Source organism: Terribacillus sp. JSM ZJ617, assembly GCF_044383785.1.
Lineage (GTDB): Bacteria > Bacillota > Bacilli > Bacillales > Amphibacillaceae > Terribacillus.
In genome coordinates, this window is the sequence record NZ_JBISEQ010000003.1 from 1 (window position 1) to 57,671 (window position 57,671).

Annotated in this window: 52 protein-coding genes, 5 tRNA genes, 3 pseudogenes and 3 riboswitches (1 of these 63 running past the window's edge); of the genes and pseudogenes, 47 read left to right on the plus strand and 13 right to left on the minus strand. The window is 43.1% G+C overall.

All coding sequences use genetic code 11. From position 1 onward, the window contains the following. The first annotated feature begins 78 nt into the window (after nt 1-78). From ACH6C1_RS11510 to ACH6C1_RS11535, 6 genes are all read left to right on the plus strand, one after another. Nucleotides 79-152: transfer RNA gene (locus tag ACH6C1_RS11510), tRNA-Trp, on the plus strand. A gap of 15 nt (nt 153-167) precedes the next feature. Continuing rightward, nucleotides 168-242 (plus strand) — tRNA-His (locus ACH6C1_RS11515). 73 nt (nt 243-315) lie between these two features. Continuing rightward, nucleotides 316-390: transfer RNA gene (locus tag ACH6C1_RS11520), tRNA-Gly, on the plus strand. Nucleotides 391-397: 7 nt separating this feature from the next. Then, nucleotides 398-471 (plus strand) — tRNA-Cys (locus ACH6C1_RS11525). A 16-nt stretch (nt 472-487) separates the two neighbouring features. After that, nucleotides 488-569 (plus strand) — tRNA-Leu (locus ACH6C1_RS11530). Between the two features lie 109 nt (nt 570-678). After that, nucleotides 679-1,305: a hypothetical protein gene (locus tag ACH6C1_RS11535; RefSeq protein ID WP_374077215.1), complete on the plus strand. Its 627-nt coding sequence runs from the start codon at nt 679-681 to the stop codon at nt 1,303-1,305. A 174-nt stretch (nt 1,306-1,479) separates the two neighbouring features. Here ACH6C1_RS11535 and ACH6C1_RS11540 read toward each other — a convergent pair whose 3' ends face one another. Further along, nucleotides 1,480-2,550, minus strand: coding sequence for an aldo/keto reductase (locus tag ACH6C1_RS11540; RefSeq protein ID WP_374077217.1), 1,071 nt, complete (start codon nt 2,548-2,550; stop codon nt 1,480-1,482). Nucleotides 2,551-2,893: 343 nt separating this feature from the next. Here ACH6C1_RS11540 and ACH6C1_RS11545 point away from each other — a divergent pair, with 343 nt between their 5' ends. The 5 genes from ACH6C1_RS11545 to ACH6C1_RS11565 all read left to right on the plus strand — a co-directional run bounded on the left by ACH6C1_RS11545 (nt 2,894) and on the right by ACH6C1_RS11565 (nt 9,835). Further along, nucleotides 2,894-4,087 carry a hypothetical protein gene (locus ACH6C1_RS11545; protein ID WP_374077219.1) on the plus strand — a complete coding sequence of 398 codons (1,194 nt, stop codon included), beginning with the start codon at nt 2,894-2,896 and terminating at the stop codon, nt 4,085-4,087. Nucleotides 4,088-4,102: 15 nt separating this feature from the next. Then, entirely contained in the window at nt 4,103-5,332 is a 1,230-nt protein-coding gene (locus ACH6C1_RS11550; RefSeq protein ID WP_374077221.1) for a Zn-dependent hydrolase, read from the plus strand. 206 nt (nt 5,333-5,538) lie between these two features. Further along, nucleotides 5,539-7,620, plus strand: coding sequence for a bifunctional metallophosphatase/5'-nucleotidase (locus ACH6C1_RS11555; RefSeq protein WP_374077223.1), 2,082 nt, complete (start codon nt 5,539-5,541; stop codon nt 7,618-7,620). Between the two features lie 389 nt (nt 7,621-8,009). Then, entirely contained in the window at nt 8,010-9,038 is a 1,029-nt protein-coding gene (locus tag ACH6C1_RS11560) for a helix-turn-helix domain-containing protein (protein ID WP_374077225.1), read from the plus strand. A 2-nt stretch (nt 9,039-9,040) separates the two neighbouring features. Continuing rightward, nucleotides 9,041-9,835, plus strand: coding sequence for an SDR family NAD(P)-dependent oxidoreductase (locus ACH6C1_RS11565; RefSeq protein WP_095223631.1), 795 nt, complete (start codon nt 9,041-9,043; stop codon nt 9,833-9,835). Between the two features lie 64 nt (nt 9,836-9,899). On the opposite strand, the gene ACH6C1_RS11570 is transcribed toward ACH6C1_RS11565, so the two are convergent. Together ACH6C1_RS11570 and sfnG are read right to left on the minus strand one after the other, a co-directional pair. Then, nucleotides 9,900-11,084 (minus strand): DUF4317 domain-containing protein, encoded by a 1,185-nt coding sequence (locus ACH6C1_RS11570; protein WP_374077228.1) that lies wholly within the window; start codon nt 11,082-11,084, stop codon nt 9,900-9,902. 285 nt (nt 11,085-11,369) lie between these two features. Continuing rightward, nucleotides 11,370-12,452 (minus strand): dimethylsulfone monooxygenase SfnG, encoded by a 1,083-nt coding sequence (gene sfnG / locus ACH6C1_RS11575; protein WP_374077230.1) that lies wholly within the window; start codon nt 12,450-12,452, stop codon nt 11,370-11,372. 99 nt (nt 12,453-12,551) lie between these two features. After that, nucleotides 12,552-12,656, minus strand: a riboswitch (SAM riboswitch). A 127-nt stretch (nt 12,657-12,783) separates the two neighbouring features. Between sfnG and dhaK the strand changes: the two genes are divergently transcribed. The 6 genes and pseudogenes from dhaK to ACH6C1_RS11605 all read left to right on the plus strand — a co-directional run bounded on the left by dhaK (nt 12,784) and on the right by ACH6C1_RS11605 (nt 18,498). Continuing rightward, on the plus strand, nt 12,784-14,526 hold the full coding sequence (gene dhaK, locus ACH6C1_RS11580; RefSeq protein WP_374077232.1) for a dihydroxyacetone kinase subunit DhaK: 1,743 nt from the start codon (nt 12,784-12,786) through the stop codon (nt 14,524-14,526). Nucleotides 14,527-14,740: 214 nt separating this feature from the next. Continuing rightward, complete coding sequence (locus ACH6C1_RS11585) at nt 14,741-15,544, plus strand: zinc-dependent metalloprotease (RefSeq protein WP_374077234.1); 804 nt, start codon at nt 14,741-14,743, stop codon at nt 15,542-15,544. Between the two features lie 106 nt (nt 15,545-15,650). Beyond that, a pseudogene (locus tag ACH6C1_RS11590) lies at nt 15,651-16,107 on the plus strand (VOC family protein). Between the two features lie 48 nt (nt 16,108-16,155). Then, complete coding sequence (locus ACH6C1_RS11595) at nt 16,156-17,211, plus strand: NAD(P)H-dependent flavin oxidoreductase (RefSeq protein ID WP_374077236.1); 1,056 nt, start codon at nt 16,156-16,158, stop codon at nt 17,209-17,211. 30 nt (nt 17,212-17,241) lie between these two features. After that, nucleotides 17,242-17,856 carry an NUDIX hydrolase gene (locus ACH6C1_RS11600; RefSeq protein WP_374077238.1) on the plus strand — a complete coding sequence of 205 codons (615 nt, stop codon included), beginning with the start codon at nt 17,242-17,244 and terminating at the stop codon, nt 17,854-17,856. A 51-nt stretch (nt 17,857-17,907) separates the two neighbouring features. Continuing rightward, nucleotides 17,908-18,498 (plus strand): annotated as a pseudogene (locus ACH6C1_RS11605) (histidine phosphatase family protein). 33 nt (nt 18,499-18,531) lie between these two features. Here ACH6C1_RS11605 and ACH6C1_RS11610 read toward each other — a convergent pair. The 6 genes from ACH6C1_RS11610 to ACH6C1_RS11635 form a co-directional block, all read right to left on the minus strand. Next, entirely contained in the window at nt 18,532-19,533 is a 1,002-nt protein-coding gene (locus tag ACH6C1_RS11610; protein ID WP_374077240.1) for an ABC transporter ATP-binding protein, read from the minus strand. After that, nucleotides 19,530-20,546 carry an ABC transporter ATP-binding protein gene (locus tag ACH6C1_RS11615; protein ID WP_374077242.1) on the minus strand — a complete coding sequence of 339 codons (1,017 nt, stop codon included), beginning with the start codon at nt 20,544-20,546 and terminating at the stop codon, nt 19,530-19,532. Before ACH6C1_RS11615 ends, ACH6C1_RS11610 begins: the two co-directional genes overlap by 4 nt. Before the next feature lie 13 nt (nt 20,547-20,559). Then, the gene (locus tag ACH6C1_RS11620) at nt 20,560-21,414 is read right to left on the minus strand and encodes an ABC transporter permease (protein WP_374077244.1); all 855 of its coding nucleotides are present in this window, start codon (nt 21,412-21,414) and stop codon (nt 20,560-20,562) included. 21 nt (nt 21,415-21,435) lie between these two features. After that, nucleotides 21,436-22,380 (minus strand): ABC transporter permease, encoded by a 945-nt coding sequence (locus ACH6C1_RS11625; protein WP_374077246.1) that lies wholly within the window; start codon nt 22,378-22,380, stop codon nt 21,436-21,438. A gap of 68 nt (nt 22,381-22,448) precedes the next feature. Then, a complete protein-coding gene (locus tag ACH6C1_RS11630) occupies nt 22,449-24,035 on the minus strand; it encodes an ABC transporter substrate-binding protein (protein WP_374077248.1) in 1,587 nt (528 codons plus the stop codon). Between the two features lie 12 nt (nt 24,036-24,047). Beyond that, entirely contained in the window at nt 24,048-25,244 is a 1,197-nt protein-coding gene (locus ACH6C1_RS11635; RefSeq protein ID WP_374077250.1) for a M20 metallopeptidase family protein, read from the minus strand. Between the two features lie 111 nt (nt 25,245-25,355). Next, nucleotides 25,356-25,459, minus strand: a riboswitch (SAM riboswitch). A 198-nt stretch (nt 25,460-25,657) separates the two neighbouring features. Then, nucleotides 25,658-25,761, plus strand: a riboswitch (SAM riboswitch). A gap of 80 nt (nt 25,762-25,841) precedes the next feature. On the opposite strand from ACH6C1_RS11635, the gene ACH6C1_RS11640 reads away from it, so the two are divergent. From ACH6C1_RS11640 to ACH6C1_RS11725, 18 genes and pseudogenes are all read left to right on the plus strand, one after another. Beyond that, nucleotides 25,842-26,942: a methionine biosynthesis PLP-dependent protein gene (locus ACH6C1_RS11640; RefSeq protein WP_374077252.1), complete on the plus strand. Its 1,101-nt coding sequence runs from the start codon at nt 25,842-25,844 to the stop codon at nt 26,940-26,942. A 14-nt stretch (nt 26,943-26,956) separates the two neighbouring features. Then, nucleotides 26,957-28,129: an aminotransferase class I/II-fold pyridoxal phosphate-dependent enzyme gene (locus ACH6C1_RS11645; RefSeq protein WP_374077254.1), complete on the plus strand. Its 1,173-nt coding sequence runs from the start codon at nt 26,957-26,959 to the stop codon at nt 28,127-28,129. Nucleotides 28,130-28,145: 16 nt separating this feature from the next. Next, entirely contained in the window at nt 28,146-29,252 is a 1,107-nt protein-coding gene (locus ACH6C1_RS11650) for a 5-methyltetrahydropteroyltriglutamate--homocysteine S-methyltransferase (protein ID WP_374077256.1), read from the plus strand. 258 nt (nt 29,253-29,510) lie between these two features. Continuing rightward, nucleotides 29,511-30,269: a lipoate--protein ligase family protein gene (locus ACH6C1_RS11655; protein ID WP_374077796.1), complete on the plus strand. Its 759-nt coding sequence runs from the start codon at nt 29,511-29,513 to the stop codon at nt 30,267-30,269. Nucleotides 30,270-30,281: 12 nt separating this feature from the next. Then, complete coding sequence (lipA, locus tag ACH6C1_RS11660; protein ID WP_374077258.1) at nt 30,282-31,202, plus strand: lipoyl synthase; 921 nt, start codon at nt 30,282-30,284, stop codon at nt 31,200-31,202. Between the two features lie 194 nt (nt 31,203-31,396). Beyond that, complete coding sequence (locus tag ACH6C1_RS11665) at nt 31,397-32,344, plus strand: sugar-binding transcriptional regulator (protein WP_374077260.1); 948 nt, start codon at nt 31,397-31,399, stop codon at nt 32,342-32,344. After that, on the plus strand, nt 32,341-32,784 hold the full coding sequence (locus ACH6C1_RS11670; RefSeq protein WP_374077262.1) for a transcriptional regulator GutM: 444 nt from the start codon (nt 32,341-32,343) through the stop codon (nt 32,782-32,784). Before ACH6C1_RS11665 ends, ACH6C1_RS11670 begins: the two co-directional genes overlap by 4 nt. A 1-nt stretch (nt 32,785) precedes the next feature. Further along, nucleotides 32,786-33,346, plus strand: coding sequence for a PTS glucitol/sorbitol transporter subunit IIC (srlA, locus tag ACH6C1_RS11675; protein WP_374077264.1), 561 nt, complete (start codon nt 32,786-32,788; stop codon nt 33,344-33,346). 4 nt (nt 33,347-33,350) lie between these two features. Then, nucleotides 33,351-34,358, plus strand: a complete 1,008-nt coding sequence (srlE, locus tag ACH6C1_RS11680) for a PTS glucitol/sorbitol transporter subunit IIB (RefSeq protein WP_374077266.1) — start codon at nt 33,351-33,353, stop codon at nt 34,356-34,358. A 13-nt stretch (nt 34,359-34,371) separates the two neighbouring features. After that, nucleotides 34,372-34,731: a PTS glucitol/sorbitol transporter subunit IIA gene (locus tag ACH6C1_RS11685; protein WP_374077268.1), complete on the plus strand. Its 360-nt coding sequence runs from the start codon at nt 34,372-34,374 to the stop codon at nt 34,729-34,731. Between the two features lie 18 nt (nt 34,732-34,749). Beyond that, on the plus strand, nt 34,750-35,535 hold the full coding sequence (gene srlD, locus ACH6C1_RS11690; protein ID WP_374077270.1) for a sorbitol-6-phosphate dehydrogenase: 786 nt from the start codon (nt 34,750-34,752) through the stop codon (nt 35,533-35,535). Between the two features lie 19 nt (nt 35,536-35,554). Further along, nucleotides 35,555-36,229: a transaldolase family protein gene (locus ACH6C1_RS11695; protein WP_374077272.1), complete on the plus strand. Its 675-nt coding sequence runs from the start codon at nt 35,555-35,557 to the stop codon at nt 36,227-36,229. Nucleotides 36,230-36,420: 191 nt separating this feature from the next. After that, nucleotides 36,421-37,323: a DMT family transporter gene (locus ACH6C1_RS11700; RefSeq protein ID WP_374077274.1), complete on the plus strand. Its 903-nt coding sequence runs from the start codon at nt 36,421-36,423 to the stop codon at nt 37,321-37,323. A gap of 581 nt (nt 37,324-37,904) precedes the next feature. After that, a pseudogene (gene aldA, locus ACH6C1_RS11705) lies at nt 37,905-39,363 on the plus strand (aldehyde dehydrogenase). A gap of 130 nt (nt 39,364-39,493) precedes the next feature. Beyond that, entirely contained in the window at nt 39,494-40,666 is a 1,173-nt protein-coding gene (gene fucO / locus ACH6C1_RS11710) for a lactaldehyde reductase (RefSeq protein ID WP_374077276.1), read from the plus strand. Between the two features lie 321 nt (nt 40,667-40,987). Then, a complete protein-coding gene (gene pdxS, locus ACH6C1_RS11715) occupies nt 40,988-41,872 on the plus strand; it encodes a pyridoxal 5'-phosphate synthase lyase subunit PdxS (RefSeq protein ID WP_095223652.1) in 885 nt (294 codons plus the stop codon). Nucleotides 41,873-41,891: 19 nt separating this feature from the next. Further along, a complete protein-coding gene (gene pdxT, locus ACH6C1_RS11720; protein ID WP_374077278.1) occupies nt 41,892-42,473 on the plus strand; it encodes a pyridoxal 5'-phosphate synthase glutaminase subunit PdxT in 582 nt (193 codons plus the stop codon). Nucleotides 42,474-42,663: 190 nt separating this feature from the next. Further along, on the plus strand, nt 42,664-43,959 hold the full coding sequence (locus tag ACH6C1_RS11725) for an aldehyde dehydrogenase (RefSeq protein WP_374077280.1): 1,296 nt from the start codon (nt 42,664-42,666) through the stop codon (nt 43,957-43,959). A gap of 87 nt (nt 43,960-44,046) precedes the next feature. Here the strand turns inward: ACH6C1_RS11725 and ACH6C1_RS11730 are convergent, their stop codons facing one another. After that, nucleotides 44,047-44,415, minus strand: a complete 369-nt coding sequence (locus ACH6C1_RS11730) for a hypothetical protein (RefSeq protein WP_374077282.1) — start codon at nt 44,413-44,415, stop codon at nt 44,047-44,049. A gap of 137 nt (nt 44,416-44,552) precedes the next feature. Between ACH6C1_RS11730 and ACH6C1_RS11735 the strand changes: the two genes are divergently transcribed. After that, nucleotides 44,553-44,756: a zinc ribbon domain-containing protein gene (locus ACH6C1_RS11735; protein WP_095223656.1), complete on the plus strand. Its 204-nt coding sequence runs from the start codon at nt 44,553-44,555 to the stop codon at nt 44,754-44,756. A gap of 69 nt (nt 44,757-44,825) precedes the next feature. Here the strand turns inward: ACH6C1_RS11735 and pdxR are convergent, their stop codons facing one another. Then, nucleotides 44,826-46,286, minus strand: coding sequence for a MocR-like pyridoxine biosynthesis transcription factor PdxR (gene pdxR / locus ACH6C1_RS11740; RefSeq protein ID WP_374077284.1), 1,461 nt, complete (start codon nt 46,284-46,286; stop codon nt 44,826-44,828). A 101-nt stretch (nt 46,287-46,387) separates the two neighbouring features. Between pdxR and ACH6C1_RS11745 the strand changes: the two genes are divergently transcribed. Both ACH6C1_RS11745 and ACH6C1_RS11750 read left to right on the plus strand, forming a co-directional pair. Next, nucleotides 46,388-46,552 carry a hypothetical protein gene (locus ACH6C1_RS11745; protein WP_374077286.1) on the plus strand — a complete coding sequence of 55 codons (165 nt, stop codon included), beginning with the start codon at nt 46,388-46,390 and terminating at the stop codon, nt 46,550-46,552. Beyond that, nucleotides 46,518-46,910, plus strand: coding sequence for a hypothetical protein (locus tag ACH6C1_RS11750; RefSeq protein WP_374077288.1), 393 nt, complete (start codon nt 46,518-46,520; stop codon nt 46,908-46,910). Before ACH6C1_RS11745 ends, ACH6C1_RS11750 begins: the two co-directional genes overlap by 35 nt. A 168-nt stretch (nt 46,911-47,078) precedes the next feature. On the opposite strand, the gene ACH6C1_RS11755 is transcribed toward ACH6C1_RS11750, so the two are convergent. After that, entirely contained in the window at nt 47,079-47,621 is a 543-nt protein-coding gene (locus ACH6C1_RS11755) for a TetR/AcrR family transcriptional regulator (RefSeq protein WP_374077290.1), read from the minus strand. Nucleotides 47,622-47,843: 222 nt separating this feature from the next. On the opposite strand from ACH6C1_RS11755, the gene ACH6C1_RS11760 reads away from it, so the two are divergent. Then, nucleotides 47,844-50,024, plus strand: a complete 2,181-nt coding sequence (locus ACH6C1_RS11760) for an MMPL family transporter (RefSeq protein WP_374077798.1) — start codon at nt 47,844-47,846, stop codon at nt 50,022-50,024. Between the two features lie 161 nt (nt 50,025-50,185). After that, nucleotides 50,186-50,950, plus strand: a complete 765-nt coding sequence (locus tag ACH6C1_RS11765; RefSeq protein WP_374077292.1) for a GTP pyrophosphokinase — start codon at nt 50,186-50,188, stop codon at nt 50,948-50,950. Nucleotides 50,951-51,021: 71 nt separating this feature from the next. Here the strand turns inward: ACH6C1_RS11765 and ACH6C1_RS11770 are convergent, their stop codons facing one another. Then, complete coding sequence (locus ACH6C1_RS11770) at nt 51,022-51,849, minus strand: dihydrodipicolinate synthase family protein (protein WP_374077294.1); 828 nt, start codon at nt 51,847-51,849, stop codon at nt 51,022-51,024. Nucleotides 51,850-52,003: 154 nt separating this feature from the next. Between ACH6C1_RS11770 and celB the strand changes: the two genes are divergently transcribed. The 7 genes from celB to hisD all read left to right on the plus strand — a co-directional run. Then, a complete protein-coding gene (gene celB / locus ACH6C1_RS11775; protein WP_095223663.1) occupies nt 52,004-53,317 on the plus strand; it encodes a PTS cellobiose transporter subunit IIC in 1,314 nt (437 codons plus the stop codon). 168 nt (nt 53,318-53,485) lie between these two features. Then, nucleotides 53,486-54,070 (plus strand): hypothetical protein, encoded by a 585-nt coding sequence (locus tag ACH6C1_RS11780; RefSeq protein WP_095223664.1) that lies wholly within the window; start codon nt 53,486-53,488, stop codon nt 54,068-54,070. Between the two features lie 84 nt (nt 54,071-54,154). Next, nucleotides 54,155-54,442 (plus strand): hypothetical protein, encoded by a 288-nt coding sequence (locus ACH6C1_RS11785; RefSeq protein WP_374077297.1) that lies wholly within the window; start codon nt 54,155-54,157, stop codon nt 54,440-54,442. Nucleotides 54,443-54,667: 225 nt separating this feature from the next. Further along, the gene (locus ACH6C1_RS11790) at nt 54,668-54,829 is read left to right on the plus strand and encodes a hypothetical protein (RefSeq protein WP_374077299.1); all 162 of its coding nucleotides are present in this window, start codon (nt 54,668-54,670) and stop codon (nt 54,827-54,829) included. Beyond that, nucleotides 54,826-55,299 (plus strand): GNAT family N-acetyltransferase, encoded by a 474-nt coding sequence (locus ACH6C1_RS11795; RefSeq protein WP_374077300.1) that lies wholly within the window; start codon nt 54,826-54,828, stop codon nt 55,297-55,299. The genes ACH6C1_RS11790 and ACH6C1_RS11795 overlap by 4 nt, the downstream gene beginning before the upstream one ends. 75 nt (nt 55,300-55,374) lie before the next feature. After that, nucleotides 55,375-56,361: a LacI family DNA-binding transcriptional regulator gene (locus tag ACH6C1_RS11800; RefSeq protein ID WP_374077302.1), complete on the plus strand. Its 987-nt coding sequence runs from the start codon at nt 55,375-55,377 to the stop codon at nt 56,359-56,361. Nucleotides 56,362-56,482: 121 nt separating this feature from the next. Further along, nucleotides 56,483-57,671 carry the 5' portion of a histidinol dehydrogenase gene (hisD, locus tag ACH6C1_RS11805; RefSeq protein WP_374077304.1) on the plus strand. 86 nt of this gene lie beyond the right edge of the window, so only the first 1,189 of its 1,275 coding nucleotides appear in the window; the start codon lies at nt 56,483-56,485; its stop codon lies beyond the right edge, outside the window.

Here is a 57,671-nt window from a genome sequence, read left to right on the forward strand (position 1 = left end):
GCGAAGTTGGCCAAACGCGGCGGACTGTAAATCCGCTCCCATCGGGTTCGTAGGTTCGAGTCCTACTCCCTCCACCACAGGGGTATAGTTTAATGGTAGAACAACGGTCTCCAAAACCGTCGGTGTGGGTTCAACTCCTACTACCCCTGCCATAACATATGTATCATGGCGGTCGTGGCGAAGGGGTTAACGCACCGGATTGTGGCTCCGGCATTCGTGGGTTCAATTCCCATCGATCGCCCTCCATATAGCTTTAGGCTATAGCCAAGTAAACAGGCTGGGATTCCTATGGAATCCTTTTAGCCTGACTTGTATGCGAAAGTAGTTCAGTGGTAGAACACCACCTTGCCAAGGTGGGGGTCGCGGGTTCGAATCCCGTCTTTCGCTCCATTTAATTGGCGGCATAGCCAAGTGGTAAGGCAAAGGTCTGCAACACCTTGATCACCGGTTCAAATCCGGTTGCCGCCTCCATAGATACTTTTAACATGCCGGTGTGGCGGAATTGGCAGACGCGCACGACTCAAAATCGTGTTCCGTAAGGAGTGCCGGTTCGACCCCGGCCACCGGTATCACACAGATCATCGTATTGCCAAGCGATGATAAGGACTTCAGAATTTCTGAAGTCTTTTTTTGTGGAAAAAAAGATTTTAGTAAAGTTAAACGAAGGGAGAAACACAAATGAAAAAAACGGCTTATATTCTTTTCTTATTATTACTTACCTTTCTTGCAGCGTGCTCATCAAATGATGATACTTCGAACAGCTCAGAGAAGGAAACAGCAAAAGCTTCAGCAAGTGAGGCAAGTGACGAAGAAGGTGGGGTTAAAGTGGATAAAAACCTGCTTAGCGTTGAAGTATCCTTGCCGGCTTCGTTTTTTGAAGGGCAAAGCGCAGAAGATGTTATAGCAGATGCAAAAGAAGAGGGAATAGAAGTAACAGCAAACGACGATGGGTCTTATACATATAAGATGTCTAAATCAGAACATAAAAAATTGATGGACGAAATGAGTGCTGAACTTGATAAATCCACTGCTGAGATGGTATCAAGCGGTGACTATCCATCAATTAAAGATATCAGCTATAACAAAGATTTCTCCGCATTTACTATGGTAGTGGATAAAGAAGCTTATGAGAATAGCATGGATGGATTTGCTAGTTTAGGGTTAGGTATGTCCGGAATGATGTACCAGCTATTTAACGGAGCTGATCCTGATGAATATTCTATAACTATTTCTATAGAAGATGAAGCAAGCGGCGAAGTTATTGGTGAAACTGTGTATCCAGATGCAATGGAAGATGTGGAATAAATAATAGACTATCTACAGCACTATGACTTTTTGTCATAGTGCTGTTTCTTTATATTAATAGATGATAGGAAATAGTCAGTGCCAATTAGTATTACGATAAAGTAATTTGCGTTGAAAAGAGTCAGTACAAATAAAGAGATCCCAGCTTTAGAGCTGAGATCTCTATGTTTAGGATTAGCCATCCAATCCCATCGACTGCTTATACCCCTGCAAATAAGTCATTTCCGCTGGGCTTCCTTTTTCAAAGCTGCTCATAGCGCGGTGCCAGAGCGGGTAAATTGGTACTGGACGGGCTGCTGATTCAATAAGGTCATGCTCTTCTTGTGTTAGTTTTATTTCGAATGAAGCAATGTTTTCCTTCAATTGTTCTTCATTGCGAGCTGCAATAACAATCGGCCCTACGTTTGGACGGTCTCTGACCCATGCGTAAGCGATTTGCGGCACAGAAGCATTATGATTTGCTGCTACTTCTTCCAGTGCATCAATCACCTTATAGAGTCGTTCCTGATCCTGCACATAAGGCTCTGACCAACCGCCGCCTTGGCGGGTGTTTTCGGGCGCAGTTTTATTCCGTCCGATCTTACCGTTTAGCAGTCCTTCACCGAGCGGACTCCAAATCATATTGCCAATGCCGAGTTCTGTTCCTGCTGGAAGCAGCTCATATTCTGATTCACGAGCTTCTGGTGTGTAATAGATTTGCTGCGTGACTGGCGGGATATATCCAGGCTGCTGTGCAACAGTGAAAGTTCTCGCAAGTGCCCAGCCGCTGTAGTTAGAAACACCCCAGTAACGGATTTTTCCTTTTCTAATGAGGTTCGTCATCGTTTCAATTGTTTCCTCGACTGGTGTCTGTCCGTCCCATAGATGGACAAAGTATAAATCAAGGTAATCCGTACCAAGTCTTTGCAGCGATTGATCGATGCTTGCTTCAATATTAATGCGCGAAGCCCCTCCATTGTTTGGGCCATCTCCTAGTTGGAAGCCTGTCTTCGAATTAATTAGAACTTTGTCCCGGCGTCCCTTGATAGCAGCACCTAGTACGCGTTCTGAATCTCCTTCGGAATAAAGGTTCGCGGTATCAAACATATTGATCCCAGCCTCTAAGGACATATCCACCATTCTGCGTGCTTCATCTTCTTTTACATTACCGGCAGCTTCAAAGCCATTCGTACCGCTGAATGGGATCGTTCCGAGTATATACTTTGGAACTCGAAGACCGGAGTTTCCTAAATTAATATAATCCATGGTTGCCTCCTAATTAAAAGTTGTTTACTATCATGCATCTTAGCTACAATACCCGACCTCCAATTTAGTAAAACTATCCTATGACTAGTGTATATAACACTCCATAATGCTGAGAATTTGTGCATGCTGTCCTTTCATAATAGGGAAAGAGAATCCAGAAAAAAGTGTTGTTAGGAACAATAATACGGAAAGACTCAAATTGTAAAAGGGTATCCAAAAATAATGAAAAGAAAAATTTAAATTGACTGAAAACTTGAAATATATTATCATTCATACATGTCTTTATTTGAATATTAACTATTCAATTGTTTTAAAAATACAGCAAGAAGATAGGAGACCCCTCATGTCACAAATGCTAGCGTTAGTCATACTTACCCTTATTTTATTTATTGGTGATTTAGTTGCGGTTCGGACGAAGGCTTGGGTGCCATCTATATTCATTTGTGCAATTTTATTTCTTGTAGGTTATTGGACTTTCTTCCCTGCAGATATCGTGGCAGTGGCTGGTGTTCCTCCAGTTGTGGCGACGATGATGATGTACCTTTTGATTACCAATATGGGGACATTGCTGTCAGTTAAAGAATTGAAAGCGCAGTGGAAAACGATTGTGATTGCACTGTCTGGTATTTTGGGAATCGTTGTTTTGCTGCTATCGGTTGGAACACTTATTTATGGCTTTGAAACAATGGTCGTAGCGATTCCGCCTTTAGTCGGCGGAGTAGTTTCTGCCCTGATCATGTCTGATGCAGCTAGTGCGGCAGGTCTTTCGTCGTTAGCGGTGTTTGCTATCGTCATTTACGTGATGCAAGGGTTTGCCGGCTATCCGATTACATCTTTTGTATTGAAGAAAGAAGGGAAAAGACTGTTGAAGCTTTACCGGAATGGAGAGCTTCAGGTGGACGTGACTGATAAAGCAAAAGAAGAAATAGCTGCTACTGTGGAAGCAGCACCATCCAAATGGAGATTGCCTGAAAAATACAACACGGATTTCCTTAAGTTCTTCAAGCTGGCACTAGTTTCTTATGCAGCCTATCTTGTATCAACTCTGGTGGCACCATTATTCGCAGTCAGTCCATTCGTCCTTTGTTTGTTGTTCGGAGTTATTGCCTCTAGTGTCGGTTTCCTTGAAAAGCAAGCTTTGCAAAAGGCTAATGGATTTGGAATTGCAATCTTAGTGCTGATGCTCTTCATATTTGACGGATTGAACCAGGCTACACCAAGCATGATGCTTCAGATCTTATATCCGCTGGTTGGAACTATCGTTATCGGAGTTATTGGCATGTACATCTTCTCCTTTATTGCAGGTAAAATTTTAGGAGTAAGCAAGAATATGGCATTTGCGGTTTCCTTGACCGCTCTTTACGGTTTCCCGGCTGATTACATTATCACAAACGAAGTTATCAAGTCCTTGACCGAAGATGAAAAAGAAAGAGAAGTATTAACAAGCCGGATGCTGCCGCCAATGCTTGTCGGGGGCTTTATCACAGTAACCATCGTGTCAGTCATACTAGCAGGAATCTTTGTTGGTTTCTTGTAATAGGGAGAGAATAGCTTGAGTAAAACAAAAGAACGTATCGAACAGCATATAGAAGCATTAGAAAAGTTTACAGCAACACCTGGAAATGGTACGACTCGGCTCACATACAGCCAAGAGGATGTAAAGGCCCGCAGCTATATTAAAAAACAAATGAAAGCATCAGGATTGAATGTAACGGAAGATGGGTTCGGCAATATTTTCGGAAAGCTGGAGGGCACTCTGGAGGATGCACCTAGTGTAATGATCGGTTCCCATTTCGACTCCGTACCAAACGGAGGAGCGTATGACGGACCAGCTGGAGTGGTGGCAGCACTCGAGGTTGCGAATCTTTTCCAAGAATATGATTTGAAACCTAAGTATCCGCTCGAAATTGTAGCATTAGTGGAAGAAGAAGGCTCCCGTTTTGGCGGAGGGCTGATGGGTTCACGAGGAATTACTGGAGTGCTAAGTGAAGACGATTTTATTAGCCTTAAAGATAGGGATGGAGTTTCTACAGTAGAAGCGATGCAAAAAATAGGGCTGGACCCTTCGCTACCAAAGGGAAGAGACTCCAAAACGATGAAAGCTTTCCTCGAGCTCCATATTGAGCAAGGGCCGATCTTAGAGGAAAAGAATATTCCTATCGGTGTTGTTGATGCAATCGTTGGGTTGACTCAATATGAAGTGACGGTCAAAGGGCAGGCAGGCCATGCAGGGACCACTCCAATGGACCGTCGTGCGGATGCTTTGATAGCAGCAGCCAAAATCATCAGTCAATTGCCAGAGCTTGCTGTGGAAGAAGGGAACGGCACGGTTCTCACTATAGGGCGGCTGAATGTGTTTCCAAATGGAGCTAATGTGATTCCTGACAAGGTTGTATTCACAGTCGATTTAAGGTCAGGGAAAGAAGAACATGTACGGAATGTGATTAACAAGATGAAGGAATGCTTAAACACGCATCAAATGGATGGGATTGAGATATTGGCTGAAGAGCAGTTGTACATCCAGCCTAAAGCATTAAATGAAAACATCCGTACACTTCTAGAAAATAAGAGCAGAGAAAGTAATGTATCATATTGCTCCATCAATAGCGGCGCGGGACATGATGCAATGATCTTTTCTGACTTTACAGATGTTGGCATGCTATTCATACCGAGTCGGGCGGGACTAAGTCACTGTCCTGAGGAATGGTCTGATTCAGAACACATTGCAAAGGCAACCGAAATCTTCTACGAAGCTGCGAAGGAGTTAACGGAGGCTGAATAAACTTCTATTTATGAGCTAGACGCCACGAAGCGTCTAGCTTTTTATTTTATAAACATAAAACTTAGAAATTATATATATTATTCACAATATTTTAATGATAAATTAATAGTATACTTCTACAATTATGTAGAACAGTCGACAATCTTGCATGGTGGATAAGTGTGTATATTGTCGGGGATTCACTAAAAATTTGGGGGTATCTATTTATGAAAGGTAAGAAGCGTTACCGTTTTCCACTGCGTACTGCCGCAATTATTGCTATTCTATCATCGATAGTTCTACCGACTAGTACATACGCAGCTGATGAAAATGGAGAAGATTTTTCTTTGACGATCATGCATATGAATGATACGCACGCGCGTGTAGAGCCGCTGGCGAATATGGTGACAGCGGTAAAAGAAGTTCGGGAAAATAAGCCAGGGGCTTTGTTATTTAATGCCGGAGATGTTTTTTCTGGGACACTTTATTTCAACCAATTCCAAGGGCAGGCGGATTTGGCACTTTTAAACATGATGGATATCGATGCAATGACATTCGGTAATCATGAGTTCGATCTTGGTTCCAGTGAGAACGGTCATGCTTCTTTGAATAAATTTATTGAAGGTGCGAACTTCCCATTTGTGTCTGCGAACGTAGACTTATCTGCTGATCCTTTTGCCGGTGGCCGAGTGAGCAGCACGTTTACAGAAGATGCGCAGGATAGCACTGTATACGATGGAATGGTGAAAGAAATAAACGGCGAGAAGGTTGGTATCTTCGGGCTCACTACGGAAGAGACTTTGATGACATCCAGCCCAGGTGCTGCAAAAATCACGAATTATGCAACCGAAGCAGAGCGGGCAGTTGCAGCGTTTGAAGATATGGGAGTTAATAAAATCGTTGCCATCTCCCACCTTGGCTATGACAGCAACCCTTCAGTCGGTAATGATTTGATGCTGGCAGAGCAGGTTGACGGGATTGATGTCATTGTTGGCGGTCATTCTCATACACAGTTAAACGAGCCGACTGTCGTTACGACGGATGAAAATGGTGCTGCAAAAGATCCGACAGTTATTGTACAAGCATATCAGTATGCGCAATATCTAGGAGAGCTTGATGTAAACTTTAACGAGCAAGGGGTTGTAACCGGATCCTCTGGCCATTTAATCGATGTAACACAGAAACAAACTGATCCAGAAGCACTTAACACACTTAGTGCTTATAAATCGGAAGTTGATCAGTTATCTAATCAAGAGACAGGTGCAGTAGCAAAAAAACCTCTTACCAACCCAAGACTTACTGACAGTGATGTCAGCGTGCGTGCAAACGAAACGGAACTAGGTAACTTAATTACAGATGCAATGCTCACTAAAGCACAGGAAAAAATGCCGGAAGTATCCATTGCTATGCAAAATGGCGGCGGAATCCGGGCAGCAATCGATCAAGGGCCGATTACAGTCGGTGAAGTTATTACAGTTTTACCGTTTGGAAATGACCCAGCAGTTGTGCAATTGACTGGAGATGAAATCAAGCAGATTCTGGAGTACAGTGTTCGCCTGGCACCGGAAGAAAGCGGCGGTTTCCTGCAGGTTTCCGGTATGAAATTTGCTTATGACAGCACGAAGGAAGCAGGTTCCCGTGTTGTAAGCATGCAAGTGAAAAGTGGTGAGGAATATGTGGATATCAATTCTGACCAAACCTATTTGGTAACAACCAATAACTTCACTGCCAAAGGCGGGGACGGTTATGAGGTATTCGCCCAAGCGTATGCAGAGGGACGTGTACAGGATCTTGGTGAAATAGATTGGGAACAACTCCGTGACTACATGGTGGAAGATTTGAATGGTGTGGTTGATCCTGTCATCGAAGGTCGTATTACTGATTTATTAGGAGCTGATCCAGCACCGGCAGAACCTCCGGCCGAAGATCCGAATGATGAAACACCAGAGGATCCAGGAACTCCAGTAACCCCTGATCCAAATGATGATGGTAATGATCAAGATGAGAATCCAGGGGACAAACCACAGGAAGATCCTAAAGATGATAATAAACCTTCAGACGAAGATAAAGATAATCCAGACGATAAAGACAGCACACCACCGCCGAGCAGTCAAAATAATGGCGGTGACGGCAGCAACTCAGGTGGCAGTATTGTAAACGTTTCTGATGACAAAACTAGCCCGATCAGCAGTGGAAGTAAGCTTCCAAAAACCGCTACGAATATGTATACGTACATGCTGGCGGGAGCAGTGTTGCTTGCAGCAGGTGCAGTTCTCTTTATCTTTAAGAGAAAGAAAGCGAAAGCTTAATTAATACAAACAAGGATGCTGCAACGCGCAGCATCCTTGTTTGTATTAATAAGGACACTATTCATGATTGCTGTGACTGTTGCTGAGCGTCAGCTTAGGTTTACAACCATTGAGGGTATCTTGTTTGGAACTAAAGGATCAAAGTCTATTCTCATTAAACAACACGCATCTAAAATAACACAGAAATTCATCCTTTTAATAAAGTACACTTATTTAGAAAGGTAACCATTTATGTGTAGCGTAATATTGACGTCTATTACAAGTGTATTGTCGCTGAATGCTAATTACTTAATTAGAAAAAATATTTAAAATAAAAATTACTATCGCCTTAACTGATCATGCTGATTCATTATCTGCAATAATGGGTTGATAGATAGAGAGGTACATATATGACTTTACATAGTTATATTAGGATTCCGGATGGACTCTGGGCAGGATTTACACAGCTTGGGATTTCGGCTCAAGAGGTAGTTAGAAAAGCAAAAATGCCACTCACTGTGATCACAGATTCAGAGGTGACTACGGAACAATATATCGCTATATGGAGAGCTTTTTCCGACATTATGGGGGACAAAGAAGATGGAATGCTTATGCTTCCCCAAGTCATTGAAACTACTCAATATCCACCACCTGTCCTGGCAGCTTATCATGCTCGTGACTACAGAGATGCTCTTAACAGGATGGCCCGTTACAAAAAAATGTGCCCTCCGGAAAATATTCGAATTGTAGAAGAAGGAAGGAAATGCACGATTGAAATTGGTTGGCAGAACACCGATCAACCTATTCCGCTAGTACTGATTGGAACATTACTTGTATTTCTGCTGGAACTAGGACGTCGCGGCACTGGGTTACCTATAAAAGCAACTTCAGTAGAATTTACACACTCAATGATTCACGTACAAGTGCTTGAGAATTACTTTGGTTGTCCTATTCAAGTGGGGGCAGAACGCAACCGATTAATACTGGATAGAAGAGAACTTGATCATCCATTTGTTTCTTACAATGATGAATTACTGAAGATTTTAACCCCAGTATTGGACGAAACATTAAAAAAGCATAGACGCAGTAACTCTTTGAAGGAAATAGTTAAGTGGATTTTAGAACGCAGCTTAACGAAGGAAAAACTAGACTTACAAGATGTAGCAGGTGAGTTGGGTATGAGCGAACGAACCTTACAACGGCGGCTGACTGGTGAACAAACCAGCTTTAAGGAACTAGTAAGAGATGTGCGCCACAAGCAGGCAAGGGAATATTTAGCAGATCCATCTTTAGATCTTAAAGAGGTAGCTTTTCTTTTAGGTTATAAAGATCAAAGCTCATTCTATCGGGCATTCCGATTCTGGGAAGGAAATACACCCTTGAAATGGCGAGCTGAACATAAAATGAAACAGCTTAAAATGATATCAAAGGAGAAATAAAAATGGAAATGGGATTAAACAATAAAACTGCATTAGTTACTGGTTCTACAAAAGGCATAGGGAAGGCAATTGCATTAGAACTGGCTAAGGAAGGAGTAAACGTGCTTGTAAATGGTCGGAATAACGAAGAAGCAGAACAAATAGTCAAGGAAATCAAATCAGCTTATCCCACAACTTCTCCGCAAAATGCTGCAGCCGACATTGTTGATATGCAACAAAGAGAAGCATTATTAGAAAAGTTTCCTTATGTAGATATTTTAATTAACAGCATGGGTATCTATGAAATTATGCAATACGAAGATATAACCGATGAAATATGGGAGAAATACTTCCGTACCAACGTACTAGCTGCAAATAGCTTGTCCAAATATTATTTGCCAAAAATGTTGGAAAAGAATGATGGCCGCATTATCTTCATAGCAAGTGAGGAAGCCATAATGCCTTCGGGGCTGATGCCTCAATATGGTATGACAAAATCTATGCTTTTATCCTTAGCTAAAAGCATATCAATGCTGACAAAAGGATCCGAAGTTACAATTAATACAATTATGCCTGGGCCTACTCTTTCTGAAAATGTGCAGCAAATTATCGAGGGAATATACGCTAATGAAGAGATGACATTTGCAGAAAAAGAAAAACATTTTATGATCCATAATCAACCCCAATCTGCCATACAGCGATTTATCAGACCAACCGAGGTAGGAAGACTAGCTGCTTTCTTGTGCAGTCCATATGCTTCTGCTTTTAAGGGATCACCAATCCGTATGGATGGAGGAATGATTCCGACTATTTATTGATAGGAAAGAGCAACTATATGAACGCTCATAGCAAAACAAAAAGCAGAGTTCCGATGAACTCTGCTTATTCTTCATTTACTTTGTTGACCAAAGCTTCCTCCGCCATCTTAAACCCTTCAATAACAGTGTCTTCCTCAACCTCAATCATAATACAGCGTTTGTTATTGAAAACAACTTGCCGTACATAACGCAGATCTTCTGGGCTTATTGCGATATTGGCAACCTTCGTTTTGATTTTAATGGATTTGGAATTGTACTTCGGCAATACACTGGTTGCCTTCATTTCATATTTCTCATCGTCAATAACCTTTTGATAAGCAGTTTCTACTTTTTCCGGGGTCACGTCTTCTACGCCGCTCATAGTCAGGACGCGCTGGATATCCTGTTTATCAAGCTTCGGTGCTTCATCTTCTTCATTTTCTTCTACTACACGATTGATTTCCTCATATACACTAGCAAGGGCAGAGGTATTAAGCTGATCGCCAGTTATATCTTTGACTATCTCTTCAAAGACACTTTTATCATCTCTTGCAGTCATGATTTCTTCAGCATTTAAAACATCCTCGATAAATGCCGTGTCTGGCTCGAATGCTTTTGCTGTAGAGTAGAGCACATGATTCACATCAGCGGCGCTGTCGTTGAAGCATGGGAATAAGAATCCTGATAGCGGTGCTTGCAGATTGATAACAGGATTTACTGTGACATTGTACTTGAATTCCCTTTCCACATAATCAAATTCCAATTCTTTTTTCGGTTCCTGTGTCTTGTTGATACTGCATAGCAGGAAGGAGTGGGAGTACATTGTATCATTGGCGCTTTCCTCTTGATCATCACCCTGGCGTTTCTGGGCTTTCAGGTATTCTGCCTTGATGAATGAGATGACCACATCATGCTCATACTGTCTGTCTTCCAGCATCTTAGCAACAAGCTTCAGCATGTCGTTCGTCCATTCTTCTACATCATTTGTTAGTAAGCCGCGGTGCAGGATGAATTGGCTGCTGTCCTCCACATCCCGTTTGAATTTCAGTTCAAATAGTTTCTCATCAGGCTGACCTGCTAGTACTTTTTTGAAATTGCCCAAGAACAACTCCTGTTGATCTTCATCCAGCATGCCAAACGGCATACTTTCGTGATGATAGATGTCACTGGATTCTTTCATGATATATACGTTGAAAATATCAGAGATTTTAAGTTTATCATTGCCTTTTTTAAATTGCCTGCGAATCGTTGCGATGTCCTTTTTATTCATATCGTTTCCCGTTCCTTATTGATAGAGTGAAAAGCATGTTCACTTATTTTAACATAGAGATAGATTGCGAAACGGGACTTTTAATGTAGGTTTTTGAAATAAATAAGATTAGAAGTTCAAGTAATGAGTATAAGGAGTTTCAAATGAAGCCAAATACTAAGAGATGATTTGCTTCTAAACAAACGAGGAAAATCTAGTTTTATTTTTGTGAAAGAAATAGAGAGCTAAAAAAATAGTATAAATAATCTGCTATCATGGAAGCTTATTAAGTTAAAACAGCCCATATCAAATGGGCTGTGTCACATCTTCCAGTGCTGCTTCTTTCTCACGTACAAGTGGAATGACTTCACGGCCGAAGCGCTCCAGATCTTCTTCGTAATGGAAATGGCCAGTTAAGACGAGGTCAACACCAATTTGTTTAAGACGAATGATCTGGTCAGCTACCTGTTCTGCCGTACCTATCAGACCGGTTTTGAAACCGTCATTATATTGAACAAGATCCTCATAGGAAGAGTCTGCCCACATGCCTTGCTTGCTTTGGGTTGCTTGACCAGCGTCCTTGACGGACTCACGAAAGCCTTCGACTGCTTCCGTATCGGCATGGCTCACAATATCACGAAGCAGGGATACAGCTTCTTCTTCTGTGTCACGGACGATGGCGAAGCCGTTTACAGCGAACTTTACATCACGGCCTTGATTGGCTGCACGGGCTTTCACGTCTTGGATTTGCTGCTGGAAGCCTTCGAGTGTATTGCCGTTCATGAAATAATAATCGGAAACACGAGCAGCCATGTCACGAGCCACATCGGAATTGCCGCCTTGGAATATCGGAATCTGCTTTTCTGGTTTTGGTTTCAAAGGGGCGTCTGATAGCCTGTAAAAGTCTCCTCGATAGGTAGCTTGTTCTTCCTCCCACAATGCCCGGAGCACACGGATGAACTCTTCGGAACGCCGGTATCGTTCATCATGATCGAGCCAATGCTCGCCGTAGCTGATGAATTCCTGTTTGAACCAGCCGCTGACAACATTGACAGCGGCGCGACCTCCGCTAATATGGTCCAGTGTAGCGAGCATTTTGGCGTAGACGCCTGGATGCCAAAGACCTGGATGGACTGCCGAGATTAGGTTCAATTTTTCGGTGACGCTTGCTAGGGCAGAGGCGAGGGTTATTGCTTCGAGCTGTTTATCAGCGCCGTAGCTTGCGATAAAACGTGTTTGCAGAAGGGCATATTCAAAGCCGTTCTGCTCAGCGATTTGCGCGTAGCGTTTGTTCGCTGCAAAACTCCAGTCCGTTTTCTGCGGCAGCTTGGATATGACTAGCCCGCCGCTCACATTCGGTACCCAATATGCAAATTTCACTTTCGTCATCCTTTACCCTCCAGCAGCTCACTTATCAAGAGTGTACGAAAACAGCCCTTCTCCATAAAAGAGAAGGGCTGCGGGTATGTAACTACCATCCGTTCACGCTTCTCATCTTCAGGATGTAATATCCTTCTGAAATTGGCACCGTGCTGGTAACAGTCGGTTGCCGAGGCTTCACTGGGTCAGTCCCTCCGCCTCTCTTGATAAGAAAACTATTTTTTTAGTGATTGTAAACAAAGTATTCAGACTTGTCAACCTAGTTTGTGCAATTGCTGGATTGTTCTGTTAAGCTGGAGGTAGAAAGACACTTTCGCTTTGTATTAGAGGAGGATAACCAATGAAAAAAATCATTAACCGACCAGAGGATGTTGTCCTGGAGATGTGTCACGGGCTGGTATTGGCTCACCCGGAACTCGAATTATTGAAGAAGTATAAAGTGATCAAACGAAAACAATTACAGACAAATAAGGTTACCTTAATCAGTGGGGGAGGAAGCGGGCATGAGCCTGCCCATGCAGGCTTTGTCGGGGAAGGCATGCTGGATGCAGCGGTATGTGGCGATATGTTTGCTTCGCCTTCCCAAATACAAGTTTATCAAGCTATCAAGGAGACGGCAGGAGAGAAAGGTACGCTTCTTATCATCAAGAATTACAGCGGGGATATTATGAACTTCAAGAACGCGGCCCACCTCGCTAAGGAAGATGGGCTGGAAGTGGATCATGTGAAGGTAGATGATGATATCGCAGTGGAGGATAGTCTGTATACAGTTGGAAGACGTGGTGTTGCTGGAGTCGTACTTGTACATAAAGTCGCTGGAGCAGCTGCGGCTGAAGGGCGTGACTTACAGCAGGTAAAAGCGGTAGCGGAAAAAGCTGTCTCTCGGACACGCAGTATCGGTGTTGCTTTGACATCCTGCACATTGCCAGGTGGTGAACCGACCTTCAAGCTTGCAGAGGATGAAATGGAGTATGGCGTCGGTATCCATGGGGAACCTGGTATCCGACGGGAAAAGGTTCTATCAGCCAACGAATTAGCCAAACGGATGGTCGAGGATCTGCTGAAGGAAGGACAGCCAGAGGAAGATGCGGCTTTATTGATTAACGGATTTGGCGGAACACCATTACAAGAATTGTATCTGTTCAATCAATCTGTCAATCGTGAGCTTGCTGAACGGAATATCAAAATAAATCGGATATTCGTAGGCAACTATATGACTAGTATCGATATGGCAGGTGTGTCGGTAACGATTATGTCACTTGATGATGAGCTGCGCACTCTGCTCTCCAGTGAATCAGATACACCAGCTCTCAAGATTGACGGACCTGTGGAGCAGCCAGCGTTTTCCAGTTTTAAGGAAGCAGCAGACAATGCGGATGTTTCTTATCAGGTAGAAACAGACAGCGCGTATGCACAAGTAAAAGAGGACTCTATTACACTGGAAAACATCATCTACTTAGTGGATAAAATGAGCGAAATTATCATTGAAAATGAAGCTGCCTTCAACAAGCTTGATACCCACGCTGGAGATGGGGATTTCGGTAATAGTGTGGCAAAAGGCTTCCGTCAATTGAAACGGGAATGGAAACATATTCTTGATGAAGACAACCTTACGATTGGCAGCTTCCTTGATGCCTCTTCCATGGTGATCATGGAGCATTGCGGTGGTGCTTCAGGACCAATATGGGGTGGCGCGTTCCGTGCTGCCGGAAAAGCAGCTGGTGAGAAGAAAGAGCTCACTGTAACAGAATTCGCAGATATCCTGCAGCATGTCGTAACGGCAATCCAGGATATTGGAGAACGCTCCTTTGGTCGCGGAGCTGAGGTCGGGGATAAGACATTGATTGATGCACTCGCACCATGTGCGGATAGCTGGAAGCAGAGTGCTGCAGCTAATGAAGATGTAAAGACAGCCTTCAAAAAAGGCGCAGAGGCTGCTGTTACTGGTGCGGAGAATACGAAGGAAATCGTTGCACGGATGGGACGTGCTGGAACGGTAGGAGAGCGCAGTCTTGGTTATCCGGATGCAGGCGCGCATGCACTGGGTGTCATTTTTACTAAATTAGCTGCTGCATTGAAATAATCCTATGCAGCAGAGAGTGAGTTTCCTAGATTAGTTCAGGTTTTGGATTGCTTTGGTTAGTATGTAGTATATCTTTGTCAAAAACCTTGTAAAGGGAGGGTGACAAAAGCTATCTTTTCCCGACAAACTAGGCCTTTCTTTCCCAATCCAGATAGACAGGAATCTGACAGAAAATCATAGAATTCTACTTTAAATCTATTTAAGGAGGATTCATATGAAAAAGAAATCGATTCTTGCTGGAGCTCTGCTTATCACGTCCTTATTATCAGTCCCTTCTGTATCGTTAGCTGACGCAGTGCATGATCATGGGCATAACCATGAAACAGTCGGTTTTGACCATATTGGAGACAAGCTCCCTAAAGCAGGGGATTTCAAAGACTTGGAGTCTGCACCGTCTATTGAGCAATCAACGGATGTAGTCGAGTTTAACAGTAAAGGAAAAGAAGTGGAAAAACACCGGACAGAAAGTAATACAGGCGGATTTAGTATAGCGGATACAGGCAGCCAAAAGGTGACAGTCCTGGCTGTTGCCGATGAAGAATATCGAGCTGCTTATCCGGATTGGCAGCAAAGGATTATTTCAATTGTGGAACAAGCAGACAATGCTTTCAACCGTGATCATGATGTGGACTACGTCGTCGAGGCTGTTGGACAATGGTCGTCCAGCGGATCAAATAGCTCTGCTTTGCTACAGGACTTACAGCGTGACTGGGATGGACGCGGGTATGATTTTGTTGCTGGTTTTACAAGAGACAGCCGATTTGATGCAGGTGGTATTGCATATGTTTATAGCGGAGCACCTTCCGGAAGTGCGATTAGTGTAAACCTTGATCAAGGAACAAGAAATACTGCATACGCAGCACAGCATGAATTTACGCATAACTATGGCATCGGTCACGATGCGCAGGGAAGCGGAATCCGCTGCATCATGAACTATGATTATTCATACACAGTAGACTACTGGGATGAAGGTCATGATCGCGTGCTGTCACAAAATAAATTCTGGTATGGATCTTAAAAGCGGCGGCCGTTATGGCCGCTTTTTTACATTGTATTCTCAGACTCTATTTTTATAATAGAGTTTTTGTTATATATTGGTAGTTGGGTAGGAAGGAGCGGAACTAATGATAGAAGGTTTGTACGAAGCACATTTACCAGTTAGTAATCTGAAAAAATCCATCACGTTTTATGAAGGACTGGAGCTTTCCCACATTCATGAAGATAGGTTAGCTTTCTTTTGGATTAAAAAGGACCATAGCTGGCTTGGTCTTTGGGAATCGGATAAAGCAGAGCTTGCCCATCATCCATCCATCAGACATGTCGCATTTCAAGTGAGTTTGGAAAATTTAAAAGCTGCATCCGGATGGTTAAAAGAAAGAGGATATCACCCGAGAGAAGCTTTCGGTTTTGGCCCTCATGAGCCTTTTGTGATGGGCGCATGATGGAATGGCACATGCGAAAATTCATTTTAATGATCCGGATGGCAACAGTCTGGAGCTTATCACGAAAATAGATAACCCAAACAATGTCACTTCAAGGTTGTATTTGAGTGAATGGGAAAAAGAAAACTCGAATAGTTAGGGTCCACCGATGATGTGTGCAAAGGTTATAAAGGGAGGAGCAAAAGAAATGACAAATCGTTTACTTGAATCTTTATCCATTCTGCATCCGATTATACAAGCCCCTATGGCGGGAGGGATATCAACAGCGGAACTAGTTACAGCTGTATCTGAAGCGGGCGGATTAGGGATGATTGGTGCTGGTTATCTAAATGCGGAAAGTACGCGTCATCAAGTACGGGAAGTGAAAGCTGGTACAGACAAGCCCTTTGGTATCAATTTGTTTGTACCGAGTCCTTACAAAGGAAAGAAGGACGCGATTGCCAGGTCGCAACAATCACTAAAGCCCTTCTTAGATAAACTAGGCTCAACTAGAATGGAAAGTGGATTCACATCTTATGAACAGATCTTAGAAATCTATCATAAACAGGTGGATGTCATCATTGAAGAGAAGGTCCCCGTTTGCTCATTCACTTTTGGTATGCCTTCATCTGTAGTAATCAACTCTTTAAGGCAAGCGGGTATATACACCATTGGTACAGCAACTACTCTGTCAGAGGCGTTAGCAATCGAGGCAGCTGGAATGGATGCGGTTGTCCTTCAGGGCAGTGAGGCAGGGGGGCATCGCGGCAACTTCCTAGCTGGAGTGGAACAAAGCATGATTGGACTGATGGCGCTCATACCCCAAACTGTCGATCAAGTGAATATCCCGGTTATTGCGGCAGGAGGTATAATGGACCGTCGCGGTGTTCGTGCGGCTCGCTGTTTAGGCGCACAAGCAGCGCAGCTCGGCACCGCATTTTTAACGTGTAAAGAAAGCGGTGCAAACCCATTACATAAGCAAGCAATTCTGGAGGGACAGCAAGAAGACAAGACAACATTAACGAAAGCTTTCTCTGGCAAGGCGGCCAGAGGCATCGAAAATGATTTTATCCGTGAAATGCGGGAAGTTGAGACGGAACTGCCGGACTTTCCTATCCAGAATACATTGACAAAGCCTATTCGATCCGCTGCTGCACAAAACAATGATAGAAACATGATGTCCTTATGGTGCGGGCAAAACCCAAATTTAGCAGAGCCTATCACTGCTAAGGAACTAGTGCATAAACTAGTAGACGAGGAATAAAATACGATAACGGGATAATAGGTGATAGTCTTGGAAAAATGGCTCGAATGGGCAAGAAGAATACAGGCGATTTCCCAGGCAGGACTGCATTTCTCAAAGGATGTATTCGATCGGGAGAGATACGAGGAATTGCAGCAGCTCAGTGCGGAAATCATCGCTAACTATACGAAGCAGTCGGCAGAGGACGTTGAGAAGACACTTGCAGCAGAAAAAGGGTACCCTACCCCGAAGCTGGATATCCGCGGTGTTGTTTTCCGGGAAGGGAAGCTTCTGTTAGTGAAAGAGAAGATGGATGAACGGTGGTCACTGCCAGGCGGTTTTTGTGAGGTAGGGCTGTCGGCCAGTGAGAATGCTGTAAAGGAAATCAAAGAGGAGTCGGGGTACGATGTTGTACCTAAGAAGCTTTTAGCGGTGCTGGATTCAGATAAGCATACCGACAAACCGCAAATGTTCCATTACTACAAAATCTTCCTGCAATGCGAGATTGTCGGCGGGGGAGCACAGGAAAGCGTGGAGACAAGTGAAATAGGCTTTTTTGGTGAATCGGAGCTGCCGCCATTGTCGTTGAAAAGAAATACAGAAGCTCAAATCAAGATGCTGTTCGAAGCGCTGCGCAATCCGAGGAAAGAGAGTGTATTTGATTAAGTGAATTCTGCCCTGGAGCTGAAAAGTTATTTAAAGATTGGAGGTGCAAACATAACTACTATAATTTATTTTCTTAGACATGGTGAATCGCCTAAGGAAGGTAATGAAAGAACAAGAGCTTTGACTGAAAAAGGAAAGCAGGATGCTTTAAAAATTGCCGAATCTTTAAAGAGCGAAGGGATAGAGGTCTTTGCTTCAAGTCCTTACATGCGTGCAGTGGAAACAATCCGAGGCTTGGCAGAACATGCGGGAAAAGAAGTAGATGAAATGGAAGATCTGCGGGAGCGCGTCTTTATTTCCGGTGATGCGCGGATTTCTGATAAGGAGCTATTACCTTTGTTGAAGAAATCTTTTGCTGATCCAAACTTCTGTTTAACAGGAGGCGAGTCGAATGCTGCTTGTCAAAAGAGGGCTATAGCAGTATTGGAGGATTTATTGAAAACCTATCAAGGATCTAAAATAGCGATAGGCACACATGGTGCTGTTATGACCTTGATGATGGGGTATTATGACAGTCAGTTGGCTTGGATTTCTTATTACAATCGTCTAAACGATTTATATAGGATGGAGTTCAAAGGTTATAAATTGATAGGGGTAGAAAGATTATGGATGAATCCAGGGAAGAATGGTTATAGTACATAAAAAGCAACCTGCCAAAGCAGGTTGCTTTTCAATTTATAACGTAATTCTCGCTTTCTCCTCCGCTCCAACTGGAAAGAAGCAAGCCACTTCCTGTCCAGGTACACCTCGTTCTTCCGGAATGGGGACGTTGGTCTTACAGAACTCCGTTGCTTTCGGACAGCGAGTGTGGAATACGCAGCCTGATGGCGGATTAGCAGGGGAGGGCAGTTCTCCTTTTAGGACGATGCGTTCTCGCGCGCGTTCTTTGTCTGGATCTGGCAGCGGCACTGCGGATAGCAGTGCATTTGTATAAGGATGCTGTGCATGTGTCTGGAAGGATTCCCGATTGGATCTTTCCATCACTTTGCCGAGATACATGACGGCGACACGGTCAGCAATGTGATTAATGACGGAAAGGTCGTGTGCAATGAATACATACGTCAGATCCAACTTCTTCTGAAGATCCTGGAATAAGTTGATCACTTGGGCCTGGACGGATACATCAAGCGCACTGACTGGTTCGTCACAGACGATCAGCTGCGGCTCCAGAGCAATAGCGCGGGCAATACCAATCCGCTGGCGCTGACCGCCTGAGAATTCATGAGGCAGCCGGTTATAATGGTCATCTGGATTCAAACCGACGAGTTCCATCAGCTCTTTCACGCGCGATTCAAGGTTTTTGGTCTTTTTGTACGCTTTAAGCGGAGCGGCGATGCTCTCGCTCACTTTCATGCGCGGATTCAAGCTTGTATACGGATCCTGGAACACCATTTGCATATTGCGCCGCAGCTCGTATAGCTCTTTGGCAGATGCGTCTGTATATGTGTTTCCTTCAAAAAGAATGTCTCCAGAAGTAGGCTTTTGCAGTCCGACGATGCTTCGGGCGAGTGTGCTTTTCCCGCAGCCGGATTCACCTACAATCCCTAGTATCTCCCCTTTTTTTACTGTCAAATCTATGCCATTCAAGGCTTTCACATGACCTGTTGTCCTTTGTAAAACACCGTTCTTAATTGGGAAATGGACGTGAAGATCCTTTATTTCCAATAATGCAGTCATGACAGCAGCACTCCTTTACGTTCGGCTACAGCTCGTTTTTCTTTATCGAATTCAGGCTTGCTGAGTATACACGCAGCCAAATGGTTTGTTCCGCGTTCCGAGAGCGGCGGGTCAGTCTGAAGGCATGCTTCTCTCGCAAATGGACAGCGAGGATGGAAGTTGCAGCCTTTTGGTGGGTGAATCAGATTCGGCGGATGCCCCTCGATATGGAGCAGTCGCTCAGTTCCACCTGCATCAAGTCTAGGTATCGAGCGCAGCAGCGACCACGTATATGGCATTGCCGTGTTATAGAAGATGTCAGCTGTACTGCCGGATTCAACAATTTTACCAGCATACATGACAAGAATCCGGTCTGCTAGATTTGCCACAACGCCTAAATCATGGGTGATCATTATAATCGCGGTACCATATTTCTGCTGAATGCTTTTCAATAACTCGATGATTTGAGCTTGGATTGTTACATCCAGTGCTGTAGTCGGTTCATCGGCTATAAGCAGCTTCGGTCTGGCAGCCAGTGCAATGGCAATCAGAACGCGCTGGCGCATACCGCCGGAAAATTGGTGCGGATAATTTTGCATCCGTCGATCCGGATCGGGGATGCCGACATCTGTCAGCAGCTCGATTGCTTTCTGGCGAGCTTCTTTTTTGGACAGCTTCTGGTGCGTCTGAATAGCCTCCATAAGCTGTCTGCCAATCTTGAAAACAGGATTGAGGCTCGACATTGGATCCTGAAAGATCATGGCGATTTCTTTTCCACGCAAATTGCGCAGGCGTTTTTTATCCATTGTCAGGATATTCTCGCCTTCAAACAGAATTTCACCCTTTTGATATGTAGCGGGTGGTTCCGGATTGAGCTTTGTCAGCGAGTGGGCGAGTACACTTTTCCCGCTGCCCGATTCCCCGACTATGCCGATTGTCTGACCGGCTTCGAGTCGGAAGGATACACCATCAACTGCTTTGACGAGGCCAGCTGGCGTATCCAGGTGTACATGCAGATCATTTACTTCTAGCATAATGAAACCTCCTCTAGGCAGCTGGTGCTGTTTGCTTTGGTTTTCGTTTCCGTTTCCGTTTTTTCTTGACGCTATGCGGATCAAAAGCATCCCGGAGCCCATCACCAAGTATGTTTAATGATAATACAGTGATGACGATCGCGATACCAGGGAAGATCGAGAACCACGGAGCGATCGTGATATAAATTTGTGATTCCTGCAGCATATTTCCCCATGTCGGTGTGGACGGATTCACTCCGACACCAAGAAAGCTCAGGGCTGCTTCAGCCAGGATTGCTTTAGCAAAGATGAATGTGCTTTGCACAATGATTGGAGAGAGTACATTTGGCAGGATATACCGGAAAATGATCACCATATTATTCGTTCCTGTTGTTTTTGCAGCTTCAATGTATTGTGCGTTTTTTATTTGCAGCACGGCAGAGCGTACGACTCGAGCCATAACTGGGAAGAAGGCAATTGTCAGGGCAATGACGATATTTGTAATGCTTCCACCTAAAGCTGCAACTAGTGCTAATGCAAGCAGAAGGGCAGGGAAGGCGAGAAAGCCATCCACAATCCGCATCAGAATGAAATCTGTACTACGGAAATAGCCGGATACAAGTCCAATCAGTGTGCCAATCACAGTTGCTACGACGGCTACTATGACGCCGACAGCCAGTGACACGCGTGCAGCTACAATAACCCGTGCAAAGATGTCCCGGCCAAAATCATCTGTACCAAACCAATGGGTGCCAGATGGTGCAAGCAGACGCTGGTTGGCATCTATCGCCGCAGGGGAGACCGGCAGCCACAGATTTGCCGTTATGGTTGCCAATGCAACGAGTAAGAAAATAGTAAGTGCAATTATATTTCGTTTCTTGGACATCATCGTGTATGTACCTCCTTCGGCTCAGTCATAGCGGATTCTCGGATCAAGGAATGCATACAAAAGATCGACGATCAAGTTGACCAGGACATAGATTGCAGCGATGAATAGCACGACGCCTTGAATCACAGGGTAATCCCGTCGGTGAATCGAGTCGATCAGCAGCTGTCCTATCCCGGGGATGGTAAAAAGTGTTTCAATAATAACCGTTCCGCCAAGCAGACCAGCCACTGTGGCACCTAGAACAGTTGTTGTCGGGATAAGCGCATTGGAGAATACGTGCTTCATCAATACATCACGTTCACGGACGCCTTTCGCCCGTGCTGTTTTTGTATAATCCTGGTTCACGGAATCAAGCATGCTGTCGCGGAGCATCCGGGCAATGATACCGATTTCCACTAATGCCAGCACAAAAGCAGGCAGCAGCAAATGATAAATCCATGGACCAAAGCCTTCCGCAAGCGGCATATAGCCTGCAACCGGGAAAATCGGGAATGTTACGCCAAACACGAGTACAAGCAAAATCGCAAGCCAGAATTCCGGAATCGATACACCGAGAAGGGAAGCGTTAGTAAATAACGGATCCAGAATCGTTTTACGCAAGGACACAATCAGGATCGCAAGCGGTATGGAGATGACCAAAATAAAGAGCAGGGACAGTATCATCAAGCTGATTGTCGGTCCAAAGTTGCCAAAGATCAGTTCCGTCACTGGCTGGGCAGAATAGACACTCGTACCAAGGTCGCCGGTGATGACTTGTTTAAGCCAGTCGAAGAATTGGATATACAAAGGCTCATTCAATCCAAGCTGCTCTTCCAGCTGCGCAATAGCCTCAGGAGAAGCGTCTTCACCAAGTATGATGAAGGCTGGATTTCCTGGCGTTAGGTGAACGAGCAGGAATACAATGATGCTGACGACTAGCATAACCGGTATGACAGAAAGCAGTCTTCGGATCGTGTAATTAAACACATGCGTCACTCCTTTATTTTAAATGGAAGAAAATCGCCAGCGGTAACGCAGGCGATTTTCTCGGGGCATTACTGTGATTTCCATGTATTCCAGAAGCGAGGACCATACCAATCATCATAATCCTCAAGCTTGGTAGTACGTGCATCCAATGTGGAAAGGTTGCTAACTTTCTCAAATGGGAGCTCGTCATAAATCGTCTGATTCAGCTCAGCGAGGATCTCTTGCTGCTGGACTTCATCTTCTGCTTCACCCCACTGGGCGATCAGCTCCTGCCAGCGTTCGCTGTTGTACCAGCCGCTGCTGTTGGAATCCTGGCTCACTACACCGGCTTGGTTTGGCGAGAAGAAAGGAGACCAGCCGACTACGACCATATCCCAGTTAGCGCCATCGCTCCATTTTTCCAGGTAAGTTGCCCATTCATAGGACTCCAGCTCGACGTTGAATCCAACTGCCTCAAGCTGTTGTTCTGCGATTTCGGCAATTTTCTTATACTCTGCATGGTCATTGGAGAAGATGATCTTCACCGGCTGACCGTCATAGGAGCTGTCTTCAAGCAGCTTTTTAGCTTCATCTTGGTCAAAAGCATCGAAGCTATCAATGTTTTGATCCGAGTAAAGAGCTGTCTGATCTGGTGTGAACAAGGCGCCGTCCAGATTATAAAATTCGCTGTTGCCATATGTTGCTTTCGCAATGGCTTCTTTATCCAGTGCAGCATGCAGTGCTTCTCTGACTTTGATATCATCGAAAGGTGCTTCTGATTTATCCGGGGTGATGACGGAATAGCCATTGCTGGAAATAGCCGGTTCAACATTCGGTGTCGTATCAACTACATCATATAAATCAAGCGGAATGGACTGTACATAATCATAAAGATCTGTCTTCAGACCATTGAGCATTACTTGCGGGTCTTTTACAATCTTGAAATGAATTGTATCCAGGTATGCGGTTTTCTTACCTGTCAAACCGCCCCAGTCTTCTTCTTCACGAGATTGATAATCTTCGAATTTTGATAGGACAATCTCATTCCCGCGCTTCCAGGAATCAAATTTGAATGGACCTGTACCGATTAGCTGCTCGTTTGTCAGCGGTTGTTCACCTGCAGCTTCCGCAATGTCAGCTGGAAGGACGACAGCAGATGCTTTTGGTGCAGACATATCAGTAAGCAAAGCGGTATACGGATCGTTAAGTGTAATGACCAATGTCAGGTCATCCGTGGCTTCTACGGAATCAACATGCGTTGCAGTGATCTTACCGACAGAGGAGACCTTCAGCCAGCGGTCGATAGATGCTTTTGCGTCTTCCGCTGTTACGTCTTGCCCGTTATGGAACTTAAGTCCGTCACGAAGCGTGATCGTATAGGTTTTCTTATCCTCACTAACGGTATAATCATCAGCAAGCAAAGGGCGTACTTGATAATCATGATCTAGTGCAAATAAACCTTCGTAAATATGCCAGCCAATTTTTCTGGTGGCACTTTCTCCGGAATACATCCAGTCAAGCGTATCAGGATCAGCAGTCATGGCAACGTTCAAGTCGCCGCCTTCAACGGGCTCTCCGCCGCTTGCGTCGGAACTGCTGCTGGAACTGCTGGAGCACCCGAAAAGGGCGATGGTGGCCATCAGGCCGAATAATATAAGTGCAAGCTTCTTATTCAATATACTTCCTCCTTAGCTTCCCAATAACGAGAATACGATTTTCGTGAATGCTTTTTCTGTGATGAGCAAAGCTCGCTCGTCGATGTCGAATTTAGGGTGGTGATGCGGATAATGGGTGCCTGTATCGTCATTGCGGGAGCCGACTTTAAAGAAGCTTCCCGGTTTCTCTTGCAGATAGTAAGCGAAATCCTCTGCTCCCATACCGGTTTCAAGTGGAATAACCTGTTCTTCACCGAATTGTTCGCTAAAAAGACGCTGCAGAAGTGCAGTTTCTTCTGGATGGTTGTAAAGAGCAGGGTAGCCATGCAAATAATCGATGGAATAGGTTGCGCCGAAACCAGTTGCGATTCCAGCTACAATGGACTCTATTTGTTTCCTTACCTGCTGGCGTATGTCTGCATTGAATGTCCGTACTGTTCCTTCCAATCTGGCAGTATCCGGAATAACATTGAATGCTTGGCCAGATTGAAACACACCAAGTGTCACAACTGCTGATTCCAGCGGATTGACTCTGCGGCTGACGATCTTTTGCAGGGCGCTGACGATATCACTTCCGATGACAATTGGATCGACAGCCTCATGAGGAGCTGCGCCATGACCGCCTTTTCCTTGGATAGTAATCGCGAATTTATCTACTGCTGCCATTTTGAAGCCTTCGCCAACACCGATCTTTCCGATAGGAGCGGCCGAATTAAGGTGGGCACCGTAGACATAGTCAACACCATCAAGTGCACCATTTTCAATCATCGCTTTTGCACCGCCTGGAGGTACTTCTTCAGCTGGCTGGAACAAAAAGACCACTTTACCTTTCAGGCTATCCTTATGCTTGATCAGCGCTTTGGCAGTTCCAAGCAGTGCTGCGGTATGGCCGTCATGACCGCAAGCATGCATTACGCCAGGAGTCTTGGATCGATAGGCTGTTTCTTTTTCATCTTCTATCGGAAGGGCATCGAAATCTGCTCGCAGTGCAATAGTTGGTCCTGCTGCCTTACCTGATAGGGTAGCGACGATGCCATATCCGCCAATATTTGTCTGGAGTTCTTCATAGCCGAAGCTGCGCAGCTTGTCGGCGATAAAACGAGCGGTTTCTGTCTCCTGGAAACTTAATTCAGGATGCTGATGCAAATAACGTCTCCACTCCACGACTTCTGCGAAATTGTCTTCCAGCTCCGTATGTACTTCTGCAAGCGTCTGCTTGTTCTGTTCCATTTTCCAACCTCCTGTAACAATCTTGATATTTCCAATGAAAATAATCGGAATTAAGTCCAAAAAAAAGACCCTCTTCCAGGCAGAAGAGGGTCTTTTAAAGATTTTCCGCTCTTCTTATCTTCAGTGTTAAACACCTGGAATTAGCACAGTACTGCGCCTTGCAGCCTGTTGCTTTGGTTTCGCTGGGCCATTCCCTCCACCAATCTCGATAAGAAATATCAGTTGTAAGGAAAAGGATAGACCGAAAAGTTCTAGGTGTCAATCCTATTTTTTATCGCTATTTTTCCTGATCGGCATGACCACGCTAAAAATTCCATTAGTAAAAGATTCATTTGGCAGAAAATTTAAAATAATGCTTGACTATACATTCTTTTGTGATAACATAGCTTTAATATAAAAATTATATAGAACTTTTCTTATCAAGAGAGACGGAGGGACTTGGCCCAGTGATGTCTCAGCAACCAGTCTGAGAAGACACGGTGCTAAATCCAAAAGGTATCCGCCTTAAAGATAAGAAGCTGATTCGGTCATGACTGAACCTTCTTCCTTTTTGGGGAGAAGGTTCTTTTTTTGTTTAAGAGAAGGGTGAGAAGCGGTATGGGAAATAGTTTGGAAACGACATTCGTACAGTTAGGAAATCGTAGTGATGGAGTAACAGGAGCAGTGAATCCGCCAGTGTATCTGTCCACTGCTTATGCACATGGAGGAATCGGCGAATCTACCGGGTATGATTATTCACGGACGAAGAATCCTACTCGTACTGTCCTGGAAGAAGGTTTTGCAATGCTGGAAAAAGGCGATCGAGCTTTTGCATGCAGCTCAGGCATGGCAGCAATTCAGCTTGTATTATCCCTTTTCCGTTCAGGCGATTCACTGCTAGTGCCAGAGGATATTTATGGGGGCACCTATCGACTGTTTGATTTCTATTCAGATGCATATGACGTATCGCCGGTATATGCGCCATTTCATTCCGTTGAAGAGACTGCAGCATTGATAACGGACGATACAAAAGCAATTTTCCTTGAAACACCGACAAACCCGCTCATGCAGGAAATCGATATTGCTGCATATGCGCAATTGGCAAAAGCACATGACCTGTTGCTAATTGTTGATAATACATTTCTGACACCTTATTACCAGCAGCCGCTTACAGAAGGAGCAGATATCGTCATCCATAGTGCGACTAAATATATCGGCGGCCATAACGACGTTTTAGCCGGACTTGTTGTGAGTAAAGGCAGTGAGCTATCAGATCGGTTAGCTGCATTGCATAACGGTACGGGAGCTGTCTTGTCTCCGCTCGATTCCTGGCTTCTCATCCGAGGCTTGAAGACGCTGCCGCTTCGAATGCGGCAGCATCAAGCAAATGCACAGCGCATCGCAAGTTATCTTGCAGAGGAGCCGAAAGTCAAAGACGTCCTGTATACAGGAAAAGGCGGCATGCTTTCCTTCCGTGTCCAGGAAAGCAGCTGGGTCGATCCATTCCTTCGCAGCCTGGAAATCATCACCTTTGCCGAAAGTCTTGGCGGAGTGGAAAGCTTTATCACATATCCTACAACACAGACACATGCAGATATCCCTGTTGAGGAACGGGAGGCCAGAGGAATTTGCGATTGTCTGCTTCGTTTCTCGGTCGGGATTGAAGAAGCGGAGGATTTGATTGGTGATTTACAGCAAGCATTCGCCAAACTGGATTAGGAGGTCATCATCATATGGGAGAACAACATGCAGAAACGACATATATACGGGGATTACACAAAGAGCAGCAAACAGGTGCGGTGAACGTCCCGATCTATCTATCGTCTACCTTCCACCAGGAAAGCTTCGAGGATTTCGGTCCATTCGATTATAGTCGTTCTGGTAACCCGACACGAGAAGCGCTGGAGCAGAAGGCAGCTGCACTAGAGGGAGGTACAGATGCTTTCGCATTTTCGTCTGGCATGGCAGCAATATCCTCCGCATTCATGCTGCTGTCAGCGGGGGATCATGTAATTGTAACTGAGGATGTTTACGGTGGAACGTATCGTTTTGTGACAGAAATACTTCCAAAATTCCAGATCAGTCATTCCTTCGTAGACTTAACCGATTTGGATTCTGTTGAAGCAGCGATTCAGCCAAATACAAAGGTCATTTACGTGGAAACACCGTCCAATCCCTGTTTGAAGGTGACGGACATTCGGGCAGTTGTTCGGATAGCAAAGCAACATAATTGTTTAACTTTCTTGGACAACACATTTTTAACGCCGCTGTATCAGCAGCCGCTAGCACTCGGTGTGGATGTAGTCATCCATAGTGCAACGAAGTTTCTGTCAGGGCATAGTGATATTATCGCCGGATTGCTAATCACTAAGGATACAGAACTCGCAGGAAGACTGGCTTTCATCCAGAACACATTTGGTGCTATTCTCGGAGCCCAAGATAGCTATTTGCTGCTCCAAGGAATCAAGACATTAGGTACAAGATTGCGTCAGTCGTCGGAAACAGCGGAGAGGATAGCTTTGTTCCTGCAGGAGCATTCGCTTGTGGAAGATGTTTTCTACCCTGGCTTACCCACCCATAACGGACATGACATACATACCGGGCAGGCCAGTGGAAATGGAGCAGTAGTATCATTTGCTCTGCCAAGCAGGGAGCACGCAAAGATTTTTGTTGAACAGCTTCGCATTCCTATTTTCGCTGTCAGTCTCGGCGCTGTGGAATCCATCCTTTCCTATCCAGCTTCGATGTCACATGCTTCCATGCCGGAAGCTGAGCGAAAGAAACGAGGTATAACAGATGGGCTCTTACGTTTATCTGTTGGCCTGGAGCATGTGGAGGATCTCATAGAAGATCTGCAGCAAGCCTTAAAGGCTGCTGAAAGAGTAATAGAAAAAGTAAAAAACTAAAATGGGAGAGATGAACATGACAACGAAAACAAAAACGGCACCATTCAGAGCAGATCACGTAGGGAGCTTGCTTCGTCCAGATGTACTGCACAAAGCAAGACAGCAATTCAAAGAAGGCCAAATCAGTAAACAAGATCTTCGCGAAATCGAAACGTCAGAGATCAAAAGAATCGTAGACAAGCAAATTGAAGTCGGCTTGGAGCTTGTGACAGACGGAGAATTCCGGAGAAGATTCTGGCATACAGACTTTTTGGAACATCTTAACTGCATCACAGGTTATGTTCCGGACACTGGTTACCTGTTCAAAGGAGAAGAAACAGAACGATATAACATTAAAAATACGGGCAAAGTTTCGTTCAATCCTGATCATCCTTTCCTCGAGGACTATAAGGTATTCCAAGACATCGTCGCGGGAAGGGCGGTAGCTAAACAGACAATTCCTAGTCCCAATCAGCTCTTCCATACAGATATTCGTGATCACTCCATTTATCCGGATATTGAGGATTTTGCAGCTGATGTTATTCAGACTTACAAAGATGCCATCCAAGCATTTTATGATGCAGGAGTACGCTATTTGCAGCTAGATGATGTTTACATTGCTACACTATCTTCTCCTGATGCGAAATTCGATGGAGAGCACTCCAGAGAGTTCTTGATTGATTTGGCACGCAGAGTAATCAATGGTGTATTGGAAGGAAAACCAGAAGACCTTACTGTGACGACGCATCTCTGTCGTGGAAACTATCGCTCCACATATATGTTCGGGGGCAGCTATGACTTGATTGCAAAGGATCTGTTAGCGAAAGAGAAAGTCGATGGTTTCTTCCTAGAGTATGATGATGAGCGATCCGGTACATTCGAACCGCTTCAGTATATCCCGCAGGATGGTCCAAGAGTCGTGCTAGGCGTTGTAACTTCGAAATTTGGGGAACTGGAAGATAAAGATGCTGTAATCAGCCGGATTGAAGAAGCAACAAAGTATATCCCTCTTGATCAGATTTGCTTAAGCCCGCAATGTGGCTTTGCCTCCACACATCATGGCAATAAATTGACTGAAGAAGAACAATGGGAGAAACTGCGCTTCATCGTCGATGTTGCGAAGACTGTTTGGCCCCAAGCGTGAGAAAAAGCCGTCCATTTTGACGGCTTTTTTACTTGCCATTAAGATCCTCACAGTTAAGTAAGTACTCTGGGAATTGGTAAGTAATTGGGAGTATTTAATCCTAGTAGGAAAGTAGGCTTTTGAGAAAGCGGTTGCTTCACCGTCTTGCCGTTCGTTAGAATTGAATTGTTAATATTATTTGAACTTTGTAAATAAGAAGGTGACAGCGTGCGGAAATGGGTTTTCTGGGACGACGGTGATCATTCGCCTGCCTTTAATATGGCGGCTGATGAAATGCTTATGCAATGGCACCGTGAGGGACGGATCGCCCCAGTGTTACGTTTTTACGGTTGGAATCCTGGCGGGTTTTCCGTTGGGTATTTCCAGAAGACAAACAAATTCAATTTAGAAGAAATTGAGAAGCGAGGATTTGAACTGGTCCGACGGCCTACTGGTGGTCAAGCAGTACTGCATCATCAGGAACTGACGTACAGCATTATCGTATCGGAGGATTATCCAGGAGTACCATCGACTATCAAAGAAGCGTACAAAGTTTTATCACAAGGGCTGCTGATCGGGTTTGAAAACCTGGGCATCAAAGCGGAATTCGCTTTACCTGCTGACTCGAAACCGAAGGGGACAGCAAATTGCTTTGAGGAAGCTTCCTGGTATGAGATCAATGTGGACGGTAAGAAAGCGGCCGGAAGTGCTCAGACGAGGCAAAAAGGTGTCATCCTCCAGCACGGATCGATTCCAATCTGGCTGAAGCAAGAGGATTTGCTGGAATTGTTCCTATACCCAAGTGACCGTGTCAAAGAGCGTGCTTACAAGAGCTTTATGAACAAAGCTGCCAGTCTGCAGGAGTTTATCTCTGTGCAGACAACTATGGAAGATATAAGAGGTGCCTTTTATGATGGTTTTCAAAAGGGATTAGGTGTAGCATTCGAAAGACTTGAACTGGATGAAGTACAACTAAAAACAATCGAAGAACTTGCCAAAGAGAAATACCAAAATCACGAATTCTTATATGCACGTTAAGGAGGAACGGAAATGGTAAAAAAAACGATGGCGCAACGTCGGGAAGGTATGCTCCGTAAGCCCGAGTGGCTGAAGATTGATTTCAACACGAATGAAGACTATATGGATTTGAAGAAAATGATGCGGGAAATGAATTTACATACTGTATGTGAAGAAGCGAAGTGCCCCAATATCTATGAATGCTGGTCGGTCCGGAAAACGGCAACATTCATGATTCTTGGTTCCATTTGTACAAGAGGCTGCCGCTTCTGTGCAGTTACTTCAGGCAAGCCGACAGAACTGGACTGGGCAGAACCAGAGCGCGTGGCTGATTCAGTGGCTAAAATGGGACTGCGTCATGCCGTTGTCACAGCTGTTGCCAGAGATGACTTGGAAGATGGAGGTTCAGCAATATTTGCGGAAACAGTACGTGCCATTCACCGCAGGATGCCTAATACAACAGTAGAGGTACTGCCGTCCGATATGAAAGGAACGTATGAAAGCATCAAGACACTGATGGATGCCAAGCCGGATATTTTCAACCATAATATCGAGACAGTACGACGATTGACTCCTTCTGTCCGTCATCGTGCAACATATGACCGCTCACTCGAATTACTTGACCGTGTCAAAACAATCTCTCCGGACACACCAACAAAATCAAGCATCATGCTGGGCTTGGGAGAGACAAAAGAAGAGATTGTGCAAGCAATGGATGATCTGCTGGAACATCGTGTTGATATCATGACAATCGGCCAGTACTTGCAGCCATCATTTAAGCACCTGAAAGTACAGAAGTATTACCATCCGGATGAATTTGCTGAACTGAAGGAAATTGCCCTGCAGAAGGGCTTCCGTCATTGTGAATCAGGCCCAATGGTCCGCTCCTCCTATCACGCGGACGAACAAGTGAATCCAGAAGCGAGACAGCGCCAGTTTGGCGGCTGTTCGTAATAATAATGTAAGGAATATGCCTATCGGTATGTTCCTTTTATTTTTGAGCGAACATGCACATATGTGCGTATAGAAGGTTAATTGTGTCATATGAGCAGTTTTTGGTTGATTCTGCTTTGAAAGCGTTTTATATTAATTGCATAAGGCACCCAATCATTCATTTGAATTCACAATGCGCATAAAGGAGCTTACCTATGGATTGGCAAGAAGAGAGACGTCTCGTGAAAGTAGCCAGAATGTATTACGAAGAGAATATGACCCAAAATGAGATTGCCAAAGAACTTGGTGTATACAGAACAACCGTTACACGTTTACTGCAAAAAGCGAAAGATCAGAAGATAGTCACGATTCATATTGAGAGCACGCTTTTAGAATATGTATCTATCGAAAAAGAGCTGTGTCAGCTTTTTGGATTGAAAGATGTCGTAATCGTGCCCTCATCGGAAGATAGTTTGAAAGAGATTGGAACGGCAGCGCTTCGCTATCTGGATGGAATCATAACGAAGGATGATGTAGTCGGCTGTGCATGGGGCAGGACACTTGGAATGATGGCGCAGCAAGCACAATTCCAATATAAGCGGGGAGGAAGATTTGTTCCGCTTGTAGGCGGTCCAGGTCAGATGCCGGTGGAAGAGCATGTAAATGCTATTGTCTATTCCATGGCCAGAGCTTTTGGGGGAGAGACCAACTTCATCGATGCTGCTGCAATAGTAAAATCAGTTGAAACACAAAGTGAGATATTGAAGTCCGGATATATGACACATATCAAAGAGCTTTGGGAAAACTTATCTATAGCACTAATAGGCATCGGCTCCCCAATGAAATCTTCCAATTTGGTATGGAGTGGTTTTCTTGGAAAAGAAGAAGTAGAGAAACTGGAAAATCAGGAAGTTGTCGGGGATGTATGCTCACGATTTTATGATATTAATGGGCAGGAACTGGCTACGGATCTAAAGGAAAGGGCAATTGCCATTCCCTTCACTAAACTGAAAGAAGTAAAACATTCCATCGCTTTGGTAGAGTCGGTATCTAAAACTGATTCTATTATAGGTGCTCTCAACGGTCGAATAGCCAATGTACTGATAACTGATGAGGTAACTGCAAAGTCAATCATCAAGAAAAAGAAGGAGGAGATAAATTGATCTTATTATTTATTATTCTATTGGCAGTAGGGTTCCTTTTACAAAGCATTTTAGGAGTATTTCAAATTAAAAATTTCAATAAACACTACGCTGAGTTAAGGAAAGTCGGCAGAGTAGCGATTGGCCGTTCAAAGGGAATCTTCCGTTCGGGCGCAGTACTCATGCTGGCCCTGGATGCGAAGGCAAACATTATTCAGGCGGAAAAGATGCAGGGTCTTACGATTTTGGCTAGATGTAAGCGTGTTCAAAAGTTGGAAGGACAGCCATTATTATATATAGATGAAGATGTGATAAAAAGTGTAGATCCTTTCCTGAGAAAAGCATTGAAAGACGCGCAGAAAACGTATGAAATTATCATGTCTGGCGCAACAGTTGAGAAGCCGAAGTCACCTATACAATCAATATTTGGATTATTCAAAATAAACAGAGAGGTGAAGTGAAATGGATTTTATCGTAAAAGCTGCTGAAGGATTCATTGGATTATTTGAACAAGGAGGAGAGACATTTCTTGGGTTAGTCGGCGACATCGTGCCTTTACTTATCATGCTGCTTGTGGCGATGAACGCCTTAATCCAATTTGTAGGACCTGACAAAATCGAAAAATTAGCTACAAAATCTTCAAAGAATATCTTTACACGTTATATGGTGCTGCCTTTCCTAGGAACCTTCTTCCTTCTTAATCCGATGACGCTTTCTCTAGGAAGATTTCTTCCAGAACGTTATAAACCAGGATACTATGCTGCAGCTAGCTATTCTTGTCATAGCATGAATGGATTCTTCCCACACGTTAATCCAGCAGAGCTCTTCGTTTTCCTTGGTATCGCATCAGGTATTACACAGCTCGGTCATTCCACGACGGATTTGGCGTTACGTTATCTTTTAGTAGGTCTTGTTATGAATATGATTCGTGGTTGGGTTACAGATTTAATGGTCAGCTATGTCGAGAAGCAGCAAAATGTAAAATTGAGCGCAACAGTTAATAACGTCGGAAAAGGAGTGTAGGGCAATGGGGGAGCAATTTAACGCTGTAAAAATCATAAAAGGAAATGGCGGATTTGGCGGTCCGTTAGTCATCCAGCCTACGTCTGAAAAAAATAAGATCGTAAATATCACAGGTGGTCCAATTAGTGACGTGGCAAATACAATTGCTGAGCTCACAGGGGCAGAAGTAGTGAACGGATTTAAAACTTCCGTACCTGAAGAGGAAATAGCGTGTGTCATCATCGATTGCGGTGGAACATTGCGAGCAGGACTTTATCCGAAGAAACGAATTCCGACTATCAACATTATGCCAACTGGTCAAAGCGGTCCGATGGCGAAATTCATTACGGAAGATATATATGTATCTGGGGTAAAGCCGGCTCAAATAGAAAAACAAGGTGCTTACGATGCCGGTGAAACAGAGGCGAGTGCAGCAACAGAGATGGAAGAGCAAGCTTCGAAGCCAAAATATGATTCGAGTAAGAAAATCAGTGATCAGTCTGGCGGATTGATGACTAAGATTGGAAAATTAATGGGCGGATTTGTTAACGTCTTTTATCAAGCAGGGCGTGACGCAATTGATACGGTTCTTAAAACGATTCTACCTTTTATGGCGTTTGTTTCTTTGTTGATCGGGTTGATTCTTGGCTCAGGTATTGGTGATGTGTTTGCGAATATCTTATCGCCGCTTGCTGGTAGTATTTGGGGTCTACTTGCTTTATCTGCAATTGTCTCGTTTCCGCTGCTTTCACCATTCCTTGGACCAGGAGCTGTTATAGCTCAAGTTATCGGAACATTGATTGGTGTAGAAATTGGCAGAGGGAATATCCCGCCAAACTTCGCTTTACCGGCAGTATTTGCAATCAATTCCCAAGCAGCTGCTGATTTCGTTCCAGTAGGATTGGGACTAGCAGAAGCAGAAACGGAAACAGTCGAGGTAGGAGTGCCAGCTGTGCTTTACGGCAGATTCCTAACGGGAGCTCCAACAGTATTCGTTGCTTGGCTGGCTAGTTTCGGAATGTACGATTCATAAGGAGGAATACACAATGTTAATTTATCAAACAGAAATCACTAAAATTGGACCTTTAGCATCTGAATTCATAGATGCTGATATGCTTATTCTCTTCAAAACAGATGCTCCAGAAGAATTGGCGGATTATTGTCTGCTGCATGAGCAGAATGAACTGAGCGAGGATATATCTGTCGGCGATACACTTTATATTGGCGATCAGCCTTTCCGAATTTTGGAGGTCGGAGAAGCAGTAAACAAAAATCTAGCTGCACTTGGCCATATTACAATTCGACCGGAGGCAGGAGAGGAAGAAAACCTTCCTGGAACACTAGTCATTGAACAAGGGAATATTCCAGCTTTAATAGAAGGAGCAACACTGACTATCAAAAGATAAATAAGGGAGATGTACAAAATGGTACAAGGATTAAATAAAACTGCAATTGTAGCTGGAGGAGCACAGAACTTAGGCGCCCACTTGGCGAAGCGATTAGGAGAAGAAGGATATAACGTCGTCGTTTTTGATAAGCAAGGTGATCAAGCGGAAACTGTGGCTAATGAGATTGCGGGACAATTCTCCATTAAAACTGCAGGCTATGCAGTGGATGTAACGGATGAAGAAGCTATTAAAAACGCGATGGAAGATGTGAACGAGCGTTTTGGTACCATCGACTTGCTTGTATACAATGCGGGTGTAGCGAGAAGTACGAAGATCACCGATTTTACTCTTTCTGATTGGGCTTTGTCTTTAGATGTCAATTTAACGGGATACTTCTTATGTGCGAAACACGCAAGTATATATATGATTAAGCAGCAGTCAGGGAGCATCATACAAATCAATTCCAAATCTGGTAAAGTCGGCAGCAAGCACAATTCAGGTTACTCTGCTTCCAAGTTTGGCGGCGTTGGACTGACACAAAGCTTGGCACTTGATCTCGCTGAACATAATGTTCGTGTCAATAGCATCTTGCCTGGGAATCTACTGCATTCCCCGATGTTCCAAAGCCTGATTCCATCCTATGCCAAGAAGCTTGGTGTGGAAGATAGTGAAGTAGAACAAATTTACATTGATAAGGTTCCTCTGAAAAGAGGCTGCTCCTACGATGATGTAGCAAATGCTGTTATCTTTTATGCTTCCGATGCGGCTTCCTATATGACAGGTCAGTCCATCAATGTGACCGGCGGCCAAGTCATGCACTAAGCAGAAGGAGGGAAATTGCATGAAAATCTTAATGGATGAATCAGACGTAGATGTATTTCGGTATTTGAATGACTATTTACCATTGGATGGTGTTACTACCAACCCTTCTATTCTTGCAAAAGGAAAGGGAACGGCAGAGAAACAAGTTCTACAGATAGCAGATTTGCTAGATAAGCAGACCCTGCATGTCCAAGTGGTATCCGTTAAATATGAACAGATGGTTGAAGAAGCAAAACGGATAAGTAAAGCTTTATCTCGCAATGTTTTTATAAAAATACCTGTATCTCCTGGAGGATTGAAGGCAGTTAGAAGTCTAAAGAGGGAAGGCATCAATACGACAGTGACAGGAGTCTATACAACGATGCAAGCTGTTATGGCAGCAAAAGCTGGAGCAGCTTATGTAGCACCGTATATCAATCGTATTGATCTTGCTCACGGGAATAGTGAAATCGTCACCAAGCAAATTGTCCAGACTTTCCGAACATATGGATTTTCCACTAAAGTGCTAGCTGCTAGTTTCAAAAATATGCGTCAAGTAATTAGCGTGATGGAAGCTGGAGTAGAAGAAGTGACACTTTCCGCCGATTTACTAAAGAATCTTATTCACCATAAAGAAACAGATATGAGCATCGAGGCATTCACGGAAGATTTCACTAGTAGATTTGATAATAGAAATGAAATGTTTTTAAAATAATTGATTGTCATGTAATCCGCTAAGGTTGTTATACAATTTTAGCGGTTTTTTGTTGTTGAGAAAAAGAATAGCGGTACAATCTAGGATAGATATTGAATAATTATAAGAAATTTAAAATACAACGAGACAATAAAACAATCAAGCTCTAAAATATTAATATACATAGTTATGAACGAAGTAGGGGGCTGCATATGAAACAAAACCAAACTGCAATTTTATTAGTTATATCCATCATCGCAATATCTTTCGCAGCCATCTTCGTGAAATGGTCTGATGCACCAGCCACGATCCTCAGTATGAACCGGATGTATCTCGCATGTCTTTTGCTGGTACCGATTGTGTGGATTAAACGAAAGGAATTTAAAAAGATTGGGCGGAGGGAAGCGCTGGCTTTCATATTGTCAGGAGCCTGTCTAGCAGCGCATTTTGCACTCTGGTTCAGTTCTTTGAAACTGACAACAGTTGCAAGCTCTACCATCATTCTTTCGCTCCAGCCTATTGTTGCGATGATAGGAGGATTTTTGATTTATAGAGAAAGAGCGTCAAAAGCTGTAATTGTAACTATCGGTATATCCATTATTGGTGTTGTCATGGTAGGATGGGGAGATTTCGGCTTGCAAACGCCATCTGTTCTAATAGGAGATCTCTTATCTTTTCTATGTGTGATTGCTGTTGTGGGCTATTTGTTAATCGGGCAGAACAATGTAAAGAAAGTGTCGCATTGGATATATAGTTTCTGTGTTTTTCTATCGGCAGCTGTATGGCTCAATATCTACAATCTAGTGACCGGGGTTCCCATACGCGGCTATGATTTTGATGAGTGGAAGATATTCTTACTGTTAGCTATTTTTCCGACGGTAGCACATGTCATATTCAATATGCTATTGAACTATGTGAATTCGACCACGATTTCGATGAGTGTATTGGGAGAACCAGTTGGTGCGACTCTCCTAGCCGTCTGGCTATTAGGAGAGAAATTAAGCCCGCTGCAAATTGTTGGTGGAGCTATTGCGTTGATAGGGGTTCTTTTGTTTTTGATTCGGCAGAATAGTGAGTATCGCGTGGTGGAGGAAAGTAAACAGGAATTACGTTAACAGTTAATAAGAGAGGAAGCACTCATAAGAATGGGATTGCTTCCTCTTTATTTGTCTTGGTTAATAAGTAGACACTAAAGAGAAAGTTTTCAGATTTAAGTTTCATAGGGAATTTACTAGATTATAAATTGACAAATATATCTAGTTAATGTTTAAATAGCATTAGATATTTAGTCATCTGATGACTTGATGATTAGATGTCAAAAAAAGGAAAGGTGGTTAAATCCGACCGTATAAACGAAACTATAACAATAACTTTTTTACCTCCTCGAAAAGACCTTTCTTATTGAACTATCCAGAAGGAACTATGTACCTTTTTCTCCTGACCCCTTAGATGAATTTGGCATACGCAGTTTTCATCTTAACTTCTTTGACTAGTACAGCATCGTTTATAAAAGATAAGCAGTACTTAATATTTTTTCGGCCCATAAAAGAACTTGACTCCTTTTTTATTTCCAAACATCTTAGATGAATTTGACTATATAAGTCAGTTAAAACGTATCAATGATACTTAAAATGATAGCGCTTGCATTGGTGGGCTGTTTTTCATAGTGCTTACGATATTTGAAAGGAGAAAAACTATGGAGATTACTACGAAGAAGTATCAAATGTTCATAGATGGTGAATTTGTAGACTCTAGTTCCCAGGAAACACTAAACGTTGTGAATCCTGCTACTGAGGAAATCATTTCAGAGATTCCTAGAGGAACTGCTGCAGATGTAAGAGCAGCAATTGACTCAGCTAAGCGTGCACAGAAAAAGTGGAAGAAAATACCCGCCTTTGAAAGAGGCAATTACTTACTGGAAATTTCGAAAGAGATACGAAACAACGAAGAAATTCTAGCACAAACAATATCAGAGGAAATGGGAAAAACGCTGGCTCTAGCTAAAACAGAGGTAAACTTTACAGCTGATTACATCGATTATATGGCTGGGTGGGCAAGACGCTATGAGGGAGATATTGTCCAAAGTGATCGACCAAATGAACAGATATTTGTTCATAAAGAGCCTATTGGAGTTATTGCCGGTATTTTACCTTGGAATTTTCCGTTTTTCCTAGTCGCTCGGAAGGCAGCGCCGGCTTTAGTAACTGGGAATACAATTGTCTTGAAGCCAAGTGATTTATCCCCTAATAATGCCTTGGAGTTTGCAAAGATTATTGAGAAAGTAGGTCTGCCTAAAGGTGTTATCAATATCGTGACAGGCAGCGGACGAACAGTTGGTCAAGAATTGGCGAAAAATGAAGATATAGGCATGGTTAGTTTGACAGGAAGTTATAATGCTGGAGCTGCCGTGATGCGTGCTGCGGCAGATAATATTACAAAAGTATCGTTGGAATTGGGAGGAAAGGCGCCAGCGATTGTTATGGATGATGCTGATCTGAATCTGGCGGTGCGTTCCGTTATCGATTCCCGCATCATTAATACAGGGCAGGTATGTAACTGTACGGAACGTGTATGTTCATGAAAATATTGCTGAAGCGTTTATCTCAAAGGTAACAAAAGCAATGGCAGAAGTAAGCTATGGTAACCCATTAGTTGATGGAGATATTGATATGGGACCTCTTATTAGCCATGATGCGCTTGAATCTGTAGATCGAATGGTACAAGAGGCAGTAGCTGATGGTGCCAAGATTTTGACAGGCGGTAAACGTGCTGCGCGAGAGAAAGGGTACTTCTATGAACCAACCGTTCTCGTAAATGTAAATAATGAGATGAACATTATGCAGCAAGAGATTTTCGGTCCTGTTCTTCCTATTGCGACATTCAAAGATTTAGACGATGCCTTGAAACTGGCAAACGATTGTGAATTTGGCTTGACGTCTTCTATCTATACACAAAACCTTGATGTAACGATGCGTGCAAGCAAGGAATTGGAGTTTGGAGAGACATATGTCAATCGTGAAAATTTTGAAGCAATACAAGGATTCCATGCCGGATGGAAAAAATCCGGTATTGGCGGTGCTGATGGAAAACACGGACTAGACGAGTACCTGCAAACACATGTTGTGTATCTGCAGTATAACCAAGAGAAGAAATAATTTTGTCATTAAAAACAAGCTGGAATTTTCTACATCATATGACGGGAAGTACAAGAGGCCAATAAGCACATAGCTATATGAAGCCAAAAAGGAATTAACTAGTCTATTAAAAAAATGGAGGTCTTTGAAAATGGCTTATCGTTTTATCTTGAATGAAACTAGTTACCATGGTGCTGGAGCTATTAACGAAATCGTTGGTGAAGTGCAAAATCGCGGATTCCAAAAAGCATTGATTGTTACGGACGCTGATTTAGTTAAGTTCGGTGTAGTTAAAAAGGTAACTGATTTACTAGATGACGCTAACCTGCCATATGACATCTTTGACCAAGTGAAGGCTAATCCGACTGTTGCTATCGTTAAAGCTGGTGTCGAGGCCTTTAAAAATGCAGGTGCCGACTATATTATAGCTATTGGGGGAGGTTCTCCTCAGGATACTGGAAAAGGTATCGGTATTATCATCAATAACCCGGAATTTGCTGATGTTGTTTCCTTGGAAGGCACTGCCCCAACAAAAAACAAAGCAGTTCCGATGATTGCTGTTGCTACAACAGCCGGAACAGCTGCTGAAACTACCATCAACTACGTTATTACGGATGAAGAGAAACGCCGGAAATTCGTTTGTGTCGATCCGCACGACATTCCAATCGTTGCCGTCGTTGATCCTAACATGATGTGCTCCATGCCGCATGGGTTATCTGCTGCCACTGGGATGGATGCGCTGACACATGCCATTGAAGGATATACGACACAAGCTGCTTGGGAGCTTGCTGATACGTTAAACTTAAAGGCTATCGAATTGATTTCCCGTTCGCTTCGGGATGCTGTCAATAACGATCCAAAGGGCCGTGAAGACATGGCTCTTGGTCAATATATGACAGGTATGGCTTTCTCTAACGTAGGTCTTGGCGTGGTTCACGGTATGGCTCATCCATTAGGAGCATTCTATAATACGCCTCACGGTATAGCCAATGCCGTACTGCTGCCATATGTATTGGAATTCAACAAAGATTACACTGGTGAAAAGTTCAAGGAGATCGCTCGTGCAATGGGGGTTGAAGGAGTTGATGATATGACGCAAGACGAATATCGTCAGGCTGCTATCGAAGCTGTCCGTCAATTATCCATTGACCTTAATATTCCTCAAACATTGGACGAAATTGGTGTGAAAGAGGAAGATCTCGATGCGTTGGCAGAAGCTGCTATGGCTGATGTGTGTACAGGAGGCAATCCTCGTCCATGTACAAAAGAGTCGATTCTTGAAGTTTATAAAACAGCTTTCTCACTACCTGTGAAAAATAAATAAGTTCTTTGTTTTCAAGATGTGGACCTATAAAAGTATGCTTAGCTCAAATAGAACCATTAAAAGAGCTATCCGTAAACATATCGTTTACGGATAGTTTTTTTATCGGAAATCGCCAATGACTTTCTGATTATAATCATCCATTTTCAGGTGATATGAGCAGACCATATATACAACACTCCCTACTAGACTAGATGGCAAACGGAAAATAAACAGAAGCAGATTTTATTGTTATACTCCAACCTTGCGTGTTATACCCTAATGATATGTACAATACCCCTATCAAACTTTTCCGACAACGGAAGAGAAATAGGAGGAGTCAACATGGCGAAAACAGGAACAGATTTAGTAAAACGGGGTATGGCGGAAATGCAAAAGGGCGGCGTCATCATGGATGTCATAAATGCAGAACAAGCAAAAATTGCTGAAGAGGCGGGTGCAGTAGCGGTTATGGCACTTGAGCGTGTGCCTTCTGATATTCGTGCTGCTGGCGGCGTTGCGCGCATGGCGGATCCGACAATTACAGAAGAGGTATTGAATGCTGTTTCTATCCCGGTCATGGCTAAGGCTCGAATCGGACATATTGTGGAAGCTCGTGTGCTGGAAGCGATGGGCGTCGATTATATAGATGAAAGTGAAGTGCTAACACCGGCAGATGAAGAGTTTCACTTGAACAAGCGGGAATTCACTGTACCGTTCGTATGCGGAAGCCGTGATCTTGGTGAAGCTGCCCGCCGTATCGGGGAAGGTGCTTCCATGCTTCGTACAAAAGGAGAACCCGGAACAGGTAATATCGTAGAAGCTGTACGTCATATGCGTAAGGTGCAATCCCAAGTACGCAAACTAATATCCATGGATTTGGATGAAGTGATGACATTCGCGAAAGATCTTGGTGCACCATATGATGTATTGCTACAAATTCGTGAAGCTGGCAAGCTTCCGGTCGTAAACTTTGCTGCTGGCGGTGTGGCGACTCCTGCAGATGCCGCACTGATGATGCAGCTTGGAGCGGATGGCGTCTTTGTTGGTTCTGGTATCTTTAAGTCAGATAACCCAGCGAAATTTGCGAAAGCCATCGTTGAAGCAACAACACATTATCAGGATTATAAACTGATTGCTGAGCTTTCCAAAGGACTTGGCACACCGATGAAAGGAATCGACATCGCAAGCCTATCTCCAGAAAACAGAATGCAAGAACGCGGCTGGTAAAGGAAAGGGGATATGCTCAATGAAAATTGGTGTGTTGGCACTTCAAGGTGCAGTGCAGGAGCATGCGCGGACAGTAGAAGCCGTCGGAGCAGAAGCTATTCTCGTCAAGCGAGTGGAACAGCTGGCAGAATTGGACGGTTTGATTTTGCCAGGCGGTGAGAGTACTGCCATGCGCAGATTGATAGATCGCTATGATTTCCTAGAGCCTTTAAGAGCTTTTGGTACAGCTGGAAAGCCAATCTTCGGTACTTGTGCAGGTATGATCCTGTTGGCAAAACGGATCAACAATCAAGAGTCGAGTCATCTTGGTTTGATGGATGTGACAGTGGAACGAAATGCTTTTGGCCGTCAGGTGGACAGCTTTGAAACAGATCTTGAAATCAAAGGTGTGGCAGAGGATTTCCCTGCAGTATTCATTCGCGCGCCCTATATTCTCGAGGCAGGACCAGGAGTGGAAGTGCTGAGTGAAGATACGGGCCGCATCGTTGCAGCAAGAGATGGCCACTATTTGGCGACTGCTTTTCATCCGGAGCTTACTGCAGATACTCGGTTGATGGGGTACTTCCTAGAGATGGTAAAAGAAACAGCTGTAAAAGTATAAAATAGCATTTTTCCAAAAAGAAGATCATTTTGTGATCTTCTTTTTGTTGTGTGGATCATTTCCCTTCCAATTCGTATCCCTTGCAATCTATTCTGCGGTGTATTATATTTTTCCTCGTTGAATATTTGATACGTCAACTAATAGTATGCAATGAGGTGAACCTTTTCAACATTGCAAAGGAGATTTTAAAATGGAGAACTATCAGGACCTTTTGATGAAACAGCGTACTTTCTTCAGAAGCGGACAAACGAAAGATGTACAGTTTCGTATAGATACATTAAATAAATTGAAAAATTTAATTCAGACGCATGAACAGAGCATCCTGGACGCAGTGAAGCAGGATTTGAACAAATCTGAAATGGAAGCTAAACGGGCAGAGGTAGGGCTGGTTTTGGCTGAAATCAACTTTACTACAGAGAATTTGGAATCATGGGCTGAAACAAAAGAAGTCCCTACAGCTGCCTCTCATGAAGGGGCGAAAAGCTTCATCAAGCCAGAGCCTTATGGCTCAGCACTCGTAATCGCACCATGGAACTATCCATTCCAGCTGGCGGTTTCTCCATTAGTTGGAGCGATTGCTGGCGGTAACACTGCTGTATTGAAACCGTCTGAACTGACGCCAAAAACATCAGCTATACTTTTAACTATATTTAATGAAAACTTCCCAGAAGCATATCTGCGTGTAGTGGAAGGGGAAGTGGAAACAAGCACAGCGCTGCTCAAAGAAGACTTTGACTACATCTTTTTCACCGGCAGCACGGGGGTCGGTAAAATTGTAGCCGAAGCTGCGGCTAAGCATCTTACTCCTATGACATTGGAGCTTGGCGGTAAAAGCCCGACAATCGTCCATAAGGATGCAAATCTGGATGAAGCAGCACAGCGAATTGCTCGCGGCAAATTCGCAAATGCAGGCCAAACATGTGTAGCACCGGATTACCTTCTTGTTCATAGCAGTGTGAAAGAAACACTGTTGGAAAAACTGAAGGATGTAATAACTGCAGCATACGGCGATAACATCGTCCAAAACCCGAACTTCGGACATGTGGTCAGCGAAAGACATTTTGATCGACTAGCAGGATTCCTGAACAATGGAACAATTGCGGCAGGCGGACAATCCGACCGTTCACAGCTTATTATTGAGCCGACAATTCTTGATTCCATTTCGTGGGATGATCCAATCATGCAGGATGAAATCTTCGGGCCAATCTTACCAGTAATCACATATGATGATCCAGCTGACATCATCGATCGAATTGTAAAACGGCCAAAACCGCTTGCGCTTTATCTATTCTCAGAAGATGAAAAATTCCAGGATGAAATCGTAAACAGCATTTCATTCGGCGGTGGTGCAATCAACGATACAATCAGCCATATGACTTCCCACTACCTTCCATTCGGAGGAGTCGGGGCAAGCGGTATGGGAGCATATCACGGTAAAGCAAGCTTTGATACTTTCTCTCATTACAAGAGCATTTTAAAACGTTGATATAAAAATAAAAAAAAGAGGAGTATGGCCGATAGGGACTGACTCCTCTTTTTTATTTGACTACTATGAATGGGAGAATAAGTAAATTCAACCTAGCATTTTATCTTTTAGTTTTTTGGCTAATCGAATAGCGATTACCTGAGGAATCAAAAATAGAACACTAGCAAAGATTAATAGTTGATTTGGAGTTAGAGGCTTGAAGTAGCCTCCCCAGTCTTCATTCCATGCCATTTGGCTAATGAAATAAAATGATATTATTACCGATAAAATATTACCGATTATAAGATAGATTGGATGGCTAAAAAGTTTCCCTAAGAAGGAAAGAAGTAAAGTTGCCACAAGCATAAGTAAATAGCCAAGCATAGAACGGTAAGTAAAATCTTGATACATCGAATTATAAACATAAGGAAAACAGTATAAACAAACTATTAGAATACCAACTACTGCTTTTTTCATAGTTTCACTCACTTTATGTATTATATTAAATTTGTTAGATTTCATATTGTATCATTTATGTAATGATTTGGATATAATTTGAAACCTTGATTCTACTTTCTACGTATAATTAATAAAAAATAAAGGAAGTGACATACATGCAAGAAAGAGGCTGTGTGAAGTGTGGCGGGACAGAAGTTTCTGAAAGGGAAGTTGCGATGACAGGAACTGGTCTATCGAAATTATTTGATGTACAGCACAATCAGTTTCTTGTGATTTCTTGTACGCAATGCGGTTATTCGGAATTTTATAATAAGCAATCTTCACAGGGCAGCAACCTTTTGGATCTATTTCTTGGTTAAAAGCTATCCGATTAGGGATAGCTTTTTCCTTGGCATTGAAAAACATATCCCTATAGGAGAGCCGAGTTGTTAGAAAGAAGGCGAAGAAGAGCTTGCTGGCTGCATTGCTTGCATAATTTCACAGAGAATCATAACGCCTTCCTGTAATAGCTTTTCATTAGCATAGGAGTAACTAAGGCGAAATGTACTATGTTCATTTTCAATGGCAAAGCAAGCTGAACCGGTCAGGAAGGAGACATGACGCTTGGTCGCTTCATATAAAAGGACATTACTGTCCAGCCAAGTGGGCAGCTGGATCCAGACATTCAAGCCGCCTTTTGGAATATGCCATGTTACGCCATATGGTGCCTGCTCTGACAGTACTGCTAGCACGGTATCACGACGTCTTTTCAAAGCAGCCCGCAGCCGTTTTAAGTGCTGTTCCATCTTCGTTGAGTCCACTAATGGAAGTATTACTTTTTGAGGCAGGAGCGGACTGCCCAAATCCATATTTGCTTTTGCGGCATACAGTCGTTTGAAGATTGATCCTGAAGCCGCGATAAGGCCGATCCGGCATCCAGGTGCAATTGTTTTACTTAACCCTTTTAAATAAATGACATGTCCTGTTTTATCCATACTTTTGATTGGCAGCGGGGGCTTGCGGTCAAAGTAGATATCACTGAATGGATCATCCTCCATGATCAGGCAATGATGGCTCTCTGCGATGTCGAGCAATACTTTACGACGCTGCAGCGGCATGATAGTTCCAGTCGGGTTATGGAATGTTGGTGTTGTGTAAATCAGTTTTGGTTTGTGTTTTTCACATAAGCTATGGAGCATATCTACGCGCATGCCATTTTCATCAACCGGAACTGTAAGGATTGTTGCGCCGCGGCTGCGGAAAACATCAATGGCACCTGGATAGGTCGGTGCTTCCATGATGACAACATCTCCAGGGCCGATAAACGTACGGGCGACAAGGTCGATACCTTGCTGGGATCCGCTTGTGATCAGCAAATTTTCTGGCGTGGTTATGATTTTGGATTTCTCCATGTTTTGAACCATTTTCTCACGTAGTGCCAGATCTCCCTGTATGCCGCCGTACTGCGAAAGAATACGAGGATTTTGCATAAATACTTGTGCGATCAACTGATCCATGTATTGATTCGGAAATAATGCCGGATCGATCATGGAGGAGGAAAAATGGTAGCTTGCATCCGAATCCTGAAAACGCGCATATTGGGAACGGTGCAAATAATCGGGTATGCTCAGCTGCCAGTCAAAATCCTGTCCAGGTATATTTGGTTCTGATTGCTGCTGTGTTTTTACATATGTGCCTTTTCCCTTGCTTAATTCTATAAATCCATCTTCTTCAAGTTGTTTGTATGCTTTCATAACAGTTACAAGACTAACCTCGAGATCTTTGGAAAGCTGTCTCACTGTCGGCAGCTTGGTTCCGCCAGTTAATAATCCGGAGCGGATCTTATCTACGAAAGAAACATATATTTGTTTGGAAAGCGGAATAGCTTCATTTTTATTGATTGTAATCATATAAACTGCTCCTATGTGTTATAGCTTGTTATAGTGTGCTGTTAGTATAGCATGTTTCTTGTATACTAGGTGCTAGATGAACGAGGGAGCAGGTGGATGACATGACAGAAAAGCATTATTTAGCCGCTAATAAAAGACTCAAGCAAGGTGATTATGGGAGCAATCCGTTGTGGATTCTTGCTGAACAAATAGATGAAAATGAGCTGAGAAAAGTCTATTTTAGACAGATGCATGAGTGGAAGGGACAGAAATACTGGCTTATATAAGACAAAAGATGATTGTCTTGGTATAAAGATAGAACGTCGAAAGGAACTTGTCCTACCGCATGTTACCAATAAGTTTGTGTATGAATTGGAATGTGCTGATGTAAGACACTCTTATGAAGCTCTCTTCCGCTTTGTAGATGAGCAACTGGGTTATGGAGAGAAGGTAGAGCTATATACTTGCTGGGATGGGGAAGAAGATGCTGACCGACTTACAGTGTGTGATACTGTGATTCAATTGGCTGCTGGTCTATACATTTCCGGAGGAGCGTCTTTTCCGATAAGCAGAGAAAATCAGATAGCTGATCTGGCTCGGAAATTCAGATGGCGTGATCGGCAGTATGTTGTGATACAACGTTGATAGAGAATTACTTTTTTTATAATTTGCATTCATTGTATCCAGACTTATGCGCAAATCATGCTCTTCTATGGCCTGAGCTTCATCTGTTCCATCTGCTGTCACTTTAAAAGTTTTATGTTATATATACTTAAAAAAGAGAAAGAGCATCAGCCTTTCTCTCTTTTGCATTCACTTCTTTAGAGCCGAACTAGGAAGGGAATCTATGATCATTGCCGCGACGGACTGAGGAGACTCTTGCAAGTCATTCTTGAACCACTGGATGATGATACTGAACATGCCGCCTGCTATGAATAACACCTCTGAGTGGTTCAGCTTTTTACTGAAGACGGTATCTGCTTGCGAAAGGCGACTGATTGCATGTATGAAATAATCAAGAATCACCCCATGCGTATTAGCGTTTATCTGACGTTGAAGGGAAGTCGGATTGGCAGCTATTCCAGCAGTAATGTCTGCAATGACATCCTGTATATTATCTGTTGTGTTTATGTTAGAGAGCTGCTCTATTGCACGCTTGATACTTACTTCTACAGATGCATTCATCACATCATAAATTGTGTGGTAGTACTTGTAAAACGTAACCCGGGCAACTCCCGCTTTCTTACAAATCTCCGTTATCGTGATATCTTCAAGGTCGTTTTCTTCGAGTAATTGATTCAAAGCTTCCATGATATATTGCTGCGAATACAAACTATCCTGTCTTGATTTCCTCAAAAACTAACACTTCCTCTCGTTCTGTTCGTTTTATGCTCAAAATATCACATATTTATTGAAAGATATTAATACGTTAGTATACATTACAAATGTAAGTACAAACGTTAGCGTTAATAGTGATGCAAGTTTATCCGAATGTGTAAGCAGAGTCAAATGCGCTGTGAACACAGCAACTTATACTGACATGTTTGTATGCAATAGAAGACATTGGAGGAGATTACAATAGCAAAACTTCTATATAGGTTAGGGAAATGGGCAGTAAACTATAAGAAAAGCGTCGTATTCGGAGCATTGGCACTTCTTATCGCTTTAGCTATCGTAACTGTTAGTTTTGGAACGGCTTTTAATGAAGATTTGAGTATTCCGAATACACCTGCGGAAGAAGCCAATGATTTGCTGAGAGAAGCATTCCCTGATTCAGAATCAGGAGCGCAAGTACAGGTTGTATTCAAAGCCTCGGATGGTGAGACACTCGATTCCGAGGAATCCAATAAAGTTATTACAGATATGCTGAACAGTATCCAAGAAGATGATTCGGATGTTGTCTCCGTAGCAACACCAGTTCAGCTTCAGAATCTAAATGAAGATAAAACGGTTGGTTACGGTACAGTTACGTTTAAAGATGAAGCAGCAGAAGTATCACAGAAGTCAATTGATAATGTGACGGAGAAAGTCGAAGAGACTCGCGATGCGGGAATTCAGACGGAACTAACTGGTGATGTAGAATTTTCCGGCATGCATTTGGGTGCTGGCGAGATTGTCGGAATCATTGTTGCCTTCCTTGTGCTGGCGGTGACATTCACTAGCTTCCTAGCAGCAGGTATGCCAATTCTATCAGCATTGATTGGATTGGGAATAAGCTTGCTGACAATCGTGATCGGTTCCAACTTCTTTGAAATGCAGAATGTCTCGCTGACGCTAGCAGCGATGCTCGGTATTGCGGTCGGCATAGATTACGCATTGTTCATCATGACACGATTCAGACAGCAGCTGGCTGAGGGTAATTCTGTCAAAGAGTCAGTGGCGATTGCTATAGGTACTTCCGGCAGCGCCGTTGTATTCGCAGGATTGACAGTTATTATCGGTCTGTTGGGCCTTGCTGTAACAGGAATTCCATTCTTGACTGTAATGGGAGTAGCGGCTTCCATCAGTATCCTTTTGTCTGTAGTAGTATCGATTACGGTACTGCCTGCAATCCTTGGCATGCTTGGTCACCGAATTGCTCCTTCTAAAGGAAATCAATTCCTGAAGAAAATCACGCGGACGACAGAAAGCAAGCCTGGCAGCAATAAGTGGGGTAAATTTGTTACGAGAAGGCCATTGCTTGTTACATTTCTTGCTGTAGCAATCCTTTTGGTTATTGCTATTCCATTCACTCATATGAATCTAGGTCTGCCGGATGACGGAACAGCAAAACAAGAGGATACAACAGAACGGAAAGCGTACGATATACAGGCAAATGCTTATGGAGAAGGCTTCCATTCTACTTTAGTAGTTGCAGCAAAAATTGATGCAGATGAAAATGCCGAAGAAGTCCAGCAGGATTTACAAGCTGTCAGCCAAGATATCAGTGAGCTTGATGATGTAAAAACTGTCACTCCAGCAATGCCGAATGAAGCTGGTGATGTATTTATCATCAGTGTGACACCAGAAACTGGGCCAAATGACCAGGAAACAAAAGATATCGTAAATGAAATCAGAGACTTGTCCAATGAAGATATGGAATTGCTTGTTACAGGTACTGCTGCCGTCAATATTGATATTGCACAGAAACTGAATGATGCACTGCCAATTTTCGCATTACTAATCGTAGGGCTTGCATATGTCCTTCTTGTATTAGTATTCAGATCGATTCTTCTGCCGCTTAAAGCAGTTTTAGGATTCTTGCTTTCAATTGGCGCAACATTAGGGTTTGTTACATTTGTTGTACAGGACGGGAACATGATCAATCTGTTTGGATTCCCAGGAGAAAGTCCGATACTGGCCTTCCTGCCGATCATTGCGATTGGTATCCTATTCGGTTTAGCGATGGACTATGAAGTATTCCTTGTAAGCCGGATGCGGGAAATATATTCCCAAACACGTGATCCAAAAGAAGCAATACTAGCAGGTATGCGAGATAGCGGTAAGGTCGTCGTTGCAGCTGGGTTGATCATGATGTCAGTATTCGTCGGCTTTATGGTTACACCTGATGCGATGATCAAATCAATCGGGATGGCGCTGACATTCGGTGTCCTATTTGATGCCTTTGTTGTTCGTATGACGATCGTACCGGCTGTGATGTCCTTAATGGGCAATGCTGCTTGGTATATGCCGAAATGGCTCGATAAGATTCTGCCGAACATTGATATAGAAGGGGAAGCACTCCTTCATGATAAAGAAAAGGAAAGAAAAACAAGCTGATTAGGAAAAGAGATGCTCTCACGGAGAGCGTCTCTTTCTTTTTACAGACAATGTTCATAAAGATATACTGAGAAACTGAACAATCCTGCTAAAATGGAAACAGGGCAGGCCGTCTTCTGTCGTCATAACATTCTGTGCAGCAAGAAGAAAGGAACGTTAACATGCAGCCACTGACACATGAGAATTTATCGCAGCTTAAAGAACTAAAAACAGAACTTACAAGATTTACTGCCGTATACAAATTCGCTCTGGATGAAGTGAATACGAAAATCAATATCTTAAAAGAAGAATTTTCTATTATTCATGATTACAATCCAATCGAACACTGCAGTTCACGATTGAAATCACCAGAAAGTATTCTGAAGAAGATCTTTAAAAAGAATATAGATTTTTCATTGGAAGCAATAAAGGAAAATATTAAAGATATTGCTGGGATTAGAATCACTTGTTCGTTTAAGTCTGATATCTATGCATTGAGCGAAATGATTGAAAAACAAAAAGATATCGACGTAATAGAAAGAAAAGATTATATAAAGAACCCGAAGCCAAATGGCTACCAAAGTCTGCACCTCATCGTGAAAGTACCCGTCTTTTTGTCTGACCGGGAAGAAAGCGTGTGTGTGGAGATACAAATAAGAACAATCGCTATGGATTTTTGGGCAAGTCTTGAACACAAAATATACTATAAATATGAGAAAGATATACCCAACCGGCTGGCAAGCGAATTAAAAGCAGCGGCTGATTCTGCGTCCGTATTGGATGATAAGATGGAGAAAATCCATAATGAAGTGAAAGAGCTTAAGAATGAAAGCTTAAGCGAACAATTAGATGAAGTTCTCGATTTAAGCAGTTTGACTGCAACCCGGGACAAGATTATGCAGGGAATACTGCAGCAGCTAATAGACAAGCCAAAAAAACTAAACTAATTGCACAGGTAAGAAAAAGGTCCGTTCATGTAATTTGATGAATGGACCTTTTCTTTATCTGTATTAGTATATTAACTATTTCCGAGAGGTTTTCTGCATGTACCTAAATTAGTGCCTTGATGACCCAATTCCCTCTTTACATTAACAATGGGGGAACTATTGTAGATGGCGTTTAAGGTGACAGTTATATTATCCAGTTCTTCCTGTTGTATTGTCTTTCCTGACAACAGATTTTCAAACCATGATTGAATTTTAATAGGAGCTATATTGCCGGCAATAGAGGATAGACGCGTAAAGCCATATTGTATCTTTTGCTTAAGATCCCGCTCTCCTCCAGCGTAAATATAAAACGTTTTTTCTGATAGGTTATGCAATATATCGGAAGCTTTGTTTGGATTGCCCGCTTCTTTTAAGCCAATCACTGTTTCTAGTCTTGCAAGTTCAAGTACACTTTCAATGGATAAATCAAAGCCTGTACGAGCGGGGTTATTGTACAAGATTACTGGTTTCTCGGCCAAAGAAATAATACTTTTCGAATACATTAGCGCTTCGTGCTGAGTAGGTAAGAGGTAGGGAGGATAGCCTAAAAGAATGGCAGCAATATTGGTTTTACTGATTACACTAGCCAATACTTCAGCTTCAGACTGTCTGATGGATGAAACACCGAAGAAAATTTCCATTTTATTAATGAGTACTTCTTCGTTTTCTAACGCTGTTAAAAGCTCGATTTTTTCATCCAGATTAAGGCTATGCTGCTCACCAGTAGAGCCGCAAACTAGTACAGATCGTATACCTTGATCATATAGTCGTCGTATGTGATTAAGGGTATTTTTTGTGTCTAGTGTTTCGTCGCCTTGAAATGCCGTAGGGACAGCGATATGGTAGTTTTCCTTCAACATGGGCTTTAACTCCTCCTGATAAATTATAAGGATCTGCTGCTCCACCATAACCTAGTTCATCAGGATTTGTATAGAAGATAATTGGGCAGAAAAAACCTCATCATTTTGAAAGCGTTTACATAAACTGCTGTAAATCCGCTGAGGAGGTACAGTCATGAGTAAAGTGAATCAGTTCCTGGAGGAGAAAGTAATGCCTGTTGCTGCGAAGGTAGCGCAGCAACGACACTTGAATGCACTCCGTGATGGACTTATTTTATCAATGCCTCTTATCATCATCGGTTCTTTCTTTTTAATTCTTGCCAATTTCCCGATACAGCCGTATATGGATTTCCTAGCTGAGCGGCCGCAGCTTAAGGAGAGCTTATTGTATCCATATCGCGGCACGTTTGAATTGATGACTTTGATTGCCGTTTTTGGGATCGGCTATCGTTTGGCTGAGTCATATAAAGTGGACCCGCTTGCGGCTGGTGCTGTATCTTTATCAGCATATTTCGTCGGCACACCATATGTAACGTATATAATAGGCAAGACACCAGAAGGCGTGGATATTACCGAGACAGCTTATCAGACAGCGATGTTCACAAGTAAGGGACTATTCGTGGGGATGCTGATTGCGCTGCTTTGTACAGAAATTTATCGATTCATTGTACAGCGCAATTTGGTCATCAAGCTGCCAGACGGAGTACCGCCGGCAGTCGCTCGCTCTTTTACCGCTTTGATACCAGGATTCTTTGCGATCATAGCTATCTGGGTTATCCGCTTGCTCGTGGAAAACGTCGGTTCCTTCGGCAGTATCCACAACGTCATTACTGTACTGCTTCAAAAACCGCTCACATCCATCGGAACGAGTCTTGCTGGTACACTGATTATTTTCTTATTGATCACATTGCTTTGGAGTACTGGTTTACATGGAGCGACAATTGTCGGGGCAGTAACAGGGCCAATTTGGCTGACGTTGACAGCAGAGAACGCCAAATCCTTCGAGCTTGGCGAACCTGTTCAGCATATCGTCACGAACGAAATCAATGATATTGTCTTTATCGGAGGTTCTGGAACAACCCTGGGCCTTGTGCTGGCAATGCTATTGTTCGCGAAAAGTCAGCAGATGAAGCAGCTTGGCAGACTAAGTATAGGACCTGGTATATTCAATATCAATGAACCGGTACTATTCGGGATGCCTATCGTCATGAACCCGCTCCTGATTGTACCCTTTATAGTGACACCTCTCATATCGGTACTGATTACGTACTTGGCTATGGACTGGGGAATCGTTGCAAAGCCAATCGGAATCGTACCTCCGTGGACAATGCCGCCTATATTACAAGGCTATTTGATTACGGGCAGCATATCCGGGGCAATTCTGCAGATTGTCATCCTTATTCTATCATTCCTTATTTATTACCCATTTTTCCGACTGTGGGATAAACAAAAAGCAGCGGAAGAAAGAGCAGGAGGAGAAGAGCAGTAACTGCTCTTCTTGTTACATAGAAAACCCTAAATCTGAAGAAGGTGTGAAAAGATAAGGATTGTGGAATGGTAACTTAGGGAATCTTTCAATATAGAAAAATTGAAATATTTGCAGGAAATAGCACAATCAATCGAGAAACAAGTAGAAAAAGGCTATAGGAGGGGAATTATGACGACGTCGTACGAGGCATTAGTGGCAGAGATGGAACGCATTTCGACAGTGATACAGAAGTTTCCGGAAAATCTGCAAGGCAAGGTTTTCGACATAATGGTAAAGAGCTATCTTGGGGAGCAAGGTTTTGGATATGAAGCGGCAGCAGCAGAGGAACCAGAAACAGAAACAGTACAGCACATATCGGTCGTCGACTCCAATCGAGTCCAATCAATCAAGAAGCGTCCGATCCGCCGGAATAAGGACTCCTATAGCATGGTGAAAGATCTTGACCTGCTAGGTAAAAGCGGTGTGGAACCATTCCGTGATTTCCTGGAGCGATATGAAGTGAATTCCAATATCAAGTTCAATACAGTGGCAGTCTACTATTTGAAGAATGTCCTGCATATACCGGATGTGACAATCGATCACATCTATACATGCTATAAAAATGGCGAGCGGAAGGTGCCAGGCAATCTCAGACAAAGTATTACAGATACTTCCAGTTCTAAATATGGCTATATCAACATGAGTGACAATCATATTACACTCAGTGTCCTAGGAGAAAATCTTGTGGAGTTCGAACTGAAGCAGGAAGCATAATTCTAGTTTGAAGAAAGCGCAAACAAGGAATATATAATCAGAGCGTTACTGAATCATCACAAATGAGTGGAGGGAAGTAACAAGATGAAGAAAATGAATATTGGATGGATCGCAGGAGGAACAGTCGCAGTGGCCGCAGCAGCAGGTACCTTTTCATATTTAAAACGCAAGAAGGATGATCCGGACGTGACTGGATCGAATTTGCAGGGGAAAGAGCGAGAGGATAAGATTCCTAGTCCGGATGCGGAAAAAGACGACGCAGAGAAAGGCTTGACTGCATTGGACCACCATTATCGGGAAGAATGGGTGGCTAATACAATCACACCAACTGAAGAAGAGATCAAAGCAGCAGAAGAAAAAGTGAACAAATGAACCTAAGCCGGCTATGAACTTATCTCATAGCTGGTTTTTTGTGTGCATATGAACCACAAACAAAGATATTGTGTGGCGGTTTGGAATTATTTCAAGCTAGCCTTCCTATCTAGTCAAATTAATCCCTGTAACTATACGAAGCTATAATTTGTAAGATGTTCTTGGTTTTCCATATGTTTTATATCTATAATGGTATTAAATTTGAGATAGAGAGGTCATAATCCCATGACAGCAATATCCTTTTATACTGTTGCCATCATTGCGCTTATTCTGGTGATTGTGATAGGAGTTATCACCGGTATCTATCTAGTATTCAGAACGTACAACCGAAGACGGCAGCAGACATATTTGGCTGAATGGCAAGCAGCTCGGAGACAGAGAGAATGACAAAGTATCAAATTGTACCTATGACACAGCTACAGGCAGAATCGATTGCGAACACATGGAGATATGAAGGTATCTATGCTTTTTATGATATGGACCAAGATGAAGAAGACATGGCTGAATTCCTCGACCCTGCAGCCAGAGAAGGAAAAGTTTTTGTGGTGACACAGATGGAAGAGGTCATCGGCTTTTGCAGTATCGAATCAGAAAATGAGGAAGTAGAAATTGGATTTGGTATGCGGCCTGATCTGACCGGGAAAGGCAACGGGAAAGATTTTGTGTCATTTCTGGTTGATTACATCACAAAAGCATATCATCCGAAAAAGATCTGTCTTGCCGTAGCTGATTTCAACAAGCGGGCTATTACGTTGTACGAGCGAATTGGTTTCCAGCAGACGGAGTACTTTGATCAGTCCACAAATGGTGAAGTATATCCTTTTGTACGCATGATACTGGAAAGCAAAAAGGATTAGTTGCTGTTACATCCAGATTCTACTAGGATCAAAAACAAGCAAGACACCAATAGAAATCAGATATGGGGAATTTAAATGGAGACAAAAATAACGTCAGCTATCGAAGTCGCTAAATTAGCAAATGTATCACAGTCAACGGTATCACGAGTTTTTACACCAGGTGCTAGTGTTTCCGAAAAAACCCGGATAAAAGTAATGAAAGCTGCTGAAGAGTTGAATTATCAGCCTAATGCCTTGGCTCGCGGACTCATTACTAAGAAAACAAATATGATCGGCTTGGCTATGAAAGATATCCAAAATCCCTTCTACCATGAAGTGTTAGGTCTGTTTACTAAAAAGCTTAAGGAAAAGGGGTATTCCGTGTTATTTGTGTATACGGAGAATGAGGAAATCCAGCAAGAAGAGATCAACCATTTCCTAGAATACAATGTGGAAGCAATAATTGTGACTGATGCACTTTTGTCATCAAATGTTGTAACCCGTCTTAAAGCAAATAACATTCCAGTTATTTTATTTAACCGTCATGATAAGAATCTCGAGTGCCATTCCGTTGTTTGCGATAATGTAAATGCTTCAAAGAAAATAGGTGCCTACATTTACGATCTAGGAGTACAGGACATAGTATTTATCACTGGAAAAGTGAACACATCAACCAGCCGTGATAGACAGAAAGGTTTTACGGAATTCTTTAAAGACAAAAATACTGACATCACTATTTTGGAAGGCGATTACACCTACGAGAAATCTTTTTTTCTTACACGGGATCTGATTCAAAAAGGTAATACGCCGGAGGTAATATTCGGTGCAAATGATATAACAGCATTAGGAGCATTAGATGCCTTGAAAGAATGCAACGTTTACGTACCTGAACAAACAATGGTTATTGGTTTTGATGATATAAAGATGTCTTCTTGGCCCAATTACTCTTTGTCTACTTGGGCGCAGCCAATCAAGGAAATGGTAGAAACAACAATTGAATTGATTACACGGAAAGAAGAAAAGCATGGGCCCGAATTCATCAAATTAGAGGGCGAGTTCATTCACAGGACAACGACAAGATAAAATAGTTTGACAAATGAAAGCGTTTCAATTAATATACTGACTGTAGTTAATTTTTGCATACGTATGCAAATTCATGTTAGGTGTTTTGCATACGTATTCATTTCACTGGGAGGGATTTAGTATGGCTGTTTATTTTAAAAAAGGTAAAGTTGACGAAGATATTAAGCGTGATGATGAGAAAATTGCAGAGATAGTCAGATCAACGATCCAAAGGATTGAGGAGGAAGGGGACAAAGCAATCAGAGAATTGTCACTTCAGTTCGATAAGTGGACACCAGAAAGCTTCCGTCTTACAAAAGAAGAAATCGAGGAAATTTGCGCTTCTATACCTGAACAAACGAAGCAGGATATTGAATTTGCTCAGAATAATATCAGACGTTTTGCAGAGGAACAAAGAAAATCAATGAAAGATATTGAAGTGGAAACGATGCCGGGAGTTATTCTGGGGCACAAAAATATTCCGGTTGGCAGTGTGGGCTGCTATATCCCAGGCGGACGATATCCAATGGTTGCTTCTGCTCACATGAGTGTATTGACGGCTAAAGTAGCAGGCGTTAATAGAGTGATTGCATGTACACCACCGATTAATGGTGAAGTACCTGCGGCTACTGTTTATGCGATGCATAAGGCTGGAGCGGACGATATATATATCCTAGGCGGTATCCAAGCTATGGCGGGAATGGCAATTGGTACCGAAACGATGGAGCCAGTAGATATGATTGTTGGACCAGGGAATGCTTTTGTAGCCGAAACGAAGAGACAGCTGTATGGTCGTGTAGGTATTGATCTTTTTGCAGGTCCGACAGAAACACTAGTAGTTGCTGATGAAACAAGTGATCCAGAATTTATTGCGACAGATTTACTCGGACAAGGAGAGCATGGGCCAACTTCCCCTGGTGCATTGGTTACTACATCTAAAGAAATAGCTGAAAAAACTGTAGAAGAAATTGAGAGACAGTTAAAGATTCTTCCAACTGCGGATGTGGCAAGTGTCTCATGGAATGACTATGGACAAATAATCATTGTAGAAGATGAGCAAGAAGCGTTAAAAGAAGCAGACCGACTGGCTTTTGAGCATGTTGAGATACTTACTAAAAATCCTGATTTCTTCTTGGAGAACATGAAAAACTACGGCTGTCTATTCCTCGGACCTGAAACAAATGTTGCGTATGGTGACAAAGTTATAGGAACAAATCATACGTTACCAACTAAAGGGGCTGCTCGATATACTGGCGGACTTTGGGTCGGTAAATTTTTGAAAACGGTTACTTATCAACGAATCGAATCCAAAGAGCAAAGTGCCTTTATTG

What these genes read in the sequence shown, in the direction of transcription:
- ACH6C1_RS11535 (WP_374077215.1), top strand. Translation starts at nt 679, where the DNA reads ATGAAAAAAACGGCTTATATTCTTTTCTTATTATTACTTACCTTTCTT.
- ACH6C1_RS11540 (WP_374077217.1), bottom strand. Translation starts at nt 2,550, where the DNA reads ATGGATTATATTAATTTAGGAAACTCCGGTCTTCGAGTTCCAAAGTAT.
- ACH6C1_RS11545 (WP_374077219.1), top strand. Translation starts at nt 2,894, where the DNA reads ATGTCACAAATGCTAGCGTTAGTCATACTTACCCTTATTTTATTTATT.
- ACH6C1_RS11555 (WP_374077223.1), top strand. Translation starts at nt 5,539, where the DNA reads ATGAAAGGTAAGAAGCGTTACCGTTTTCCACTGCGTACTGCCGCAATT.
- ACH6C1_RS11560 (WP_374077225.1), top strand. Translation starts at nt 8,010, where the DNA reads ATGACTTTACATAGTTATATTAGGATTCCGGATGGACTCTGGGCAGGA.
- ACH6C1_RS11565 (WP_095223631.1), top strand. Translation starts at nt 9,041, where the DNA reads ATGGAAATGGGATTAAACAATAAAACTGCATTAGTTACTGGTTCTACA.
- ACH6C1_RS11570 (WP_374077228.1), bottom strand. Translation starts at nt 11,084, where the DNA reads ATGAATAAAAAGGACATCGCAACGATTCGCAGGCAATTTAAAAAAGGC.
- sfnG (WP_374077230.1), bottom strand. Translation starts at nt 12,452, where the DNA reads ATGACGAAAGTGAAATTTGCATATTGGGTACCGAATGTGAGCGGCGGG.
- dhaK (WP_374077232.1), top strand. Translation starts at nt 12,784, where the DNA reads ATGAAAAAAATCATTAACCGACCAGAGGATGTTGTCCTGGAGATGTGT.
- ACH6C1_RS11585 (WP_374077234.1), top strand. Translation starts at nt 14,741, where the DNA reads ATGAAAAAGAAATCGATTCTTGCTGGAGCTCTGCTTATCACGTCCTTA.
- ACH6C1_RS11595 (WP_374077236.1), top strand. Translation starts at nt 16,156, where the DNA reads ATGACAAATCGTTTACTTGAATCTTTATCCATTCTGCATCCGATTATA.
- ACH6C1_RS11610 (WP_374077240.1), bottom strand. Translation starts at nt 19,533, where the DNA reads ATGACTGCATTATTGGAAATAAAGGATCTTCACGTCCATTTCCCAATT.
- ACH6C1_RS11615 (WP_374077242.1), bottom strand. Translation starts at nt 20,546, where the DNA reads ATGCTAGAAGTAAATGATCTGCATGTACACCTGGATACGCCAGCTGGC.
- ACH6C1_RS11620 (WP_374077244.1), bottom strand. Translation starts at nt 21,414, where the DNA reads ATGATGTCCAAGAAACGAAATATAATTGCACTTACTATTTTCTTACTC.
- ACH6C1_RS11635 (WP_374077250.1), bottom strand. Translation starts at nt 25,244, where the DNA reads ATGGAACAGAACAAGCAGACGCTTGCAGAAGTACATACGGAGCTGGAA.
- ACH6C1_RS11640 (WP_374077252.1), top strand. Translation starts at nt 25,842, where the DNA reads ATGGGAAATAGTTTGGAAACGACATTCGTACAGTTAGGAAATCGTAGT.
- ACH6C1_RS11645 (WP_374077254.1), top strand. Translation starts at nt 26,957, where the DNA reads ATGGGAGAACAACATGCAGAAACGACATATATACGGGGATTACACAAA.
- ACH6C1_RS11650 (WP_374077256.1), top strand. Translation starts at nt 28,146, where the DNA reads ATGACAACGAAAACAAAAACGGCACCATTCAGAGCAGATCACGTAGGG.
- ACH6C1_RS11655 (WP_374077796.1), top strand. Translation starts at nt 29,511, where the DNA reads ATGGCGGCTGATGAAATGCTTATGCAATGGCACCGTGAGGGACGGATC.
- lipA (WP_374077258.1), top strand. Translation starts at nt 30,282, where the DNA reads ATGGTAAAAAAAACGATGGCGCAACGTCGGGAAGGTATGCTCCGTAAG.
- ACH6C1_RS11665 (WP_374077260.1), top strand. Translation starts at nt 31,397, where the DNA reads ATGGATTGGCAAGAAGAGAGACGTCTCGTGAAAGTAGCCAGAATGTAT.
- srlA (WP_374077264.1), top strand. Translation starts at nt 32,786, where the DNA reads ATGGATTTTATCGTAAAAGCTGCTGAAGGATTCATTGGATTATTTGAA.
- srlE (WP_374077266.1), top strand. Translation starts at nt 33,351, where the DNA reads ATGGGGGAGCAATTTAACGCTGTAAAAATCATAAAAGGAAATGGCGGA.
- ACH6C1_RS11685 (WP_374077268.1), top strand. Translation starts at nt 34,372, where the DNA reads ATGTTAATTTATCAAACAGAAATCACTAAAATTGGACCTTTAGCATCT.
- srlD (WP_374077270.1), top strand. Translation starts at nt 34,750, where the DNA reads ATGGTACAAGGATTAAATAAAACTGCAATTGTAGCTGGAGGAGCACAG.
- ACH6C1_RS11695 (WP_374077272.1), top strand. Translation starts at nt 35,555, where the DNA reads ATGAAAATCTTAATGGATGAATCAGACGTAGATGTATTTCGGTATTTG.
- ACH6C1_RS11700 (WP_374077274.1), top strand. Translation starts at nt 36,421, where the DNA reads ATGAAACAAAACCAAACTGCAATTTTATTAGTTATATCCATCATCGCA.
- fucO (WP_374077276.1), top strand. Translation starts at nt 39,494, where the DNA reads ATGGCTTATCGTTTTATCTTGAATGAAACTAGTTACCATGGTGCTGGA.
- pdxS (WP_095223652.1), top strand. Translation starts at nt 40,988, where the DNA reads ATGGCGAAAACAGGAACAGATTTAGTAAAACGGGGTATGGCGGAAATG.
- pdxT (WP_374077278.1), top strand. Translation starts at nt 41,892, where the DNA reads ATGAAAATTGGTGTGTTGGCACTTCAAGGTGCAGTGCAGGAGCATGCG.
- ACH6C1_RS11725 (WP_374077280.1), top strand. Translation starts at nt 42,664, where the DNA reads ATGGAGAACTATCAGGACCTTTTGATGAAACAGCGTACTTTCTTCAGA.
- ACH6C1_RS11730 (WP_374077282.1), bottom strand. Translation starts at nt 44,415, where the DNA reads ATGAAAAAAGCAGTAGTTGGTATTCTAATAGTTTGTTTATACTGTTTT.
- ACH6C1_RS11735 (WP_095223656.1), top strand. Translation starts at nt 44,553, where the DNA reads ATGCAAGAAAGAGGCTGTGTGAAGTGTGGCGGGACAGAAGTTTCTGAA.
- pdxR (WP_374077284.1), bottom strand. Translation starts at nt 46,286, where the DNA reads ATGATTACAATCAATAAAAATGAAGCTATTCCGCTTTCCAAACAAATA.
- ACH6C1_RS11745 (WP_374077286.1), top strand. Translation starts at nt 46,388, where the DNA reads ATGACAGAAAAGCATTATTTAGCCGCTAATAAAAGACTCAAGCAAGGT.
- ACH6C1_RS11750 (WP_374077288.1), top strand. Translation starts at nt 46,518, where the DNA reads ATGAGTGGAAGGGACAGAAATACTGGCTTATATAAGACAAAAGATGAT.
- ACH6C1_RS11765 (WP_374077292.1), top strand. Translation starts at nt 50,186, where the DNA reads ATGCAGCCACTGACACATGAGAATTTATCGCAGCTTAAAGAACTAAAA.
- ACH6C1_RS11770 (WP_374077294.1), bottom strand. Translation starts at nt 51,849, where the DNA reads ATGTTGAAGGAAAACTACCATATCGCTGTCCCTACGGCATTTCAAGGC.
- celB (WP_095223663.1), top strand. Translation starts at nt 52,004, where the DNA reads ATGAGTAAAGTGAATCAGTTCCTGGAGGAGAAAGTAATGCCTGTTGCT.
- ACH6C1_RS11780 (WP_095223664.1), top strand. Translation starts at nt 53,486, where the DNA reads ATGACGACGTCGTACGAGGCATTAGTGGCAGAGATGGAACGCATTTCG.
- ACH6C1_RS11785 (WP_374077297.1), top strand. Translation starts at nt 54,155, where the DNA reads ATGAAGAAAATGAATATTGGATGGATCGCAGGAGGAACAGTCGCAGTG.
- ACH6C1_RS11790 (WP_374077299.1), top strand. Translation starts at nt 54,668, where the DNA reads ATGACAGCAATATCCTTTTATACTGTTGCCATCATTGCGCTTATTCTG.
- ACH6C1_RS11795 (WP_374077300.1), top strand. Translation starts at nt 54,826, where the DNA reads ATGACAAAGTATCAAATTGTACCTATGACACAGCTACAGGCAGAATCG.
- ACH6C1_RS11800 (WP_374077302.1), top strand. Translation starts at nt 55,375, where the DNA reads ATGGAGACAAAAATAACGTCAGCTATCGAAGTCGCTAAATTAGCAAAT.